Consider the following 50437-nt stretch of genomic DNA (forward strand, 5'->3'; position numbering starts at 1 on the left):
CACCCGTTTGGAGCCCAGCGACTCAAACGCCGAAGCCAGGCGCAACAGGGTCGAATCGTCATAGGCACGTCCGGCAAACGTCAGCCCTACAGGCATGCCAATGTCCGCCATCACGCCCATCGGCACCGTGACGGTGGGCACGCCCAGGTGCCGGATGGCCAGGTTGCCATTGGCGACCCAGACCCCGTTGCTCCAGGCGATATCGGCGGACGCCGGGTTGATATCTGCATCTGCGGGGCCAACGTCGGCGACTGTCGGGAATATCACCGCATCGAGCCCTAGCCGGTCCATCCAGTCTTCAAGATCGATTCGACGTGTCTGTTCAAGGCCCCGCAGTCCGTCCGCCAGGGTGGGGATCTGGTCCCACGGCGTAATGCCGCGCTCGGCCATCCTGACGTATTCATCCATGCCAGCGGCCAGGTCGTCCTCACGGTTGGGCAGGGTGCCCGGGTCATGGGGGAATATCAGTGGTCCGTCAACATCGGCCAGGCGATTGAGTTTCGGATCACCGTTGGCGCGCAGAAAGTCATCGAACGCCCAGGCCGACAGGTCCCACAACTCATGGTGCAGGAACTCCTTGGACACCAGGCCCCGAGTGAACACGGTCGGCGCGCCCGGACGATCGCCTTCGCAGTTGGACACCAGCGGGAAATCGACCTCAATCACTTGCGCGCCACAGGCTTGGAGCGCCTTGCGGGCGTCTTCCCACAGGGCCATGACCGAGGCACGGGTGTTGATTCGCTGCCCCGTCGGCCCGCCAATGCCGGGAGCCTCAGCCGTGCCCGCTTCGGGATCGGCGTTGATGTACATGCGCGGAACCCCGAAGCGGACCCCTGCGAGTGCTTCCTTGTGGGCGGCAAGGCCCGGGTATGAGGCAGGGCGAACCGAGTGGACAGGCGGGAGGGGCACCCAGGGTTGCATGCGCCACAGATCGCCCCGGGTATCAGGATCGTCCGCCACCACGACGTCGAGCACTTCGAGAAGATCCGCCATCGTCCTGGCATAGGGCACGACGACGTCCATTGTTGGCGTCAACGGCCAGTTGCCGCGTACCGAAATCACCCCGCGCGAAGGTGTATAGGCACACAATCCGTTGTTCGAGGCCGGGCCCCGGCCACTCGACCAGGTTTCTTCGGCAAGGCCGAATGCGGCGAAACTGGCTGCCGTTGCAGTGCCTGCACCGTTCGAGGAGCCCGATGCGAAAGGGGCGGTGAGGTAGTCCGCGTTATAGGGGCTTTCAGCCCGGCCATAGACACCGCGCTGCATGCCGCCATTGGCCATGGGCGGCATGTTGGTCTTGCCCAGGCAGATCGCCCCGGCGGCGCGAAGCCGTTCGATGGTGAACGCATCGCGATAAGCGATCAGGTTCGCGAACGCCGGACTGCCAGAAGCCGCCGTGAGCCCCTTCACCAGATAACTGTCCTTGGCGGTATAGGGAATGCCATCGAGCGGACCGAGGGTTTGTCCCTTGGCCCGACGGGCATCGGACGCCTGTGCTTCTTCCAGGGCATCGGGGTTTCGCACGACCACAGCGTTGAGGGCGGTGGACGTGTCGGCGCCGTCATAGGCATCGATCCTGGCAAGGTAGGCCTGGACGAGTTCGACCGCGGTCGTCTGACCGGACTGGAGCGCTGCGCGCAGTTGTGCGATGGAGACTTCGGTAATTTCGATCATGCTGTTACCGTTGCGGCTGACTGGGGGTGTGACGCGCGGGGCCATTCAAACTGGGTCTTGGGCACTTCAGACATCTCAAAGTGGGTTCTCATGTCGGTTGCATGCACTTTACTACGGGATAACCGCCAGAGGGCCTAATTAGAAAACCGCCCACACTCGGGCAGTACCTTTTGTATAGAATACGGCCCAAGGGTGTCACCGCAAAACGCGGCAGGGCAGGTTTAATCAAGCGCAGGTCGGGCCGCCAGCGCGGAGTCGCTGTGCCTATGAGCCCGGAACCGTTGCGCCTGAATAATAAAAGTGAGTCACCTTCCGCCATGGCTTTCCTCTCCCGTTTTTTCGCCGCTGAATCCGCTGGCGGCCTGATCCTGATGGCTTCCGCCCTGGCCGCGCTGATCGTAGCCAATTCGCCCTGGTCAGAAGTGTACTTCTCCACGCTGCACATCAAAGCCCTGGGGCTTTCGGTGGGGCACTGGATCAATGATGGCCTGATGGCTCTGTTCTTTTTACTGGTCGGCCTTGAGATCAAGCGTGAAATGCTTGAAGGCCAGTTGTCGAGTTGGGGCCAACGAGCCCTTCCGGGATTTGCGGCGCTGGGCGGTATGCTGCTGCCGGGCTTGATCTACGTGGCGATCAACTGGGGTAATGCACAGACTTTGAGCGGCTGGGCGATTCCCACGGCGACCGATATCGCGTTCGCTTTGGGGGTGCTTTCGCTGCTCGGCAAGCGTGTGCCCATTTCCTTGAAAATCTTTCTCTCCGCGCTGGCGATTCTGGATGACCTTGGGGCCGTCCTCATCATCGCGATCTTCTACACCAGCGACTTGTCGACGAACATGCTGCTGGCGTCCCTGGGCGTTACGGCACTGCTGGTGGTACTCAACCGTTGCGGCGTCAAGCGGCTGTTTCCCTATGTGATAGCCGGTGCACTGCTCTGGTACTTCATGCTGCAATCGGGCATCCATGCGACCTTGGCCGGGGTCATTCTTGCCCTGTGTATCCCCCTTGGAGACTCCAACGAAGGCGGGTGGTCGCCACTGCTCTACCTCGAAGAAAAGATGCATCCATGGGTGGCTTTTGCGGTCGTGCCCATCTTCGGCTTCGCCAATGCCGGCGTGTCCCTGGCCGGTATTTCGCCGAATAATCTGCTTGATCCGGTACCGATGGGCGTGGCGATGGGGCTGTTGCTGGGCAAACAGCTTGGGGTGTTCGGGTTGGCGGCGCTGGCCATTCGTTTCGGCTTGGCCAAACTGCCTGAGGGGGCCAGATGGTCGCAGATGTACGGCGTGGCGCTGTTGTGCGGGATCGGATTCACCATGAGCCTGTTCATCGGTGCGCTGGCATTTCCCAATGCGCCGCATCTGGTCGATGAGGTCAAAGTCGGTGTGCTGCTGGGCTCGACCCTGTCGGCCATCATCGGCGTCATGTTGCTGATGAAAGTAGGTCCCAAGAAAAACTGATGTGAGACGCGGCAGGGGCATTGTCCATGCCGCGTTATCCAGTTCATCTCGCCTGGGTTAACCACAGTATTTCTCGTTCGCAGCGATGCTGTGGTCATGGCGAGGCGGTTGGCGTCATCCCTACGCCTTCTTTCGGGAACCAGGCCTGGGTCCGGTTGGCAAAAGCCACCAGCGACAGCATCACCGGCACTTCCACCAGCACCCCGACCACGGTGACCAGGGCCGCCCCGGAGTTAAGGCCGAACAAACCAATTGCCACCGCCACCGCCAGCTCGAAGAAATTCGAGGTGCCGATCAGGGCGCAGGGTGCTGCCACGTTAAAGGGTACTTTCCATAGCCGCGCCGCCGCGTAAGCAATGGCAAAAATGCCGTAGGACTGGATCAGCAAGGGCACGGCAATCAAAGCAATCAGCAGTGGTTTATCCAGAATGATCTGCCCCTGAAACCCGAAAAGCAGCACCACGGTGCCCAGCAGGCCGAGTATCGACAGGGGTTTGACCCGAGCGTTGAAGCGCGTGACCGCATACTCGGCCTCGCCGGCGTTTTGCGCCGAGGCACTGAGCTTCAGCCGGGTGAGTACCCCGGCAATCAGCGGGATCAACACATACAGCCCGACCGAAAGGATCAGGGTTGCCCAAGGCACCTCAATGTCAGTCACGCCGAGCAACAGCGCCACCAGCGGCGCGAAGGCGAAGATCATGATCACGTCATTCAGTGCCACCTGCGCCAGGGTGTAGGTGGCGTCGCCGCGTGTCAGCTGCGACCAGACGAACACCATGGCGGTACACGGCGCGGCGCCGAGCAGGATCAGACCGGCGATGTATTGGCCGGCATCGCGAGGATCGATCAGGTCGATAAAGAAATAATGAAAGAACAACACCCCCAGCCCGGCCATGGTGAACGGTTTGATCAACCAGTTGACCACCAGGGTGATGATCAGCCCCTTGGGCCGTTCGTGAATGCGCTTGAGGCTGGAGAAGTCCACCGACACCATCATCGGATAGACCATCAGCCAGATCAGTACCGCGACAATGAAATTGACCGAACCGTATTCATAATCGGCCATGGTCTGGAACAGCCGTGGGAACAGACTGCCCAGACCAATGCCGGCGGCGATACAGAGGGCGACCCACACTGACAGGTAGCGCTCGAAAAAGCCGATGGGCTGGCGGGTGCTCATACTCAAACCTCTTCTTTGTACGTCTGCGCGCACAGGTTCCGGATGCAGGGCGTATATGGAAAAAAACATATATTTCTGAACTGAGCGCGATCCTGTTCAGAGAATACCCCCAAGAGGATTCTATCTCGCTCTGATTGTAGACGTTGCGTGGCAGGGAAAATAAACGGCGGGGGCTTTACCTTATATTCGGATAATCATATATTCGGTTTTCCGCATATTGGATGAGGCTTCATCATGACTGGCAAAGCCCGCGTTCTCTTCGTCTGCACCGCCAACGCTGCTCGTTCCCAGTTAGCCCAAGCGCTGCTCAGGCACACGGATTCGGAACATTTCGAGGCGTTCAGCGCCGGCACGGTTCCGACCGCGGTCGACCCGCGCACCTTCGAGGTCTTGTCGCACCTTGGAATCAGTACTGACGGGTTACGCAGCAAGTCGATTGATGAGTTTCAGGGAGAGCGTTTCGATTACGTGATTACCCTGTGCGATAAAGCAACTGCGCAGTGCCAGTCGCTCCCCGATGCTGGCGAGGCCTTGACCTGGAGCTTTGAAGATCCGGTCACCAGCACCAAGCCCGACGCGTTCCGTCACACGCTTCACGAAATTCATGAGCGCATCAAGATGTTTGTCTTGGTGAAAACCAAACACTGAGAACTGAAATGGCTGACCATCTGACCCCGACCACTGTCTTCAAATGCCTGGCCGACGACAATCGGGTGCGCATGATGCTGCTGATCACCCGAGAGGGGGAGTTGTGCGTCTGCGAGCTGACCTGTGCGTTGAACGAGAGTCAGCCCAAAGTATCCAGGCACTTGGCGCAGTTGCGCACCTGCGGTTTGCTCTCGGACCGTCGGCAAGGTCAATGGGTTTACTACCGACTGCATCCCAATCTTCCTGACTGGGTGCTGCAGGTACTGACCGTGGTACTCGAAACCAACAAGCACTGGTTAAGCCCCGATGCCAAGCGTCTGCAAGCAATGGGGGACCGTCCTGAACGGGTCGCCATTTGTTGTGAGAGCAAAATTGCCTGACGAGCCCCGGTAGGCCATGCCGCTGGTTCGATGATTCCCAAAGCGCCGTCGCGCAGGAAAAGACTATGTTTGATGACTCTATTCCCCAACTCGAAACCGAACTGGCCGATCTTCCGTCGACAGACAAACTCGGTATCGAAACGACATCCAGCCACAAGCCACGCATTTTGCTGCTGTACGGATCGACGCGCGAGCGTTCCTTCAGTCGCCTGCTGGTAGAGGAGGCCGCTCGGTTGTTGGAGCACTTCGGCGCCGAGGCGCGGATTTTCAATCCGTCGGGGCTGCCGCTGCCGGATGACGCGCCGGTCGATCATCCCCGGGTCCAGGAACTGCGCGAGCTGATGCAGTGGTCCGAAGGCCAGGTCTGGTGCTCGCCGGAACGCCACGGGTCCATGAGCGCGGTGTTCAAGGCGCAGATTGATTGGGTGCCGCTGGCGATGGGCGCGGTACGCCCGACCCAGGGCAAAACCCTCGCTGTCATGCAGGTATGCGGTGGCTCGCAGTCATTCAACGTGGTCAATCAGCTGCGGGTGCTGGGACGCTGGATGCGCATGTTCACCATTCCCAACCAATCTTCCGTGCCGAAGGCCTATATGGAGTTTGACGACAGCGGCCGGATGAAGCCTTCACCGTTCTATGACCGCGTGGTGGATGTGATGGAGGAGTTGGTGAAGTTCACGCTGCTGCTTCGCGACCGCCAGGATTACCTGGTCGACCGCTATTCCGAGCGCAAGGAGTCGGCGCAAGAATTGATGAATCGAGTCAATCAGCGCTCCATCTGAGTCAAGCCCAACGCCTGGTTCGACCGGCAGTCGAACTCCATAGACACCAGCCACAGGAGCACAACAACATGACGATCAAAGTGGGTATCAACGGTTTTGGGCGTATCGGTCGCCTGGCATTGCGGGCGGCCTGGCATTGGCCGGAGTTCGACTTTGTGCAGATCAACGATCCGGCGGGTGACGCCGCGACCCATGCGCATCTGTTGAACTTCGATTCGGTGCATGGTCGCTGGAATGCAGAGGCTGGCTCCGAGGGCGACAACATCGTCATCGATGGCAAGCGCATCAAGGTCACGGCCAATAAAGCGATTGCCGACACCGATTGGTCGGGCTGTGATCTGGTGATCGAAGCCAGCGGAAAAATGAAGACGGTTGCCGTGCTTCAGGGCTATCTCGACCAGGGTGTGAAGCGCGTGGTGGTCAGCGCCCCGGTGAAGGAAAAAGGTGCATTGAACGTCGTCATGGGCGTCAATCATCAGCTGTTCAAGCCCGACGACCATGCCATCGTCACCGCCGCTTCATGCACCACCAACTGCCTGGCGCCGGTGGTGAAAGTCATCCACGAGAAGCTCGGCATACGCCACGGTTCGATCACCACCATTCATGACCTGACCAACACCCAGAGCATCCTCGATCAACCCCACAAGGACCTGCGCCGTGCGCGGGCTTCGGGCATGAGTCTGATTCCCACCAGCACCGGCTCGGCCACCGCCATCGCGGAAATCTTCCCGGAGCTGCGCGGGCGCCTCAATGGTCACGCCGTGCGCGTGCCGCTGGCCAACGCTTCGCTGACCGATTGTGTCTTCGAGGTCGAGCGAGCCACCACCGTCGAAGAAGTGAATCAGTTCCTCAAGGACGCTTCCGAGAACGAACTCAAGGACATCCTCGGTTTTGAGGAGCGCCCATTGGTGTCCATCGATTACCGAACCGACCCGCGCTCGTCGATCATTGATGCGCTGTCGACCATGGTCATCAATGGCACCCAGGTCAAACTCTACGCCTGGTACGACAATGAATGGGGCTATGCCAACCGTACCGTGGAACTGGCCCGGATGGTCGGCCGGACAGTCTGAGGAACGGTCATGAAAGCGTTGTCAGCCCTCGCTCCGCAAGTGCGGCAGTACCTGCTCGTCACCGGCAATTACTGGGCCTTCACCCTCACCGATGGCGCCTTGCGCATGTTGGTGGTGCTGCATTTTCATGCGTTGGGCTACAGCCCGCTGCAAATCGCCGCGCTGTTTTTGTTCTACGAAATCTTCGGCGTGATCACCAACCTGGTGGGCGGCTACCTCGGTGCCCGGCTTGGCCTGAACCGAACCATGAATATCGGCCTGGGGATGCAGGTCGTGGCGCTGTTGATGCTGACAGTTCCCTTGGCCTGGTTGACCATCCCCTGGGTGATGGGCGCTCAGGCGCTGTCCGGGATCGCCAAAGACCTGAACAAGATGAGCGCGAAAAGCTCGATCAAGCTGCTGGTTCCCGATGGTCAACAGGGGCAACTGTACAAGTGGGTGGCGATCCTCACTGGCTCCAAGAATGCCCTCAAGGGCGTTGGTTTCTTCCTGGGGGGCGCCTTGCTGGCCCTCATCGGCTTCAAAGGTGCGCTGCTGGCGATGGCCGGCGTACTGGCGTTGATCTGGATCGCCAGCCTGATCCTGTTGAAGAAAGACTTGGGTAAAGCGAAAGCCAAGCCCAGGTTTCGCGACATCCTCTCCAAGAGCCGCGCGATCAACATTTTGTCGGCGGCACGGATGTTCTTGTTCGGTGCCCGCGACGTCTGGTTTGTGGTGGCCCTGCCGGTTTACCTGAGCAGCGTTCTCGGTTGGGACTTCTGGAAGGTCGGCGGTTTCCTCGCGGCCTGGGTGATCGGCTACGGCATCGTGCAGTCTTTTGCGCCCAACATCACTGGCAAGAAACGTGGGCACGTGCCGGATGGTCGCGCGGCGTGTCTGTGGGCAATGGCATTGGCGGGTCTGCCCGCGGCCATTGCGCTAGGACTCGACAGCGGGTTGGCACCACAGACGGTGCTGCTGGGTGGGCTCATGGTCTTTGGTGCGCTGTTCGCGGTGAACTCTTCGTTGCACAGCTATTTGATCGTGTCCTACGCCAAGGAAGACGGCGTATCGCTGGATGTGGGTTTTTACTACATGTCCAACGCCATGGGACGGCTGATCGGAACGGTGCTTTCTGGCTGGGTTTATCAAGTGTACGGGCTGCAGGCGTGCTTATGGATCTCCAGCGCCTTCGTGCTGCTCGCCGCTTTGATTTCCATTGGATTGCCTCGTCACGCCAGTCCGGCGGTCGATCTTTAACCACCTTCAGACTTCGTTAAGAAACGGCCTCGATACTTTCTCCCCATACCCAAGGGAGAACGTTGACCCATGCCCGATTCTGACTGGAACATCCATCTACCGCTGGCTTTCGGCAATGCCGGCCAGCCGGTTCGCCACTTGCACCGGGCTATGCCGGGAGAGCCCCGCCGGGATGAATTCGAAGCCTTCATCCACCGGCGTTTCCACCAGGCGCACGGCGCCGAGATTCGTCACTTCATGCCCGAACTGTTCGGGCTCGATGATGCCGACGGCAGGCTTTGCGCCGTGGCAGGCGTGCGTCTGGCCGCCCAGGGACCGCTGTTTCTCGAGCATTATCTGGACGATCCCATCGAGCCTTTGATCAAGGCCGATGCAGACTGCGCAGTGGATCGCGCCGGCATTGTCGAAGTTGGCAATCTGGCCGCCAGCGACACCGGCAGCGCTCGCCTGAGCATTATCGCGATCACCTATCTGTTGGCGATGGGCGGGCTGGAGTGGGTGGCGTTCACCGGCAATATCGGCCTGGTCAACAGTTTCCATCGCCTTGGCCTCAAGCCCGTGACCCTGTGTCCGGCCGACCCGCAGCGCCTGGGGGAAGACCGTCACCTCTGGGGCCGCTACTACGAGAGTCAGCCATGGGTTCATGTCGGCAACATCCGTGCAGGCTTCGTTCATCTGCGCGACGCCGGTCTGTTCGATCGCCTGGGTTTTTCACAGACTTACGGGGAGGCGTGCCATGTTGCCTGAAGTGGAACGCTTCAAACTCACCCTGCGTGAGCATGCCCAACGCAAGGGCTACGCCGTGGCGCTGTGGGGCGATAACTTGCGGCTGGACTACGCCACGCTTTATTCCGAAGTGGTGTACCGCCAGCAACGCCTGCGCGATGAACACATAAAGGTTGTTGCCCTGGCCCTGGATAACGGTGTCGAAGCCATGCTTTGGGACCTGGCGGCTTTGTTCGAAGGTCTGGCTTGCGTCATCCTGCCGGGTTTTTTCAGTCCGGCTCAACGCTTGCACTGCCTGGAGCAGAGCCAGGCGCAGCGGGTGATTGCCGAGCCGGGACTGGCCGCCGAACTCCAGGTCGCCGGTTACCACTACAGCGGCGAGTTCTGGCAAAAAGATTACGCCGGACCGAGCCGCCTGCCGGCGGGCACCGCCAAGCTGACCTTTACCTCGGGCACCACCGGCACGCCAAAAGGTGTCTGCCTGAGTGCCGACAGCCTGCTGCGGGTCGCCCGTGAGCTGGAACAGGCCAGCCGGCCAGTCAACCCAAGGCATCATCTGGCGCTGCTGCCCCTGGCGGTGCTTCTGGAAAACCTCGGGTGCTACGCGGCGCTGTATGCCGGGGCGATGCTCAGCCTGCCTGGCCAGAAAACCCTTGGCATCCAGGGCGCCAGTGGCGTCGACCCGGCGCGCCTGTTGGCGTGCCTGACCGAGCGCCGGGCGCAGAGTCTGATCCTGGTTCCACAATTGTTGCTGATGCTGGTCACGGCCGCCGAGCAGAAAGCGTTCTACCCACACGCTTTGCGGTTCGCCGCCGTGGGCGGTGCGCGGGTATCCCATGATCTTCTGCAACGAGCCCAGCGTGCTGGCGTGCCGGTATTCGAAGGCTACGGGCTGTCGGAATGCGCTTCGGTGGTGTGCCTCAACCGCCCACAGGCCAACCGCGCCGGCAGTGTCGGTCAGCCGTTGCCCCATGTGCAGGTTCGTCTGGCCGAAGACGGCGAGGTCATGATCAAGGGCTCGACCTTGCTCGGATACCTGGGGGAGCCTCCGCCGCCCGACGACTGGTGGCCCAGCGGCGACTTGGGGGAGTTCGACGCCGACGGGTTCCTGTACCTGCGCGGGCGCAAGAAGCACCAATTCGTCACCAGCTTCGGTCGCAACGTTAACCCTGAATGGGTCGAAGCCGAACTTACCCAAGGCGGCACCATCAGTCAGGCCTTCGTCTATGGCGAAGCCTTGCCGCACAACCATGCATTGCTGTGGCCCACCCGCGCTGACTGCTCTGACCAAGCGCTGGAGCTGGCGGTGAGCGAGGCCAACGAGGCGTTGCCCGATTACGCGCAGGTCCATCACTGGACGCGACTGGCGCACCCCTTCACCGCAGCCAACGGCCTGCTCACCGCCAACGGCCGACCGCGCCGTGAAGCGATTGTCGAGCATTACCGCGGGTTGTTCAGCGAATCCATTCTGTCCGAGGAATATCCGTCATGAGTTTTTTCGACACGTTGCAAGAAGCCACCCATCAGGAACGTCAGACGCTGTTTAATCTGCCGATTATCCGTGACGCCCTCGACGGCCAGGTCAGCCTGGCCAGTTACCGGGCGTTTCTGATCCAGGCCTACTACCACGTGCGCCACACCGTACCGTTGATGATGGCTTGCGGTGCACGCCTGCCAGCGCACCTGGAATGGCTGCGCAAGGCCGTGTGCGAGTACATCGACGAGGAATACGGTCATGAGCAATGGGTGCTGGATGACATCGCCGTGTGTGGAGGCGACAAGGATGCGGTGCGTGATGGTCAGCCGTCGCTGCCTATCGAATTGATGGTCAGTTACCTGTATGACTTGATCGCCCGGGGCAATCCGGTGGGGCTGTTCGGCATGGTCAATGTGCTCGAGGGCACCAGCATCGCTCTGGCGACCCACGCCGCCGACGCCATTCGTGAACACCTGGAACTGCCGCCCACCGCTTTCAGCTACCTCAGCTCCCACGGGTCGCTGGATATCGAGCACATGCAGACCTATCGCGGCCTGATGAACAAGCTGGAGGATCCGGCCGACCAGGCGGCGGTGATCCACGCCTCCAAAGTGGTGTACACGCTCTACACCGAGATGTTCCGGGGCCTGCCCCGTGACGAGGGGGACCAGCATGCGCCTGTGTGACGCCCGGATCGTCTTGACCGGTGCCAGTGGCGGAATTGGCCGGGCCATCGCCCAGGCCCTATGCGCCAGTGGCGCTCGGGTGTTGGCCGTGGCCAGGCATCGCGAAGCGCTGGAACCCTTGATCGAACGCTACCCGCAGCAGTTGTACTGGGTTGGCGCAGACCTGACTGTGCCAGGTGATCGGCGCAAGGTGCTGGCCGCCGCCGAGGCCTTGGGCGGCATCAACCTGCTGATCAATGCCGCCGGTGTTAACCACTTTGCCATGCTCGAACAACTCGAGGACAGTGAGATCGACGCCATGCTGGCGTTGAACATCAGCGCGCCGATCTGTTTGAGCAAACTGTTGCTGCCACTGCTTAAACAGGCCGCCAGCGCCATGGTGGTCAATGTCGGCTCGACCTACGGCTCGATCGGCTACCCAGGCTACGCCAGTTACTGCGCCAGCAAGTTCGCCCTGCGCGGGTTCTCCGAAGCGCTGCGCCGAGAGTTGGCGGACACCCGGGTCGGCGTGCTCTACGTGGCGCCCCGGGCTACACGTACGTCGATGAACAGCCCGGCGGCCCAAGCCCTCAACCAGGCGCTCAAGGCCAACGTCGATGATCCGCACGCGGTGGCCTCGGCGGTCATACATGCCATTACCGGCGACCGTCGCGAGCTGTATCTGGGCTGGCCCGAGCGTTTTTTCGTCGGCCTCAACAGCCTGCTGCCCAACCTGGTGGACCGTGGCCTGCGCAAGCAACTGCCACTGGTTCGCCGTCTGAGCCATAAACCTGAGAACGAGCACCTCAAACCATGAAAAAAATTCTGATCTGTTTACTGTTCGGCGCCCTGGCTCAAAGCGCCTGGGCCTTGGATGACGCCGACCAGCAGCGTCTCACAGGCATCCAGCAAAGCTGGGCGCATATCCAATATGAGTTGCCTGAGGGGCAGCGTGCCGATGCCTTTGAAAAACTCGCCGCCCAGGCTTCGGCGTTCAAGCAGCAACGCCAGTCAGTGGCCGAGGCCTGGATCTGGTCGGGCATTGTCAAAAGCAGTTGGGCAGGGGCCGCAGGCGGGATCGGTGCGCTGGGCAAGGTCAAGGACGCCAAGGCTGATCTGGAACAGGCCCTGGCCCTGGATCCCAAAGCCTTGCAAGGCTCGGCCTACACCAGCCTCGGCGCACTCTATGATCGGGTTCCCGGCTGGCCCTTGGGGTTTGGCGACTCGGACAAGGCCGAGCAACTGCTCCAGCAGGCGCTGCAACTGAACCCAAACGGCATTGACAGTCTGTACTTCTGGGGCGATCACCTCTACCGTCAGAAACGCTACGCTGAAGCCCGGGTTGCCCTGCAAAAAGCCTTGCAGGCAGCGCCACGGCCCGGCCGGGAAACCGCTGACGCGGGGCGCCGCAAGGAAATCGAAGCGTTGCTGGTGGATGTGAACAAAAAACTTGGCTGAGAGGAGTGTGCGTGCGCTTATTACTGATCGAGGATGACGTGGCCCTGGGCGAAGGCATCCATCAGGCCCTGAGCCGCGAAGGCTATACCGTAGACTGGTTGAAGGACGGGAGCAGCGCCTTGCACGCACTGCTCAGCGAAACCTTTGACCTGGCTGTGCTTGACCTGGGCCTGCCACGGATGGACGGCCTGCAGGTGTTGCGTCGCTTGCGTGACAGCGGTTCCAACCTGCCGGTGCTGATCCTCACCGCCCGGGACGCCACCGAAGATCGCATTGCCGGGCTCGATGCCGGGGCCGACGACTACTTGATCAAACCCTTCGATCTGGCGGAACTCAAGGCCCGGTTGCGGGCCTTGTTGCGCCGCAGCGCCGGTCGTGCCCAGGCGCTGATCGAGCATGCCGGCATCAGCCTCAATCCGGGGACCCAGCAGGTCAGCTATCAGGGCAACCCGGTGGCGTTGACGCCCAAGGAGTATCAGTTGCTCCATGAATTGCTGTCGCCGCCGGGCCGGGTCATGACGCGCGATCATCTGATGCAATTGCTTTACGGCTGGAACGAGGAGGCCGAGAGCAACACCCTGGAAGTGCATATTCACCACCTGCGCAAGAAATTTTCCACCGACCTGATCCGTACCATTCGTGGCGTCGGGTATCTGGTGGAGGAGCGCCGATGACTTCAATCCGGCGGCGCACCCTCACGCTGATCCTGGGGCTTTTGTTCGTTGGCCTGTTGATCATCACCGTATTCAATCTGCATGACAGCAACCACGAGATCGCTGAAGTCTACGATGCTCAATTGGCCCAGAACGCCCGGCTGTTGCAGGGTGTCATGCGCATGCCCATGGCCAGCAAGGAACATGCGCAGTTGTATCAGGCATTCAATTCGGCCTTGGCGTCGGCGGTTCCCAAAGTCGATGGACATCCCTATGAGAGCAAAATCGCCTTTCAGGTCTGGGATTCAAAAGGTGCGTTGCTGGTTCACACCTCCAGTGCACCGACATTCCCCTCACCGCCGATTGCTCCTGGTTTCAGCGACGTGATAGACCAAAAGGACCGTATGTGGCGGGCGTTCGTACTGGATGATACACAGTACGGCCTGAAAATCTGGGTAGGGGAGCGTGATGATGTGCGGTCCGATCTGGTCGATCGTATTGTCCGTCACACGGTGGTGCCTAATCTGATCGGCAGCCTGATTCTTGCCGCCGTGATCTGGTTGGCCATCGGCTGGGGGCTCAAGCCTCTGGTCGACATGGCAGCCAAGTTGCGTGCGCGGCATCCGGGCTCACTGGAGCCTCTGCAATTGGTGCCGCTGCCCAGCGAACTGGAGCCCATGCAAGCGGCGCTCAATCGGGTGCTGGCGCAGATTCAGGAGTTGATGGGCCGAGAACGGCGTTTTATTGCCGACGCAGCCCATGAGATGCGAACCCCCCTGGCGGTGCTCAGGGTTCATGCGCAGAACCTGATGGAGGCGGGGAATGAGCAGAGCCGGCGTGAGTCCCTGCAGCATCTGATCGTCGGAGTGGATCGCACCACGCGCCTGGTCAATCAGTTGCTCACCATGGCACGCCTTGAACCACAAGCCGGCGTGCCTGCACCCGCCGTGATCGATCTGCCCGCCACGGTGCGTGAAAGTCTGGTTCAGATGACCCCCTGGTTGCTCAGCAAGGGGCTGGAGCTGGTTCTGGACGTCAGTGATGACATCGACCCGGTGAGGATTGATCCGGTGTCCATCGATATTGCCTTGAACAACCTGGTGACCAATGCGGCCAACTTTTCTCCCCCCAACGGCTTGATCACGGTGCGGCTGGCCCGACAGGGAGATCATTACGAGCTGGCGGTCGAGGATCAGGGGCCAGGCATAGACGAGGCCGAACGGGACCGGCTTTTTGAACGCTTCTACAGCCGCGGCAACGACCAGGGTGCCGGGTTGGGCTTGACGATCGTGCGGACCATCGCCAATCGGCTTGGCGGGCAGGTCCGGTTGGAGAATCGCCCCGAGGGAGGTCTGCGCGCCACGTTGCAGATGGGCCGTCTTTAACCTTGCTCGTCGCGTGCCGGTAGTGTTTGGGCATCGGATGGACCGACGAGGAAAGCGGCAATTTCGTTGACCGTGCTGCGGGCCGTGCGTGTTACGCCGATCAGCGTAGCGGAGGCCGCACCGGTCCATTCGCCATAGCCCACCAGCCATAGCCTGGGCTCTTGAATCGAATGAGTCCCGTCAACGTCCACGCGTCCTTCAGCGTTGAGCACACCCAGTGGCTCCAGATGCTGCAGGGCGGGTCGGAAGCCGGTACACCAGATCACCACGTCCACCGCAGACTCGCTCCCGTCGGCCCAGATTACGCCGTTGCGGGTGAAGCGTTCGAAAGGTCGGACTGATTTGAGCGCGTTGCGCGACCGGGCCTCGACAACGGGCGGTACCATGACGATGTCACCCAGCCCACCCACGGGCTGTTCGATGACGCGACCTTCCTGTTGCGCTTTCCAGCGCTGCGTGGCGCGCTCGAACAACACCTGCCCATCCACTTCATCAGGCAGGAACAGGGGTTCAACAGGTGTTACCCATGTGGTTTCGGCAACCCTGGAAACCTCGGCCAGAATCTGCGCCCCTGAATTGCCGCCACCGATGACCAGGACTTTTTTTCCGGTGAACGGCTGCGCTTGGAGGTAGTTTGCCGAGTGCAGCTGTTGACCGGCGAATAATCCCGCGCCGGGGTAGTGGGGGATGAACGGGGTACTCCAGGTGCCGGTGGCGCTGACCACAACCTTGGCGTCCCAATGTCTATCGTGCGCCTTAACCCGCAACCCGGTTTCTGTACGCTCTACAGAAGTGACGCGCACGGGACGCACGATGGGCAATTGATAGCGCTGTTCGTACTGCTTGAGGTAGTCGATCACATGGTCGCGTGATGGGTAGCCATCCTGCGTGGGCGGCATCATCCAGCCTGGGATCGAGCTCCAGGTGGCGGGGGAGAATAGACGCAAAGAGTTCCAGCCATGGCGCCAGGCACCTCCTGGCCCTTGCTCGGCATCGAGAATGACGAACGAAAGTCGGGTGCGCTGCAGGAAATACGCCACTGCCAAGGCGGATTGGCCTCCACCGACAATCACCACGTCATATTGACTGGGAGTGGCAGGCGAATGAGTCATGACGGTGGTCTCCGATTGAGGTGGGAAAACAAGCCGGTGTAATGGCTGACAGTACCGTCATTTGCAGGCGCGGCAGCACCCGCCTCAGCAGCGTTTGCAGGTCCTGATGCCCAGTAATGTATAGACCGGGCAGAAACGGAAGATCCCCGTGGCCAGCGGCACCAGGCCGATCCAGCCCCACAAGCCGATCACGCCGCTCAGGCTGAGGGCAATGAGGACAAGTCCCGCGGCAATACGCAAGCTACGGTCGATGGTTCCGATATTGGCTTTCATGACGATCTCCCGATCAGTGAGTGCGCCGGTTCTCCAGCGCGGTGAACAACAACATGCCAGCCAGCATGGCCGCCATGAATACGATGATTTGCCAGTGCCCGGTGAGCAGGATCGCCACGGCGGGCCCCGGACAGATACCGGCTATCCCCCAACCGATGCCGAACAGCAGGCTGCCGCCGATCAAGCGTGGGTCCAGCTCACGCTTGACCGGCAATTGCATCGGGTTTCCCAGCATCGAACGGGGCTGGCGGCGGGCCCAGGTCAGTGGGCCGATCGCGACACCAATCGCTGCGAGCATGACCAGGGCCAGGGAGGGGTCCCAGGTGCCGGTCACATCCAGGAACGCCAAGACTTTGCTCGGATTGGCCATGCCCGCCAGGAGCAGACCGAAGCCGAACACCAGACCGGCCATGAATGCAGTCAGTTTGAGCATGTTCAACCCTCCAACATATGACGCAGGACAAAGACCGTGGCGAAACCGCTGAACATGAAACATGCCGTGGCGATCATCGAACGCGGTGAAAGGCGCGACAGGCCACATACGCCGTGGCCGCTGGTACAGCCCGACCCGTAGCGGGTGCCGATGCCCACCAGCAGGCCGGCGACGCTGAGGCCGAGCCAGCCGCTCTGAAACTCGATCTGCGGCAACGCGGTGAATAGGCCCCATAGCAGCGGCGCAACGAGCAGCCCCAACAGAAACAGCGCTTTCTCGCTAACCCCCTCGCTACCACGCTGCAGCAGGCTGCCGAGTAAACCGCTGATGCCGGCGATACGCCCATTGGCGACAACGAAAAGGCTGGCAGCCAAACCAATCAACGCACCGCCGGCAAGGGCTGACCAGGGCGTGAAGTTGAGCCAGTCAATGTTCATGAGATTTCTCCGATACAAACCACGTTGAGACTCCAGCAGGCGATTAACCCAGGGCTTTTACAACCAATGCCAGGGCCACCAGCGCAGCCAGAATGGCGAAGCCTTTTTGCAGATAGGGCTCCGGCAGTCGGGCGGCGAGCAAGCGGCCGCCGGTCATTCCCAACAATGCGCCAAGGGTAAAAGGTACGGCAATCGCCCATTGCAAATGACCCGCCGCCGAGCTCGCCACCACGCCGGAAATTGAAACCAGGGCAATGACCGTCAGCGACGTGGCGAGCACCGATTGGGTGGTCAGATTGGTGTAGCGCTGGAGTGCCGGGACCATGACAAAACCGCCGCCCACACCCAGCAGGCCGGACAGCGCGCCGGCGACCATGCCGGAGACCGTCAGCGCCCAGGCACAGGGTGCGGTCCAATGGAGCTTGCCGCGGTTTTCGTCCAGTACACAAGGCGGGGGTTTGCGCTTCGACGTGGCTTTGCAATCGGCGCGCGAGGGCAATGATTTTTGAAAGGCTCGGAAGGCCACGTACATCAATAGAAGGGCAAACAGGAGCGCCAAAGGACGGTTAGGCGTGCGCTGAGCCAGCCAGATCCCCAGTGGAGAACAGATGATGCCCGCGCCTGCGGTCAGCAGCGCAGCCTTATAGCGTACGGTGCCGTTTCTAAGGCCCATCACTGCACCCAGGGACGCGGCCAAACCCACCGCCATCAAGCCGATGGGCCCGGCTTCGGCCATGCTCAGGCCCGCGCCGAAGACCAGCAGGGGAACCGCCAGGATTCCTCCGCCAGCGCCCGTCAGCGCCAGAATCACACCCACGGTCAGGCCGAGCAGCAAGATGACGATCATCCCTCTCTCCTTGCCTTGAGGTCTGGTTTCATAGATCCGCCAACTCCGGTTTAGCCAGCCACTCATGTCCCTTGAGCATGCCCTTCCAATACAACGGAGGGAGAATCCGCTCCTTGAGTAGCCAGGCCAGCCGCGATGGCCGGGTACCGTCAATCAGCCAGGACGGGAAGCTGGGGGCGACGGTGCCGCCATAGGTGAACTCCGCCAGGACGATCTTGCCCCGTTCGACTGTCAGCGGACAGGAGCCGTAACCGTCGTAATGAGCGTTGCCCTTGGCTTTGCCCATGGCTGCCAGCACGTTATGGGCGACCACGGGCGCCTGCTTGCGAGCGGCCGCGGCGGTCTTGGCATTGCTGGAGTTGGTGGCGTCGCCCAGTGCGTGAATATTCGCCCAGGTTTTATGGCGCAGCGTGTCGGGGTCGACATCAATCCAGCCAGCGGCATCGGCGAGGGGGCTGACGCGGATAAAGTCTGGCGCAATCTGTGGGGGCACCACATGCAGCAGGTCGAAGTCGCGCGTGACAAGCTGGCGTGTGCCATCGGGCTGGGCGCAACTGAAGGTGGCGGTTCGCGCGGGACCGTCAACGCTCGTCAGCGTGCTGCCGAAGTTCAGGTCGATGCCATAGGCGCGGATGTACTCCATCAGGGCCGGCACGTAATCGGGCACGCCGAACAGCACTGCTGCGGCACTACAGAAATCGATCTTGATGTTGCCGAGTACCCCTTCACGCCGCCAGTGGTCGGCAGAGAGATACATGGCTTTTTGCGGCGCCCCGGCACATTTGATCGGCATCGGCGGTTGCGTGAAGATGGCCCGGCCACCGCGTAGTTGCTGCACGCACTCCCAGGTATAGGGGGCGAGGTGATACAGGTAGTTGGATGTAACGCCGTTGCGACCCAATGTCTGCGGCAGACCTTCAATGGCATTCCAGTTGAGTTTCAGGCCAGGGCACACGATCAGTTGTTGATACTTGACGACTCTGCACCCATCGAGAATGAGCGCATTTTTCTCGGGTTCAAAAGCGGCCACGGCGGCTTTGATCCAGTGGACGCCGCGAGGAATGGTCGAGCCCATCGTATGGGCGGTCCGGGGGGCATCGAAGACACCGCAACCGACCAGCGTCCAGCCGGGCTGGTAGTAATGCACATCTGCCGGGTCAATGATGGCGATGTCGAGCCCCGGTTCCCTGGCCAATAAACTGGATGCCGCCGCAATGCCCGCTGCGCCGCCCCCGATAATGACCACCGCATGCTCGGCCTCGGCCACTTCGATCGGGGTCTGCCCCTTGTTTGCAATCCGGCGGATAACGCCTTTCATGTCAAACCCGGCATCTTTGGCTGTTTCGACGATCTGCGGCAGAGGCAGCAGGCTCGCTTGTGACAGCGCCCACATGGTTGTCGAACGCATGCCGGAGCGGCAATACGCCAACACCGGTTTTGGCAGTGATTCAAATAGCCGGCCGAAGGCAACGCCTTGCTCGTCGGTGACCTTGCCCGATTCCGCGGGCAGATAGTGAGCTTCAATGCCCAGCGCTTCAGCCGCGCGCTTGATTTCGGCAAACAAGGGTTGATCGCTGCCTTCGCCATCCGGGCGATTACACACGATGGCGCGAAAGCCGGTGTTTTTCAGTTCCGTCAATTGATCGGGGAAAATCTGCTCCGATACCGCTAAGCCTGGCGCAAGGTGGCGGATGTCCATGGTGGTCTCCGTGATGGGATTTTCTTATAGGGGGAGGGGACGTCAGAGCACGTTGAGCGGGATCTTCAGATAGCGTGTGCCGTTCGATTCCGGCTCAGGAAAGTGTCCGGCGCGCATGTTCACCTGAACCGATGGCAGGATCAGCGTCGGCATTTCCAACGTGCTGTCACGCTTGGTGCGCATGGCCACGAACTCTTCTTCACTGATGCCGTTGCGCACATGGATATTGTCGGCGCGCTGCTCGGCAACGGTACTGGCGAACAGTACCTCGCGGCCGTCGGGCTGGTAGTCGTGGCACATGTACAGCACCGTATCGGCCGGCAGGCTCAGTACCTTGTTGATGGACCGGAACAAGGTGCGGGCATCGCCACCAGGAAAATCACAGCGCGCCGTACCGTAGTCGGGCATGAACAGGGTGTCGCCGACGAATGCCACCGTTTGCCTGGCGTCGCTGACGACGTACGTCATGCAGGCGGGTGTATGGCCCGGCGTATGCAGTGCGCGGCATTGCAGCGAACCGATGGAGAACGTGTAGTCATTGACGAACAGATGATCGAACTGACTTCCATCCTGGGCCATGTCATCACCGGTATTGAACAGCGTGCCAAAGGCTTGCTGCACGGTGGTGATGCGACTGCCGATGCCGATCTTGCCTCCCAGCTTTTCTTTGAGGTAAGGCGCTGCCGTGAGGTGGTCGGCGTGGACATGGGTTTCAAGAATCCATTGAACCTTGGCGTCCAGCTCGGCCACCCTGGCGATCAACGTGTCGGCAGACGTCGTCGTGGTATGGCCGGACTTGGGATCGTAATCCAGTACGCTGTCCACGAGTGCGCAGTGGCGGGTCGCCTGATCAAGCACGATATAACTGACAGTATGAGTATCGGGATCGAAAAATCCTTCGACGTGCAGTGTAGCGGTCATGATCGGTCTCCTGGTCTTGTTGCCGACTGGTTTAACCTGACATAGCAATAAGTCTGCCATGCACCGAGTGAGCGAAAAATCAAAGCTATCTATTTGAATTTGTTGTGTTTATTTTTGTAGGTGGGATGCGGCATTTTCACGCACACGAATAAACAACTGCCATTGGCAGTGTTTGTTGGCATAGTGGCAGTGTCGCTTGCGTCCGGATGAATCCACAGGAACCCCGATGAGCACTATCCTGCCAACCCCGAACAATTCGATCCCCCCGCCGGACCAGGTGCAGTCTCTGGTTTCGTTTCTCGAGCACGAGCCGCAGCCGATGATCGTGCTGGACCCGGACTACAACATTCTGGCGGCGAACACCGCCTATCGGCGCCAGTTCGGCAGTGCCGATCAACCGTTTATTGGTCATAAGTGCTATCGGATTTCCCACCATTACGATGTGCCTTGCGATCAAGCGGGGGAGAACTGCCCGATGAAGAAGGCCAGGGAAATGCGCGGCCCGGACCGGGTCCTGCACATTCACCACACCCCCCGCGGGCCTGAACATGTCGACGTGGAACTGCGGCCGATCCTCAATGACCATGGCGACATAACCGCGTATGTGGAGCGCCTTACCCTGGTACGCAGCGCCTCAGCACGGCCCAGCAACGAGGGCCTGGTGGGCAGCTCTCCGGCGTTCAACCGTGCACTGTCGGAACTGCAGCGGGTCGCGCCGTCCATGTTGCCGGTGCTGCTGTTGGGAGAGTCCGGTACGGGCAAGGAACTGTTTGCCCGTGCGGTCCATGAAACCAGCGAGCGGGCCAACGGGCCCTTTGTGGTAGTGGACTGTTCCGGGTTGACTGAAACGCTGTTTGAGAGCGAACTGTTCGGCCACGAGAAAGGCGCGTTCACCGGGGCCACCCTGCGCAAGCAGGGCCTGGTCGAAACAGCCCAGGGCGGTACGCTGTTTCTTGATGAAATCGGCGACGTTCCCCTGGCCATGCAGGTGAAACTGCTCAGGCTGATTGAATCGGGAACCTATCGCCGTGTTGGCGGCGTGGAAACCTTGCATGCAGATTTCCGATTGGTTGCCGCCACCCATAAGCCCTTGGAACAGATGATGGCCCAGGGTGAGTTCAGGCAAGACCTGTACTACCGCATCAGCGTATTTCCCATTCATTTACCGCCTCTGCGCAATCGCATGGAGGACATCGCGCTGCTGGTCAATTCGTTATTGCAACGTTCCGGTACGGGCAAGCGCCGGCTGACCATCGACGCCGATGCCTTGATGCAACTGCAGCGATACTCCTGGCCGGGCAATATCCGCGAGCTTCGTAATGTGCTGGAAAGAGCCAGCCTGTTTGCCGATGACGGGGTCATTCATTCCGTGCATTTACCCCAGGTCCCCGATGCGACAGCCCAACGACTGGCTAACCCGGCTGTTGCTGATGGCCACTCGTTGGCCCAGATCCTGTCTGCGTTCAAAGGGACCCGCAGTGAGCTGGCCCGGCACTTGGGTATCAGCGAACGGACTTTGTACCGGCGCTTGAAAGAGCAGGGTTTGGCCTGATCAGCCGCTATGACACCTGACTGCCAATCACTGCCGTCATGGCAGATTGGCAGGCTCTGAGGTTGGCGCAAAATCCCCCTTCTACCAGGTTACGTTCCTAATCTGCTGTTATTTAACGATAAAAACCTGACCCTGAGCCTTGGCATGGCGCGTGCTAACTGCACCGACATGACTATTTCCGACAAACGACTGCGCCGTCATCTGCTCACAGCAGTGCTTATCAAGCTGCTCGTGCTGGCAGTGCTGTGGTGGCTATTCATCCAGGATTTCCACGTCAGCGTCGATTCCAACGCGGTCGGCAACCGTTTCGGTGTACCCACCTCGGCTCAAGGGGCAAGCAAGTGATCTCAGAACAACTGGTGGATTTGTCGCGGCTGCAGTTCGCAGCCACGGCGCTTTATCACTTCCTTTTCGTACCGCTCACCGTTGGCATGGTGTGGCTGCTGGTCATCATGGAAAGCGTCTATGTGATGACCGGTAACGTCATCTGGAAAGACATGACGCGCTTCTGGGGCAAGCTATTTGGCATCAACTTCGCGCTGGGGGTGACCACCGGGATCACCCTGGAATTTCAGTTCGGCACCAACTGGGCCTACTACTCGCACTATGTCGGTGACATCTTCGGTGCACCGCTGGCAATCGAAGGCTTGATGGCGTTCTTCCTCGAATCGACCATGATCGGGCTGTTCTTTTTTGGTTGGGACCGTCTCAAGAGACAGCATCACTTGCTGGTCACGCTGTTGATGGCAATCGGCACAAACCTGTCGGCGCTGTGGATCCTGATCGCCAATGGCTGGATGCAGAACCCGGTGGGCTCAGAGTTCAGCTACATCACCATGCGCATGGAAATGGTCGATTTCTGGACGGTGGTGTTCAATCCGGTGGCCCAGGCCAAGTTTGTCCATACGGTTTCGGCCGGGTATGTCACCGGTTCGATGTTTGTGCTGTCGATCTCCAGTTGGTATTTACTCAAAAATCGTGATGTCGAGTTTGCCAAACGTAGCTTTCGGGTCGCCGCAGCGTTCGGCCTGGCCTCTGTGCTGAGCGTCATCGTACTGGGCGATGAGTCCGGTTACACGGTGGGGGAGGCGCAGCAGACCAAGCTGGCGGCCATGGAGGCCATGTGGGAAACAAAGCCCGCGCCGGCTGGCCTGACGCTGATCGCGAGCATCGATGAAGCTCAATCCCGAAATAATTGGGAGGTCGAGGTGCCATGGTTGATGGGCCTGATCGGGACCCGCTCGGTCAGCCAGCAGATTCCCGGCATTCATGAGATCAAGGAAAAGAACCGCGCCCGAATCATCCGCGGTATTAGCGCAGTCAATGCGCTGGAAGCACTGAGAGCCAATCGCAGCGATCCGGCGGCGTTCAAGACGTTCGAAGAATACAAAGCTGATCTGGGCTTCGGGTTGCTGCTCAAGCGCTATGTCGAGGACGTCAACCAAGCCACACCGGCCATGATCGAAACCGCGGTGAACGATACGGTTCCGCGCGTGACGCCTATGTTTTGGGCGTTCCGGATCATGGTCGGCCTGGGTTTTGCGATGCTGATGCTCTTTGCACTGGCATTCTGGAGCACGCTGAAGTCGAACCGCACCCGCCACCGAGGGTTGTTGCGTTGGGCACTCTACATGCTGCCGGCGCCCTGGATCGCCTGTGAACTGGGCTGGTTTGTCGCCGAATACGGCCGTCAGCCCTGGACGATCTACGGCGTATTACCGACCCACATGAGCGTGTCCACGCTCAGCGTCAACAACCTGTATGGCTCGCTGGCCGGGTTCATCGTTTTCTACACCGTGTTGCTGGTGGTGGAAATGTTCCTGATGGTCAAGTTCGCCCGCCAAGGGCCTGGCAGCCTCGGTACAGGCCGTTATGTTCACGACGCTCATCTGAAGGAGCTTCACCATGCTTGATTACTTCACCCTGAAAATAATCTGGTGGGCGTTGGTCGGCGTCCTGCTGATCGGTTTTGCGATCATGGATGGTCATGACATGGGCGTCGGCACGCTGCTGCCATTCGTTGGCCGCAATGACCTGGAGCGGCGCGTTGTCATCAATACCGTCGGGCCGCATTGGGATGGTAATCAGGTCTGGTTCATCACCGCTGGCGGCGCCTTGTTCGCGGCCTGGCCTGTGGTCTACGCCACTGCCTTCAGTGGTTTCTACTGGGCGATGATTCTGGTGCTCTGGGCGTTGTTCTTCCGCCCGGTGGGGTTTGACTACCGTAGCAAGATCCACAACGCCACTTGGCGCAGCACCTGGGATTGGGGGCTCTTTATCGGAGGGGCGGTGCCTCCGCTGGTGTTCGGGATTGCGTTTGGCAACTTGCTGCTGGGCGTGCCGTTTCACTTCAATGACTATCTGGTGTCTACCTACACCGGCAGTTTCTGGCAACTGCTCAATCCTTTCGCGCTGCTGTCCGGTGTTGTGAGCAGTGCAATGATCACCCTGCAGGGCGGCACTTATCTGGCCCATCGCACTGAGGGGATTATCCAGTCCCGGGCAGTAAAAGGTGCAGTGGCGGCGGCGATTGTGCTGGTGTGCTCATTCATCGTGGCCGGCATCTGGCTGCAATGGATTGACGGCTACCGCATCACCTCGCTCGTTGATACCGCGGCGCTGCCGGACATCCTCAGCAAGACTGTGGTACGTGAACCTGGCGCCTGGATGGCCAACTACGAACGCTATCCATTGCTTTGGCTGCTGCCCGTCCTTGGATTGGGCGGGGCTGTAGCTGCCGCGTTCTTGTTGATGGTGCGCCGCACGCTGTCGGCGTTTGTCGCCTCATCGCTTGCGGTGATTGGCGTGATCAGCACGGCGGGCGTCTCAATGTTTCCGTTCATCATGCCTTCCTCAACCATGCCTGCGGCAAGCCTGACGGTGTGGGACAGCGTCTCCAGCCACCTGAGCTTGGCGATCATGTTCTGGGCCACGTTGATCTTCATGCCTCTGATCGTGATTTATACCTCTTGGGCGTATCGCGTCATGAGCGGAAAAGTCACCGTTGCCCAGATCAAAGCCAACGAGCATTCGGCCTACTAGTGCCGGCAAAGGAGCAAAGAATATGTGGTATTTCGCCTGGATGTTGGGAGTCGGCTTTGCGCTGTTGCTGGCGATATTGAATGCAATGTGGGGGGAGAACGAAGCGAACCGGGCCTTGAGTGACAATGACGAGCAGCAGCGATGATTCAGCAACGCTCAGATACCCAGCCGTCTTCACGCTTTCTTCTGGGGCGTGGGTTTTATCCCGCGCCGGTGGCTCTGGCGCTGGCTGTTTTCAGGTTGGACCTGCACTGCGGCATTGGTGCTGGCCGGATGGCTGATGTTCGTGCGGTGAAGGCGGGCTTACGTTCAATAACGCTGCACGAGAACGGCGACAGTAGTATTGGCTGCGCCGTTCATTCAGTTCCCTGGCCAAGTATCACGCCGTTCACTTCTTTGCCATAAAGATTGATCCCATCATTGGCATGGAATTTCAACCGGGTCTGCTCGATTGAACCGGCTATCATCCTGGGGTCTTTCGGCCGTTCGTGGCTGTTCATGTAGGCAGCAACGTGCCAGGCCTCATCGGCGGACAGGGTGGCGCCTTTACCTAATGGCATATTCGACTTTATGAACCCGGCTGCGGTATTGATGCGATGCATCCCCGCGCCCCAATTGAATGAGTCTTTGCCCCATAACGGTGGGAATACGTAATCGCTCCCGGCCTTTTGGCCTTCGCCCTCGTTGCCATGACACACCGCGCATTGCTGGGCGTAGATGACCTTGCCCTTGGCCAGATCGAAGCCTCCCGCCGGTTGCGGCACCTCAGGATAAGCTCGCCCGGGCAGTTCCTGGCCTAGCGGTGCTCCGGTTGCCAACCAGTAGGAAAAGGCAGTCAGGGCGGCGATGACCTGCCCGTCGGCCGGAGGCGGTTTTCCGTTCATGCTGAACTCAAAGCAGCCTTGTAGGCGCTCGGCGTAGGTATTGACCTTGTCGTTCTTTTTTCGATAAGCCGGGTACATCGTGTAAGCCGCCCAAAGGGGCGCCGAGTCGGCTTTTCTGCCTTGGTCCAAATGACAATTGGTGCAGTTCATCCCGTTTCCCACGAACTCGGGGGCGTTGGTTTTAGTATCGACAAAGATCGCATGCCCTTGCCGGACCAAACGGCCAAAGGCGTTATCAGGCAGCGTGTCCTCTGCTGGCGGAGTAAATGTCGCCGTCCGCTGTTGTGGGGCGTCTGGGCCGGGCGAAGGGGGCGATGCATCTGCCACATCAGCAGCGCCAGCCATCGATACCATATTCAAACTGATGAGTGCCGCGATGAATGATTTCATGGCCAGACCTCTATTGACTGAGCTCAGCGAAATACCGGGAAACAGCCTCGACCTCGGCTTCAGTGAGGGACCTCGCGATGTGGCCCATGAGATCGTCCGGATCATTTTTCCGGGTCTTCTGCCGCCAGGCATTCAGTTGCGAGACCAGGTACTGAGCCGATTGGCCCGCCAGCGGTGGAAAAGAGGCACCGACCCCGATTCCGCCAGGGCCATGACAGGAGACGCACTCGGGTATGTTTCGATCCCATGCGCCTCTCAATGCCAGGGTCTGCCCCAGGCCCTTGGCCGCCTGCGCACGATTGATGGGTTTGACAGGTGGGCCTGGCATGTTGGCGAGCATGCTGGCGAGGGCTTGTACCTCGTCCTCGCTCAATGCCTGGGCGATAGGAAGCATGATTGGGTTGGCCCTGGAGCCTGAGCGAAAATCCGCGATTTGTTTTGAGAAGTACTCAGCAGGTAACCCTGCAAGCCTTGGGAAGCCAGCCGCGGGCATCCCTGTACCGTCCGCACCATGACAGGTTGAACAGGCAATGGCGGCGGGGTTGGTCCCGCCCTGGGTGAAGGTCTTTTGCGCGTCCGCTGCATAAGCGGATGTTGCCAGCGCACCGGATAAAGCAAGGACTGATCCCCATCGCGACATACCCATCGTTCTGCCTCGCAGACGTTATGGGGGACAGGCCCCCTGGTGCGCCATCAACTGCAACTCACCCTCGGTTATTTGACCAAGGTAATCGGGATACTGGACAGCTGGATCACTTTGGCCGCGACAGAGCCCAGGAAAATGCCTTCGAGAAAACCACTGCCGTGCGAACCCAGGATGATGCTGTCGCACCCCAAGGATTTGGCGCACGCCACGATTCTGCTGGCCGCGTCGCCGTGCAGTGTATGGAAAGTAAAGGCGATGCCTTGCTGTTTCAGAAGAGCGATTGCCTTATTCGCATCTTCGGCACTTTTGCCGTCGTAGTAACGGTCAAGTTCATCCTTGCTCATGGTTTGCGCGATGCGAGTGGGTAAAAATGACTGCACATTGACCAGGTGCACCTCCACGCTGCCTCCCAGCAATCCGCCGTCCCGGATCAGTCCAATGAGGTAATGCACCACACGTTCGGAGTGCTCTGAACCATCGACAGCGACCAATACTTTGTGCATTTTCCGAATCCTCTTTCAGTAACATCCAGCGGCTGGTCGAACACCATGCCAGCCGCAGCGTCAGGGTGACTTCGGGGTCTGTCCCACTATGAGCGTAGCGCCCTTGGGGTCGGTTAACCGTAGCCGAATCTGTTTTTCAGTTTCGATGATCGCAAAGAGCGCGATGCCCACTGCGATAATCAATAGCCCATCCATAAAGGGGATCGCTTGAGTGGCAAACACCCTTTGCAGGGGCGGCGCGTAGGTGATGGCGAACTGAGCGAAGGTTACCACTGCAACGGTCAGCCACACGACCTTTGTACCTCTGACAGCCTCCCAAGTCAGTGACGTGCCATAAAGATTGCGAATGAAGAACAGGTGGAATATTTCCATCACCACCAGCGTGTTAACGGCGATGGTGCGGGCCAACTCCACCGGGTAGCCTCGGTCGAGTGCGTAGGTAAAAATGCCGTAGACACCGCAAAGAAACAGGATCGAAACCAGCACCATGTGCCAGATCAACGCGCCGCTTATCAACGGCTCGTGCCTTGAGCGCGGCGGCCTGCGCATGGTGTTTTCTTCGGTCGGCTCGAACGCCAGGGCGATACCCAGCGTGATCGCGGTAATCAGGTTGATCCACAAGATTTGAATCGGTGTCACCGGCAGGGTGAGGCCAAACAGCAGCGCGACAATGATGGTCATGGTTTCGCCCGCGTTGGTGGGCAACGTCCAGCTCAGCACTTTCTTGATGTTGTCGTAGACCGTCCGCCCTTCACGTACGGCGGCCACGATGGAGGCGAAGTTGTCATCGGCCAGTACCAGGTCCGCCGCCTCTTTTGCCGCCTCACTGCCTTTGTCACCCATGGCGATGCCGGCGTCGGCGCGTTTGAGCGCGGGTGCGTCGTTGACCCCGTCGCCGGTCATGGCCACGGTCATGCCGTTCGATTGCAGCAACATCACCAGCCGTAGCTTATGTTCAGGGCTGGTGCGGGCGAAGATATTCACGTCCTTGAGCGCTTCTTTGAGCGTGCCGTCGTTCATCGCGTCCAGGTCGACGCCCGTCAGCACCTTGTCGGGATTTTGCAGGCCGATTTGCGCGCCGATGGCGGCGGCGGTACCGGAGTGATCGCCGGTGATCATCTTGACTGCGATACCGGCAGCCTGGCATTGCTGGACCGCCTGGATCGTCTCGGGGCGAGGCGGGTCAATCATGCCTGTCATGCCAAGCAGGGTCAGCGAACCCTGCACGTCGCCAAACTCCAGAACGGTGTGCTCGGACGGCACGGGGCGGCTGGCAAACGCCAGCACGCGCTGACCTTTGCCGGCAATGGTGTTTGCCTGTTGGTGCCAGTAGTCAGCATTGAGCGGCTCCGTGGCGCCGGTACTGCCACGCTGCTGCGCGCACATGGCCAGGATCTGTTCCGGCGCGCCTTTTACATAGATTGACGCCTGTCGCTCATGGTTGTGGTGCAACGTCGCCATGAAGCGGTGTTTGGCGTCAAACGGAATCGCGTCGGTGCGGGGCCAGGTGCGTCGCTCTTCTTCGCCATCGATTCCAGCTTTCACGGAAAACGCCAGCAGTGCGCCCTCCATGGGATCGCCCTCGACCTTCCATGTGGCATCGTGCAGTCTCAACACCGCGTCATTGCAAAGCGCGGCGGCGCGTCCCAGTTCGGCTAACGTGGGGTGATTGGAGGTGTCGATCAACTGGTCAGCCAGGTTCATGTTTCCCGACGGCTGATAACCGGCACCGTCGACCGTGAACGTCAGATCACTGGTGACCACTGATGCGACCATCATTTCGTTGCGGGTGAGGGTGCCGGTCTTGTCCGTGCAGATGACCGAAACCGATCCCAGGGTTTCGATGGCGGGCAAGCGGCGTACGATGGCGTTGCGACGGGCCATCGCGCGAACCCCGACCGCCAGGGTAATGGTGAGAACGGCGGGCAGTCCTTCGGGGATGGCAGCGACCGACATGCCCACCACCACCATGAAGATTTCGTTGAATGCGTAATGGCCGACAAAATGACCGTAAACCAGTAGCAGCCCGGCGACGAGCAGAATCAGGATCGTCAGCCAGCGCGCGAAGACGTTCATTTGCTGGACCAATGGCGTGGTCAGTGTCTCGACTTCCGACAACAGATTGCTGATGCGCCCGATCTCGGCGGCGGTCGCGGTTGCAACGACGACCCCGGTGGCCTGTCCGCAGGTCACCAGGGTTCCACTGAAGGCCATGCAGGCACGATCACCCAGGGGCGCTCCAAGGCGCACAGGTTCAGTGTGCTTTTCCACGGCGGCGGATTCACCGGTCAGGATGGCTTCCTGGATCTGCAGCCTGTTGGCGTGCAGCAAGCGAAGGTCTGCCGGGACTTTATCGCCGGCCTCCAACAAGACGATATCGCCGGGTACCAGCGCTTCACCCGCGATGCTCAAACGTTCACCGGCACGAATCACGGCGGCGCGGGGCGCCAGCATCTGCCGGATCGCGTCCATGGCTTTTTCCGCTTTGCCCTCCTGGACGTAGCCAATGATGGCGTTGGCCACCACCACCGCCAGAATGACCACCGTATCCCAGAGGTGTTGCAGCAGCGCGGTGATCACCGCGGAGCCCAGCAGCACGTAAATCAGGATATTGTGAAACTGCAACAGAAAACGCAGCCACGCCGGTCGCCGCGCCGACTCCGGCAGGCGATTGAAGCCTGTGCGCGCAAGCCGGGCTTGAACTTCTGCATCGTTCAGCCCGGTGTGCTCATTGACCTCCAGCCGTTCGAGCACCTGCTGCGCAGGCAGCGTGTACCAAGCCTCGACATCTATGGGAATCGGATCCCGCTCGGTCGGTGCGTTGCTCGCTCGGTTCATCAGGTCGCTATCCCTGCGCTCATTATGCTGTTGGTATTCATGCGTTCAATCGAACTGCTGCGGTGCAATCACCCACAAGCTGCACGGCATCTTGTACAGCAGGCCTTCCACGGTGCTGCCGATCAACTTGTCCAAACCTTTGTAGCGCACGCGCCCCATGACAATGACATCAATGTCATGGGATGCCGCGTAGCTGGCCAATACCTTGGCCGGGTCGCCCATGACCATGCGTCGTTGTTCCGGCGCGATGCCGTTGCGCTCGGCCAACGCGTCAAACGCCTCGCCCTGGGATTCATAGAGCTGCCGGGCCAGGGTGGAAGAAAAGAACATCGAGCCGCTGCCGAAACCATATTCGGAGGCGGTGATGGACGACAGGTCATAGGCGTAGATGACTTCCAGGCTCGCGTCGCAGGAGGTGGCCAGTTTGTTGGCTTCGCTCAGGATCCGGTCGTTGAGGCCTTCGTAGCGGCCGTCGAGATGAAAGGGGTCAATGGCCGCCAGAATCTTGCGCGGACGGGCGTGGGTGACTTTGTTGACGAAATGCAAAGGTACTTCGCTTTCGCGCAGCAGGTGCACATCCAGCGGGGTGAACATCAGGCGCGAGAACCAGGATTCATGCTCCACCGTCTTGATCAGGGCATCCATCGGCTGCTCCTTGAGGTGGACCAGAATCTCCTGCAGCGGTCGCTCGACCCACGCCACTTCGGTCGTGACTTCAATGCCCAGCTTGCGCAGTGGCCGGGCCTGGTCTTCCAGCCAGTGGCGATGGCGTTCAACGTAACCCAGGCGCATCTGTTCCAGGGCCTGCTCATTGACCAGGCTGGCGGTGGCCAGGCCTTCGAGGTAGTCGAAGGCAACGATGTGCAGCGCGGCGCCTTCGGCCTTGGCCAGCGCCGCTGCCCGGTCGAAGGCCGGACTGTGTTCCATCAGCGGCGAGACGACCAACATCAAACGTGATTGCGTGGACATGACAAACCTCCCGAGCATGGACGTATGGGTACCCGACGGCCTTCGCGCCGCGTGGAGCCAGGGTTTGATCATGATCGTATCGGGCATCGGTCACTTGATTTGCATCAAGCTCATGCCAGAAGCGTGGCATCAATGCACACGGCGCCTGGCAATAGCGCTATGTTTGATCATGAAATCCTCCCAGGGACTACCCTGGACTCAGGTACAACCGGAACACTCAGTATAGAACCGAGGCCATGAGCGAAACCCTGGGCTTTGCCAATGCCGCCGCTGCGCTCGGAATCGGCTTGTTGATCGGGCTTGAACGCGAGCGACGCAAGGGCGAGGGCGCCCGGCGCGACTTCGCCGGCCTGCGTACCTTTGCCATTACCTCGTTGCTGGGTTATGTCACGGTCCAGGCTGGCGGAGTCTTGCTGCTCGGGTTCGTGGCGCTTGCGCTGGGGGCACTGGTCACGGCGGCGTATTGGCGAAACCTCGACCAGGACCCCGGTATCACCAGCGAAGTGGCGTTATTCGCGGCGCTGGCGTTGGGAGCGCTCTGCATGACCGCCCCGGCCCTGGCGATCGCGATCGGCGTGGTGATGGCCGGTCTGCTCGCCAGCCGCCAGGCGCTGCACCATTTTGCCCGTAACCAATTGACCGCCGCGGAAATGCGTGACGGGCTGGTGCTGTTGATCGCCGCGCTGGTGGTGTTGCCTCTGGTGCCGGATCGCTTCCTCGGGCCTTACGATGCGATCAACCTGCGCACCATCTGTATGTTGACGGTCATGTTGATGGCTGTGGGTGCGCTGGGGCATGTTGCGGTGCGGACCCTCGGCACTCACTACGGTTACGCCCTCAGCGCGGTTGCCTCGGGGTTCGCCTCGGCCACGCTGACCGTCGCCACCATGGGTAACATCGCCGCGAAAGAACCGGCCAATCTCAAGGTGCTGAGCGCCGCTGCCGTGTTGTCCAATCTGGCGACAGTGGCACAAATAGGGCTGATCCTCGGTGCCGTAGAACCGGCCCTGTTGCTTTGGATGTGGGGCCCGCTACTCTGTGGCCTGCTGACAACATTGATCTACGCCGGAATGCTGATGTTTCCCCGACCCAGGGCTCGGGCGGATGAACCGATCAAGCGCGGCGGGGCCTTCAACCTCAAACTGGCCTTGACGGTAGTCCTGGCGATGGCCGGTATCACGCTCCTGTCGTCGGCGATGCTTGCCGAGTTCGGCCAGACCGGGGTAACCGTAACGGCGGTTTTCAGCGGGCTGGTTGATGCTCATGCTTCGATTGCCTCCGTTGCTTCCCTGGCGAAGGCCGGATTGTTACCCCTGGATGGCATCGCCATACCGGTCTTGATGGCGATGAGCAGCAATTCCCTGAGTAAATGCGTAGTGGCCTGGCTCAGTGGCGGACGGCGTTTCGCCGGGTATTTCATCCCCGGCCAGGTGCTGGTGACGCTGGGAATGTGGGCCGGCGTTCTGCTCCCGAATCTGTGAGCCTGTGTGGTGGCAGTTTGATGAAGATCAAGTCCTGCCCGTGGCATACGTTCATTCTGGAACCCTCAATCCTTTAAGTGGCTGCCGCCACGTGCCGAGGTGTTCCATGTCCCAGACCCAACGTTTGTTGTTATTGGCACCCGATGCCATGACCCGTTCGCCTGCGTTCGACCGCGCCACCGAACTGGCCCTGGCGCTGGATCTGCCCCTGCACATCGTCGCCATCGATTATCTGGAGGTGCTCTCGGTGGCCGGTCTTTTTGCGCCAGAACAAGTCAAGAAGGCCCGTGACGGGTATCTGGAAACGCACCGGCACTGGTTGTGGCAACAGGCTGAGCTGGCGCGCCGCCATGGAGTGGAGGCGACGAGCGAGGTGGTCTGGGGCAAAGACGCTTATCAGGCCTTGCAGCAGTACGTCAAAGAGATGCCACTGGCGCTGATCATCAAGGACGCCGAGCCTGAACCGGCAATGAAGCGGATTTTCTTCACACCCATGGACTGGCGCCTGCTGCGCGACTGTCCGGTGCCGGTGCACCTGGTCACCGACGCGCGTCATCCGCGGCCCCGGCAGGTCCTGGCGATCGTCGATGTGCTGCGCAGCGAGGAGCAGGACCTGGTGTTCAACGACCGGATCGTCGATGCCGCCGTGAAACTGGCCGATCAATGCAACGCCCAGGTTGAGTTGTTGCACGCCTTCGACTGGACGGCGGTGTACGCCGCCGACATGGGCGTGGGTGCGCTCCCGCTCGCCACTGGGCTCTATGAAGCATTGGGGCAGGCGCAGCACGAAGTGTTTGAATCCCTGGCCGAGCGTCACGGCGTGCCGCCGCAGCAGCGTCACTTCATCGAAGGTGCGCCGCTGAGCAGCATCTGCACATTCGCCACCGATCATCAGTGCGACGTCATTGTCATGGGCACGACACAGCATCGAGGTCTGGACAAGCACTTGGGCAGTACTGCCGAGCAGGTGCTGCAACGGGCACCTTGCAGTATATGGGCAATCAAGCCGGGCGAGTGACGGCAGGGTGACCTTGCGCGGGGCCTGGCCCCGGGTCCCGCGCAATGCACTGTGGTTAAAGATAGAGCCGGTGGATGACCTGCCGGGCATCATCGGGGTCGGTGCGGGTATCAAACCCAAGGCTATGGGCCAGATCCCGCATAGGGGCGTTATCGGCGGCGTCGATGGAATACAGCTGGCGATAGCCGTTCTTGCGGGCCGCCTCTATCAAATGCTCCATCAACAACGTCCCCAGCCCCAGATGCTGCCATTGATCGGCTACGGTCACGGCGCACTCGCATTCGTGTTCACTGGTAGCGCAATAGCGACTGACACCGATTTCGATCAGTTGGCCGTTGTCGTGGACCAGGGCGATGTAAGCCATGCGCGTCTTGCAGTCGACATCCATCAACTGGTCGAGCATGGCCGCGCCGGGCTCATTGATTTGCGCCAGGAAACGCATGTGCCGGGACTCCGGTGACAGACGCTTGATGAAGTCATACTCACGCTGGCGATCTTCTTCCTTCAGTGGCCTGATCAAAACGTGCCGGCCATCTCTGAGGGCCTGGATCCAGTGCTTGCCGCTGATGCTGGCATACAGGGCAGCGGCGCGTTCATTGTGGTCTTTGACGTTGAGCATGATGCGTTCCTCCATCGGGTGTGAACCTTCGGCGCGGCAAAGGCCGTGCATTCGCTACTGTTCTACGCCGGCGTGGCAGATCGATTCTGATCTGGATCAGTGCTCGCGAATCCGCTCGTCGATGATCAATGCCGGGGAGCAATTTCAGTGGGAGCCAAACCTGTGGGGGGCAAGCTTTGCTCCCACAGGTATGTGCATGCAGTTGATAAAGATCAAGCCGCCCCGGGGTGACAAGCGCAGGCTGTTGCACATGCCAGAGAGGGACCGCTGGGGACCTGATGGCCAACAGACCAGTGGAGGTGTGTAATGGGACAGTACCAACGTTTGCTATTGATCGTTGAAGCCGACCTGCATCCGTCTGCCGCGCTGCGTCGCGCCTGTGCCCTGGCCAGGGTCAGTGGCGCGGCCTTGCACCTGTGCGCATTCGTTCAACCACCGCCTCACACGCATTTGTGGGGCGAAAAGAACGATGAAGCGACAGCTCAGCGCTATATGCACCACTACCGTCGCTGGATGGTGGAGGAGGCGGCGCTGCTCAAGGAGCAAGGACTGGATGTGACGACCCATGTGGTCTGGACCACTCATCCATTACTGGACATCCTGCGCTACGTCGAGCAGTTTCAGCCCGATTTGCTGATCAAGGATGTGACCCTTGAGCCGCTGCTCAAGCGTGTTTTCGTGACGCCCCTGGACTGCCATCTGCTGCGCGATTGCCCGGTGCCGGTGCATCTGGTCAATCGCGCCACCCACAGCTTGCCGCGCCGGGTCGTGGCGGCGGTGGACCCCGCCAATCCGCAGGCCAACGCCTTGAACCAGCGCATTATCGAGGCCGCCGGGGCAATGGCCCTGCAATGCAATGCCCCGCTGCATCTGCTGCACGCCTGCGATCTGTCTCCGGCCTTCAACGGGGAGGCTTCGTTGGTGGCTGGGGCCTGGGATGAAGATTTTGCCGAGGCCTTGCGAGAGTCGCTGCATGCGGCGTTCATCAATTTGGCCGAGCGGTGGAGCATTCCACCCGAGCGCCGTCATTTCGTCATTGGCCTGCCGGTGCCGGTGATCCATGAGTTCCTCGATGAGTTCGAGGCTGATGTGGTGGTGATGGGCACCGAGCAACGCGCTGGGCTGGACCGTCTGATCGGTAGCACGACGGAACGGGCCCTGTATTCGGTGTCGGGCAGCTTGTTGGCAGTCAGGGTATGAGCAGGGCGCGTTGACTCTGATGTAAATCAAGTCGGGTTTGTTCAAGCGCTCCAGAATCAGTCGTGGCAGACCGTTCGATATCGGTTCAAGCGACCAGGGCAGTTCGCGGGTAATCCAGCCTCTTTGGGAGAATGTGATGAGTGATTTTCTTAGCCCCGACCAACTGGAAGGCATTGACGCCTATTGGCGTGCTTCCAATTATCTGGCTGTGGGGCAGATTTACCTCAAAGACAACCCATTGTTGCGCAAACCGCTGCTACTGGGCCACGTCAAGCCGCGCCTGTTGGGTCACTGGGGCACCACGCCGGGATTGAACCTGATTTACGTTCACCTCAATCACCTGATCAAGACCCACGACCTGAACATGATCCTGGTCACCGGCCCCGGACACGGCGGCCCGGCCATCGTCGCCCAGAGCTATCTGGAGGGCAGCTTCACCCAGTGTTATCCCTCGGTGGAACAGAACGAGAACGGGATGCTGCGCCTGTTCCGGCAGTTTTCCTGGCCCTACGGGTTGTCCAGTCATGTCTCGGCGCAGATCCCAGGGTCCATTCATGAAGGCGGGGAACTGGGGTATTGCCTGGCCCACGCCTACGGTGCGGCGTTCGACAACCCTGACCTGATCGTGACCTGCGTTATCGGCGATGGTGAAGCCGAAACCGGTACGCTGGCGGCGAGCTGGCATTCCAACAAGTTCCTCAACCCCCGGCGTGACGGTGCGGTTCTGCCCATCCTTCACCTCAACGGCTTCAAGATCGCCAACCCCACGCTGCTTTCGCGTATCAGTGAAGACGAGCTGTCAGCCCTGATGTACGGGTATGGCTACGATCCTTATTTTGTCGAAGGCGACGACCCCCACAGCGTTCACCAGCAACTGGCGATGGTCCTGGACGCCATGCTGCTCAAGATCCGCGAAATCCAGCGTACGGCCCGTGCAGACTCGTCGGCACATGAACTGGAGCGGCCACTGTGGCCGATGTTGGTGCTGCGCACGCCCAAGGGCTGGACCGGTCCGAGATTCGTCGACGGTCAGCAGGTCGAGGGCACCTGGCGCGCCCATCAGGTGCCACTGAGTCATTTCGAGCAGCCCATGCATCTGACGCAACTGCAACAATGGCTCGAGAGTTACCGGCCACAGGAACTGTTCGACGCCAGTGGTGCGTTGCTGCCGGAGATTGCGGCGCTGGCGCCCACAGGGCATCGGCGTCTGGGCGCCAATCCCCACGCCAATGGCGGCTTGCTCCTCCAGTCACTTGAGCTGCCTCGGTTTACCGATTACGCCGTGCCGTTCTCCGCGCCCGGCAGTGTGCAGGCGGAGTCCACCCGGGTGTTGGGTGGTTTTGTCCGGGACGTGATGAAGTACAACCTCAAGGCTGGCAATTTTCGCCTGTTCGGCCCCGACGAAACCGCCTCCAATCGCCTTGATGCGGTGTACGAGGTCAGTGGCAAGACCTGGATGGCGGCACTTGAAACGGGGGACACCAACCTGGCCTGCGAAGGCCGGGTGATGGAAATCCTCAGCGAGCAGGTGTGTGAAGGCTGGCTTGAGGGCTATTTACTGACGGGCCGTCATGGCCTGTTCTCCTGCTATGAGGCGTTCATCCATATCGTCGATTCGATGTTCAATCAGCACGCCAAGTGGCTCAAGACCGCTGCGCAGATTCCCTGGCGCGCGTCGATCGCTTCGCTCAACTACCTGCTCACATCCCACGTCTGGCGCCAGGACCACAATGGTTTCTCCCATCAGGATCCGGGCTTTATCGATCATGTGGCGAACAAAAGTGCCGATGTGGTGCGTATCTACCTGCCGCCGGATGCCAATTGCCTGTTGTCGGTGGCCGATCACTGTCTCAAGAGCCGCGATTACATCAACGTGATCGTGGCCGGCAAGCAACCGGAGTGGCAATGGCTGGATATCGATTCGGCCATCAGGCACTGCTCCATTGGCATCGGTCGGTGGGCCTTCGCCTGCCAGAACGATGACGACCCGGATGTGGTGATGGCCTGCGCCGGTGACGTGCCAACCCTGGAAACCCTGGCCGCCGTGACACTGTTGCGCCAATACGTGCCGGATCTGCGCGTGCGGGTGGTGAACGTGGTGGACTTGATGGCCCTGCAACCGCCGCAACAGCATTGCCATGGTCTGCCGGATGCCGGGTTCGATGAGTTGTTCACCGTGGACAAACCGGTGATTTTGGCGTTCCACGGCTATCCTTCATTGATCCATCGTCTGGTCTACAAGCGCCATAACCATGACAATTTCCATGTGCGCGGTTTCATGGAGGAGGGGGCCACAACCACCCCGTTCGACATGGCGGTCATCAATCACTTGGATCGCTACCAACTGGCATTCGATGTCATCCAGCGAGTACCGCGCTTGCAACCGTTGGTGGAGGGCGCCCGGGACCGCTACTGGGCCACCATGGAGAAGCACCAGCTTTACCTGATCGAACATGGGCAGGACATGCCCGAGGTCTTGAACTGGCGCTGGACGCCGGCGCCGGGTTGACTGTCCGCCTTGTCACGACTTCGACATCGCGCCGTTCGCCCTGACTTTTTGGAGATCCATCATGAGCCAGTACCAGCGCTTACTGCTGATCCTCAACCCGGCACAGCGACACTCTCCGGCCCTTCATCACGCAGCGGCCCTGACGGCGGCCAGCGGGGCGCACTTGCATGTTTCTGCGTTGGTGCCGTCACTGGACATTCTCAAACTGTTGGAGCAGGAGCCCCGTGATGAAGCGCGTCAGAATTACCTGCAGGACCACCGTCACTGGCTGGAGGAGGAGGCCGACAAGATGCGGCGCCGAGGCCTGAGGGTCACCACGCAGGTGGATTGGGTCGACGGCATGGACGAGCAGATTCTGCAGCACGTTACGCAAATCCAGCCTGATCTGCTGATCAAGCAGGTGCAACACGAGCCCCTGCTCAAACGGGCCTTCCTTACTCCGCTGGACTGGCGTCTGTTGCGCCAGTGCCCGGTTCCCATGTACCTGGTGGGCGCCACCGGCCACGCCTTGCCGCGCAAAGTGGTTGCTGCGGTGGACCCTTCCAGCGACTTTGCGCAAAACAGTGGGCTCAACGACCGGATCATTCGCGAGGCAATCGGCTTGGCCTTGCAGTGCGACGCCGAGTTGCATCTGGTTCACGCCTATGAGGTTTCGTCGGTCTATCTCGGCGATGTCGGCGGAGGTGGCCTGACGCTTAAACAGCTCAGCAATGAACTGCGCAGGAGCCTGGAAAAAACATTCCTGGAGCTGGCCAACCTGTTCGGCGTGCCGGCCGAGCGCAGGCACTTCGTGCTGGGCCATCCGGTTTCAGCCTTGAGTGAGTTTGCCCTGGAGCATGAGGTCGATGTCGTGGTCATGGGGCGCTCGCAGAAGGGTGGTTCGCACGGGCTGTTGGGTAGCACCACGGAGCATATTTTGTATCAGGTGTCGTGCAGCGTACTGGCTGTGTGAAGAAACCGGTGCTCATGGCTGTGTCCTTGATGAAAATCAATGGCCCGCTGGGCGAATAGTGCGACCAATGGAACGCCAATCGATTGTTCAGGAGCACGCTCATGCGCATGACGTTTCTAGGGGCGGCCGGCACAGTCACCGGCAGCAAGTACCTGCTGGAGCATGACGCTCAACGCATCCTGATCGACTGCGGGCTGTTTCAGGGCTACAAACAATTGCGCTTGCACAACTGGGACCCCTTCGAACTGCCAATGCGTGACCTGGACGCGATCGTGCTGACTCACGCACACCTGGACCACAGCGGTTACCTGCCAGTGCTGGTGCGAAACGGTTATCGCGGTCCGGTCTATGCCACGTCGGCCACCTGTGAGCTGGTCAAGATCCTCTTGCTCGACAGCGCCCGCTTGCAGGAGGAAGAGGCCGAATACGCCAACCGCAAGGGGTTTTCCAAGCATGATCCTGCCATGCCGTTGTACACCCGGGAGCATGCCGAGCGGGCACTGAAACTGTTACGCCCGATAGCGTTCGATCATCCGGTGGATATCGCCCGTGGGGTGGGGATTGTGCTGCGCCGTGCGGGACACATCCTGGGCGCAGCCACGGTGCAGGTGCAGGCCGCTGGCGTTACGTTGGTGTGCTCCGGCGACCTGGGGCGCCCCGAGGACCCGGTGATGTTTGCCCCGCAAACCATCGAGCAGGCGGATTACCTATTGGTTGAGTCCACCTACGGCGACCGGAGGCACCCAAGTCAATCGCCCGAAGATCAACTGGCTGACGTCATCACCCGCACCGCATTGCGCGGCGGCATCACCTTGGTGCCCTCGTTCACGGTCGGTCGGGCACAACTGCTGATGTATCACCTGTATCGCCTGAAACAGCGGATGGCGATCCCGGACATCCCTATCTACCTGAACAGCCCCATGGCCATTGATGTAACCCGCTTGTATCAACGCTTTGGCGATGAGCATCGTTTGTCCAGGGAGGAGTGTGAGGGCATGTGCCACATCGCGCACCCGGTGCGCTCGGCCAGGGATTCCATGAACCTGGACCTGCAACGCACCCCGGCGGTGATCATCGCCGCCAGTGGCATGGCTACCGGAGGGCGGGTGTTGTTTCACCTCAAAAGCCTGGCGCCGAACCCGATCAATACCTTGCTGATGCCAGGGTTCCAGGCCGGCGGGACGCGTGGCGCAAGGATCGTGGCGGGTGAGCCTGCGGTGCGCATCCATGGCAAGGACGTGCCAATCAACGCTGAAGTGGTGCCGATGCAAACATTGTCCGCCCATGCCGATGCCGATGAAATCATGCAATGGTTGCGCGGCTTCAAGACACCGCCCCGGCATACCTATGTCGTGCATGGCGAACCCAACGCGTCCGATGTCCTGCGCCATCGCATTCGCGATGAGTTGGGCTGGTCAGTATCGGTGCCGGAGTATCGCGACAGCGTAGAGCTTTGAGGCCTCCTTCGCGAGCAGGCTCGCTCCCACAAAGGTCCTGAGGTGTACGCGGTATTTGTGTTCATCATCGCCCCTGTGGGAGCGAGCCTGCTCGCGAAGCGGCCCATCAGCTTCAACAACACATCTAAATGCACAGGCAAAAAAAAGCCCCTCGTCGTTGGCCGGCGAGGGGCAGGGTGCACAGCGTCAGTCAGCCTTGATCGGCACGACTTTTTCCGCTTTCAGCGCTTCCGGTTTTTTAGGCAGCGTCAGGGTCAGCACGCCTTTGCTGAACTGAGCTTCGATCTTGTCGCTATCGATGCCTTTTGGCAGGTTGAAAACCCGTTCGAAGGAGCCGTAATGGCGTTCGGACAGGTGATAACCTTTTTTCTTTTCTTCCTTGGCTTCTTTCTTCTCGCCCTTGATGATCAGGTTGCCATTGGCGAGCCGGATTTCGATGTCTTTCTGATCCATGCCGGGCAATTCGGCTGTGATTTCAAAGCTCTTTTCCTTCTCGCTGATGTCCACGGCCGGCAGGCTCGTGGAGAACTCCCTGCGCCAGAATGGCTCGACATCGAACAGTCCGCGACTGAAAGGAGAAAGACCTGTACCCCGGTTGAAGTCATCGAACAGGTGATCCACCTGCTGACGGAGTTTTTCCAGTGGATGCCAAAGGTCATTCTTGGCCGGATGTTGAGTGTTGTCTTGGGTATCGACCGGCATTTTTTTCACTGAATTGGACATTTGATTTTCCTCTTTGGTGATGTCCGGGCGGGACTTGGCATCATTGCCAGGGACCGGTTCCGGACGGGTCAATGCACGCTTGCAAGCCTTACAACGAGAGCTGGCCGGACCAGAGCATCCAGCCGGCGAAAATCGCCGCCACCCAGATCACCAGCAGCAACCCCCAGCCGAAACCATTGAGCGCATGCCCGGTCCTGGCCCGTTGGGCGCTGAGGTAAATCAGCGAACCGGGGGCATAGAGCAGGGCGCTGAGCAGCATGTAGCGAGGGCCAGCGGCGTAGAGCAGCCAAATGCAATAGGTGGTGGCGACCAAGGCGATGGCCATGTCGCGCAATTGCAGGGCGCGGTGCCCGGCGTAGGTCTGGCCTTGCCAGGTCATCTTCAGCGCGTATAGGCCGCTGAACAGATAAGGCAGCAGGATCATCGAGGTGGCGAGCGAGATCAGGGCCAGGTAGCTGGCGCTCGAATACAGCGTCAACAACAGGAACAGCTGAATGCAGCCGTTGGTGATCCACAGCGCGTTGGCCGGCGCGCCGTGCTGGTTTTCCGAGGCCAGCGCGCGGGGCATGACCTTTTCCCTGGCCGGCGTGAACACCGATTCCGCTGCCAGCAGGGTCCAGGCCAGCAGCGCACCACCGACCGACACAATCAGGCCGATACTGATCAACACCGCACCCCAAGGACCGGCCACCGCCTCCAGAACACCCGCCATGGATGGGTTCTTCAGGGCAGCCAGTTCAGGTTGTCTGAGGATCCCCAGAGACAGGAGCGACACGGCAATCAGCAGCAGCAACGTCAGGACGAAACCGATCACCGTGGCCCTGCCCACATCCGCCCGGTCGGCGGCACGGGCGGAAAACACGTTGGCACCTTCAATGCCGATAAAGACCCAGACCGTCACCAGCATGGTGCTCTTGACCTGATCCAGGGTACTACCCAATGCCGGCGTGCCCCAAAAGTCGACCATGAAGGTGTCTTTGGAAAATCCGGCGATCACCAGGCCGATGAACAGCAGCAAGGGCACGACTTTGGCCACAGTGGTCAGGGCGTTGGCCTTGGCCGCTGTGCGCATCCCGCGCAGGATCATCCAATGCAACGACCACAGCACCACCGACGCACCGGCAATCGCGGCCTTGTTATTGCCTTCGCCGAACAAGGGAAAAAAGTAACTGAGTGCCGCGAACAGAATCACCAGATAACTGACGTTGCCAATCCACGCACTGATCCAGTAGCCCCACGCCGAATTGAAACCCAGGAACTCACCCCCAAGCGCACGAGCGTAGGCGAACACGCCATTATCGAGTTCCGGTTGACGGTTGGAGAGGGTCTGATAGACCAGGGCCAGTGACAGCATACCCACGCCAGTGATCAGCCAGCCGATCAGGATAGCCCCGGCACCCGCGCTGGAGGCCATGTTCTGGGGCAGGCTGAAAATGCCGCTGCCGATCATCGAACCCACCACCAGCGCAACCAGCAGGCTCAATGACAGGCGTTTGGGTTCGACCTTTCGCAAACTGCCGGCCAAAGGATGAGGTTTGACGGCCGGGATGACCGGCTCAGTGCCTTGCAGGTGCGTTGCCATGATTGAAGCCTCCACGAGACGAAGGGGTCGACGACCTTCGCCGAAGCGAAGGTTCTAGCGCTGGTTATTAATCTCTGCGTGAAGAGGCTGGGGAGCATTGATTTAGATCAGAGGTTATGCAGGGCGTGCATGCGTGAATTTCATAGGAAAAGGGCCGAGCTGCCTTGCAGGGAAATTGACATAAATCAACGCCGAGGCCGCTCTATCAGAGGACGCTGGATTGACGCTGAACGACGGGGCGCAACAGCCTGTGGAGGTTTTCCAATGAGTCAGAGTCCCTCAATGCAAACAGTGTGGAAGGACCGCAGCGCAGCGGGGCAAGGGCTGGTGGAACATTTGTTCAAATACGCCCATCGACCCGATGTCATCGTCCTGGCCTTGCCCCGCGGCGGAGTTCCAGTGGCTTATGAAGTGGTCACCGCTCTGCACGTGCGCCTTGATCTGATGCTGGTTCGCAAACTGGGTGTGCCGTCCAACCCTGAGTTCGCGATGGGCGCCATTGCCAGTGGTGGCATACAGATCCTCAATGACGACGCTCTTCGTGCCCATCTGATTGATCAGCCCAGTTTCGACGCCGTGGTTGCCCGGGAAACCCGGGAGCTGTTGCGTCGTGAGCAGGCGTATCGAGGCACTCGTGGGCCTGTACAACTCAAGGACCAGGTGGTCATCCTGATTGATGACGGTCTGGCGACGGGGGCCTCGATGATGGCAGCGATCCTCGCGGTCCGCACGCAAGGGCCTTCGCGCGTTGTGGTCGCCGTGCCGGTTGGGCCGCTTGAAACAGTGGAGGCGCTACGCAGCGAAGTGGATGAGGTAATTTGTCCGCTTATCCCTGACTGGCTGGTTTCCATAGGCTATTGGTACAAGGACTTTCCTCAGACATCCGATGAAATCGTCATCGATTTGCTGCAGCGGGCCTGGCAACGGGAGTCGATCGCCGCGTCTCAGGGGTAGAGCGGCGGGACTGCGAACGGGCCTGCGACCCAGACAAGCAACAGGTGATCGTCCACCTCTCTGACCCCCGGCACCGACCAGGCCGCCCGTTCCGCGATTTTACGCTGTCGCCATAAATGGACTTTGCCTTCGAGCCTCACCACATCCCCATCGACCTTGACGTGAATTGCCTTGGCATCCACTTCGGCATTGCGTTTAAGGGCCTCTTCGATACGACGCTGGATGTTGCCCGCGTCCACTCGAGGGCGCAGGGTTAGCCGATTGTTCACGCCCACCACGCCGGACAGCTTGAACACGGACCGCTCCACGCTTTCTTTCTGGTATTGCCATTCCACTTCGCCTTCCAGGCTGACCCAGCCGTTCTGCACGATGACTTTTATGTCGCCTTCAGGAACGTCGCAGCTCCAGTTGATGATCTTCAAGGCGCGATTGGCAATGGTGTCGTCTGCGGTGCCGGCGTTTTTATTCAATCGGACCTGGATTTCCTCAGCTACGGCGCGCACGCCCTCGAGGCTTTTGACGGCGCGTTCGGCGCTGATCTTTTCTGCATAACTGCCGACATGACCGGAAAGGGTGACGACGCCATTGTCCACGGCCACGCCAATATGGGCTGCATTGAGGTCGGGTTGGAATTCCAGTTCTTCCAGAATGGTCTTGCGCAGGGTCAAGTCGCTCATCGTGGCGTCCTCCAGGTAATGCGAAGCGGGCGGGGCTATCAGGGCCCGGTCTGCTTTTTCTACGCCTGGGTGATGCCGACACATTGAGCTAAATCAACAAGGGTGTAAGTGGGTCAACGCGCTGTCGGGGCAACAGCCTGTGATTTGATGAAAGTCAGCAGGGCGGTCGACCGTGTCAGCGGGGCGGGCGATCAGGCGACGGGCAGGTGATCAGTGATGCAAGCGCCTCGAGAGGGTTTCACCGCTCTGAATGACGATGGCAACCAGCCACTTTTTGCTTGAGGCCGGGCAGGTCCAGGATGGTGACGTTGCGTCCATGCATTTCTACCAGTTCCTCTTCTCGCAGGTGCGCGATACCCCGGCAGATCGTTTCCAGCCGCAGGCCCAGATAAGAGCCGATAGCCTCGCGGCTCATGCGCAAGACGAATTCCCTGGAGGAGTAACCGCGCATGTTAAGTCGCTGAGACAGGTTCAGCAGAAACGCCGCAAGACGTTCATCGGCATTCATGTTGCCAAGCAACAGCAGCATGCTGTGGTCGCGCACGATCTCCTGGCTCAGGAGCTTGTTGAGGTTGTGCTGTAAAGAGGGCAAATCGTGGGCAAGTTTTTCCAGGTTGCTGAAAGGAATCGGGCAAACTTCGCTGTCTTCCAGCGCTATTGCATTGCAGGCGTAATGATCGGTGCTGATGGCGTCCAGACCGAGCATTTCGCCTTGCATCTGGAAACCGGTGATTTGCTCGCGACCGTCTATCGACAATACGCTGGTCTTGAAGAAACCCAGCCGCACTGCATACAACGAGCGCAGCGGATCGCCGGTGCGGTACAGCGCCGTGCCTTTTTTGACCTTGACTCGCTGGGAGATCAAGGTGTCCAGACGCTCGACTTCGCCGCCCGTCAGCCCGATAGGCAGGCACAGCTCAAGCACGCTGCAGTTGGAGCAAGCGGTTTTAAGGGAATGCACGCGCAGAAGTCGTGCTTCTGATTCGCTCATCGGAATAAACTCCTTTGCTGGAGCAATCATAGAAGATCAAATCCGTTGCGCCTGTTCTTTGTCGTATATAGATAGACCGGCTGTCATGTTTCAATCTGCAAGCACAGGTCCTGAAGCGAATGGTTCGACAAACACGAGGCCGACTACACTCAATTGCTGCTCTTTAGCGCGCTAGAAAAGATCCCTGTTCAGGTTCAAACACCGAACCTGTTGAACTTTCATGAACTAGCGCGGTGAATAGGGATCTAGACCTCCAACATAACGGCTCTATGAAACATATCCGAACCCGCATTCAGAAGGATTATCCGAGCTGGAATCACCGACTCCGGCCGTAAACCGGGGGCGATGGAGAGCGTGGGCGTTTCAGCCAGGCGGATTGAGGATTACCAGATGTCGAACATTGAAGAGCTTGCCGTGGAGGTTTGCGCTCCGAGCGAGTACCAGAGCCTGCTCACCCTGGGCGCGAGCGCGCTAGACGCCATACCGGGGGCGGTATACCTCTGTGATCACGAGGGTTGGCTCGTCAGGTACAACAGTGAAGCGGCCGAGCTATGGGGCAGGACGCCCATTATCGGGAAAAACGGTGACCGCTTCTGCGGCTCGCACCGGCTTTTTTTACCGGATGGCACGCCGCTGGCTTTCGAAGACTGCCCCATGGCTTCGGTGCTTATTACCGGCGCTGCGACACGCAATCAGGAAGTGATCATTGAGCGTTCGGATGGAACGCGGCTTATGGCGCTGGTGAACATCCGGGCCCTCAGGGATCGGCGCGGGGCCATTCAAGGGGCGATCAACTGTTTTCAGGATGTCTCGGCGCGTCATGCGATGGCCGAAGAGCTTCGTCGCAAGAGTGCCGACCTCGAGGATTTTTTTGAAAACAGCGCGGTGGGGCTTCACATTGTCAGCAACGCGGGCATCATCCAGCGTGCGAACAAGGCCGAGCTGAACATGCTGGGCTATACGGCTGACGAATATATCGGCCGCCACATTACGGAGTTTCATGTGGATGAGCCCGTTATTGGTGACATCCTCAATAAACTGGGCAGCGGCGAAAGCCTGGACAGCTACCCGGCGCGGTTGAGGGCCAAAGACGGCACGATCCGGCATGTAGCGATTACCTCCAATGGGCGTTTCGAGGACGGTAAGCTCTTTCACACACGCTGTTTCACCATCGACGTCACGCTCGCCCAGCAAATGGAAAGCCAGATTCGCGAAAGCGAACGGCATATGCGCAATCTTCTCGAGGCTCTGCCCGCTGCGGTTTATACAACCGATGCACAAGGGCGCATCACCTTCTTCAATCGGGCGGCTGTCGAATTGTCTGGCCGAACCCCACAGTTGGGGGACATGTGGTGCGTGACCTGGAAAATATTCAATACCGATGGAAGCGCGCTTCCCCACGACCAGTGCCCGATGGCGGTGGCCTTGAAGGAAAACCGCCCGATACGTGGTGTCGAGGCCATTGCCGAACGGCCGGATGGCACTCGTGTGCCGTTTGCGCCGTATCCCACACCGCTGCATGACGCCGATGGCAACCTGGTGGGCGCTATCAACATGCTGGTGGACATCACCGAGCGAAATCAGGCGCAGAACCGGCAGAAGACCCTGATCGACGAACTCAATCATCGGGTCAAGAACACCCTGGCCACCGTGCAATCCCTGGCGGCACAAACGGCGCGCAATGCCGAGGATGCGAACGACGGTTACAGGCGTTTCGAAGCCAGGCTGCTTGCGTTGTCCCGGGCTCACGATCTGTTGACCCGGCGCCATTGGGGCCATACCCCGCTGGGGTCCCTTGCCCATGAAGTGCTGATGCCGATATTTGGCCAGGAACCCAGTCGAATCGTGGTTGAGGGCGACCCTGTCGATGTCGGCACCCGCGTTGCGCTCAACCTCACCATGACCCTCAATGAACTGGCGATCAATGCACTGAAATACGGCGCGATGTCAGTAGAGACGGGCACGCTTTCAGTGAAGTGGGTTGTGCAACCACAATCCGATGGAATGCTACTGACCCTGGACTGGCGCGAGCAGGGCGGGCCACGGGTGGCCCAACCCAAGCGGGAAGGGTTGGGTTCGCGTTTGATGAAGCGCTGCATCGAGCGCGATTTGGGCGGGACATTTGACCTGACCTTCGACCCGAAGGGCGTTTGCTGCCGAATCTCGTTTCTGATCCAGGCGTCCAGCCCATGAGTTCGTTCCCCGGAGTCAGGGTGCTGCTGGTTGAGGACGAAGGCACCATCGCCATGCTGGTCGAGCAAATGCTGGAAGAGCTCGAATGCGTGGTGGTGGCGTCAGTGGCACGGCTCGCTACGGCCTGCGAAGTGGCGAATCGGGTGGCAATTGACCTGGCCATTCTCGATGTCAACCTGGCCGGTGAGCGGGTTTTTCCGGTTGCCGAAATTCTCCAGGCGCGCCAGATTCCGTTTTTGTTCAGCACCGGATACGGTGCCAGCGGGCTGCCGAATGAGTTCGCCCATCGTCCTGTGTTGCACAAGCCATTCTCCGAAAACGAGTTGCAACTGAAAATCGCTCTTGCGCTGGGGCGCTGACCTTCAGCGATGAGCGGGCACGCTGTCCGGCCCTGGTGATTCCCCGCAGGCGCCCTGGACGTGTTCATTCCAGTTTATGAAACAGTGGATTGCAGTTCGTGCGTATTCCTCCCCAATCCCTTTGGGAAGAAGATAACCCCACCTGCAATGCACCCTCGGCAAGAGGCGTAGCGCAGTCCCCCTGACCGTAGCGTCTTAACGCAGCCTGCAAGGCTGCGGGCGCGAGGAGTAGCTGATGGACGAAGCCGCGAAACCACAATCCTCACCCTGGCATGAAGGCGAACTGACCTTGCAACGCTCGGTCGGTGCGGTCGACATGATGACCAGCGTCGGCCAGCGACAATTGGCGCGCAACTGGATGCCGGACCAGCACCGGGAGTTCTACGCACAGTTGCCTTTCGTGGTATTGGGCGCCGTGGATCGGCAAGGTGACGTGTGGGCGACCTTGCGCACCGGCAAACCCGGTTTCATGAGCTCACCTGATCCGCAAACCTTGCAGATCAATCTCAAGCCACAACCCAGCGATCCGGCCCAGGAGGGCATGGGCGAGGGGGCTGCCATCGGCATGCTGGGTATCGAGTTGCACACCCGTCGGCGCAATCGCATGAACGGCAACATTCGCCGTTTGCTCGATCACGGGCTGGAGATTTCCGTCAGCCAGGCCTATGGCAATTGCCCTCGCTATATCAACCTGCGCCAATATTCCTTTGTCCGCGAACAGGCCGGTGACGTTCGGCACCTGGTGGCAACGGACCCATTGGCTCGTCGCCTGATCACGGCGGCTGATTCGTTCTACATCGCCACCTATGTGGAGCGCGACGGCGAACGGCAGGTCGATGCGTCCCACCGCGGCGGCAAGCCAGGTTTTGTGCGCATGGACGAGGACGGCACGCTGACCATCCCGGACTTCTCCGGAAATCTGTTCTTCAACACCCTGGGCAACATCCTGCTCAATCCCCGCGCAGGCCTGATCTTCGTCGATTTCAAGACCGGCGATCTTCTGCAAATGACCGGTTCCGCCCAAGTATTGCTGGACGATCCCGAAATTGCCGCGTTCCAGGGCGCCGAGCGGCTGCTGCGCTTCAAGCCGCAGCGCGTGGTTTACCGCCAGGCCGCGATCCCGTTGCGCTGGAAGGACCAGAGCGCGGGTGACTCGCCCAATTCATTGATGACTGGCAGTTGGGAGCAGGCCGCCGAGCGCTTGCAGGCCGAAGCCCTGCGGACCCAATGGCGCCCATTGCGCGTGGTTCGTGTGGTGGATGAGAGCCACAACATTCGCTCCTTCTACCTGCAAGCAGCCGACGGAGCGGGCGTGCCCCGGTTTGACGCTGGCCAGCACTTGCCCGTGCGGATTTCGCTGGAGGGGCAGAAAACACCCTCGATTCGTACCTACAGCGTGTCCAGCGCACCGTCGGATGATTTCCTGCGCATTAGCGTCAAGCGCGAGGGCTTGGTCTCCTCGCATCTGCATGACCGGATTGAGGTGGCGCAGCAGATCGAGGCGCGAGCGCCCCAAGGGCATTTCACCGTTCAGGCCGCTGAGCGGCGGCCCTTGGTGCTGCTGGCGGCGGGCGTGGGTGTGACGCCGCTGTTGTCGATGTTGCGCGAGGTGGTTTATCAGGGCCTGCGCATGAGTCGGATGCGTCCGGTCTGGTTGGTGCAAAGCGCGCGCACGGTTGCCGACCTGGCATTTCGCGAGGAAATCGATGAGCTGGTCAAGCGTGCCGCAGGCAAGGTAAAGGTACTGCGCCTGGTCAGCCAGCCGCCTACGGAAGGTGTGGGGCAAGGCTACGACGCGACGGGCAGGATCGATGTGGAACTGCTCAAGCAACTGCTGGCGCTCGATGACTACGACTACTACCTGTGCGGGCCCGGCAGCTTCACCCAGTCGCTGTATGACGGGTTGCGCAAATTGCGCATTCCAGACGATCGCATTCATGCCGAAACCTTCGGCCCATCCACACTGGTACGCGACGCCGAAGTCAGCGTGCCAGCGGCCCCGCAAGTGCCTGCATCGAGCGAGTCGGTGAAGATCCTGTTCGCCAGCTCCGGCAAGGAGGCCCGCTGGGAACCGGGCAGCGGGACCCTGCTGGAGCTTGCCGAAGCCCGGGGCCTGAGCCCTGAGTTCAGCTGCCGCGGCGGTTCGTGCGGCACCTGTAAAACCCGGCTAAGCCAGGGGCAGGTGCATTATCTGAACAGTCCGGCCGAGCCGGTTGCCGAAGATGAGGTACTGATCTGTTGCGCAGTACCGGCACAGGGGAGTGAGACCGTGGTTCTGGACGTTTGAGCAGGTGCTACACCCTCGCCAAAAGAGCAGCTTTTTGATCGTTCCCACGCTCTGCGTGGGAATGCATCCCGTGACGCTCTGCGTCACCT

48 protein-coding genes are annotated in these 50437 nt (G+C 60.1%); 29 read left to right on the forward strand and 19 right to left on the reverse strand.

Annotated elements, in window-relative coordinates; genetic code table 11:
- Positions 1-1674: amidase (locus GSM73_RS08500; protein WP_256676786.1), on the reverse strand; the 1674-nt coding region annotated here is incomplete at its 3' end.
- Positions 1675-1940: 266 nt separating this feature from the next.
- Here GSM73_RS08500 and nhaA point away from each other — a divergent pair.
- Positions 1941-3134, forward strand: coding sequence for a Na+/H+ antiporter NhaA (nhaA, locus tag GSM73_RS08505; protein ID WP_047225643.1), 1194 nt, complete (start codon positions 1941-1943; stop codon positions 3132-3134).
- Between the two features lie 94 nt (positions 3135-3228).
- Here nhaA and arsB read toward each other — a convergent pair whose 3' ends face one another.
- Complete coding sequence (arsB, locus tag GSM73_RS08510) at positions 3229-4314, reverse strand: ACR3 family arsenite efflux transporter (protein ID WP_047225644.1); 1086 nt, start codon at positions 4312-4314, stop codon at positions 3229-3231.
- 234 nt (positions 4315-4548) lie between these two features.
- Here arsB and GSM73_RS08515 point away from each other — a divergent pair, with 234 nt between their 5' ends.
- The 12 genes from GSM73_RS08515 to GSM73_RS08570 all read left to right on the forward strand — a co-directional run bounded on the left by GSM73_RS08515 (position 4549) and on the right by GSM73_RS08570 (position 14800).
- On the forward strand, positions 4549-4962 hold the full coding sequence (locus GSM73_RS08515; protein ID WP_047225645.1) for an arsenate reductase ArsC: 414 nt from the start codon (positions 4549-4551) through the stop codon (positions 4960-4962).
- An 8-nt stretch (positions 4963-4970) separates the two neighbouring features.
- Positions 4971-5342: a metalloregulator ArsR/SmtB family transcription factor gene (locus GSM73_RS08520; RefSeq protein ID WP_107322793.1), complete on the forward strand. Its 372-nt coding sequence runs from the start codon at positions 4971-4973 to the stop codon at positions 5340-5342.
- Between the two features lie 65 nt (positions 5343-5407).
- Positions 5408-6124, forward strand: a complete 717-nt coding sequence (gene arsH, locus GSM73_RS08525; protein ID WP_047225647.1) for an arsenical resistance protein ArsH — start codon at positions 5408-5410, stop codon at positions 6122-6124.
- A 68-nt stretch (positions 6125-6192) separates the two neighbouring features.
- Positions 6193-7197: an ArsJ-associated glyceraldehyde-3-phosphate dehydrogenase gene (locus tag GSM73_RS08530; protein ID WP_076384302.1), complete on the forward strand. Its 1005-nt coding sequence runs from the start codon at positions 6193-6195 to the stop codon at positions 7195-7197.
- 9 nt (positions 7198-7206) lie between these two features.
- Positions 7207-8436, forward strand: a complete 1230-nt coding sequence (arsJ, locus tag GSM73_RS08535) for an organoarsenical effux MFS transporter ArsJ (RefSeq protein WP_160892176.1) — start codon at positions 7207-7209, stop codon at positions 8434-8436.
- 69 nt (positions 8437-8505) lie between these two features.
- Positions 8506-9183 carry a thermostable hemolysin gene (locus tag GSM73_RS08540; RefSeq protein WP_047225650.1) on the forward strand — a complete coding sequence of 226 codons (678 nt, stop codon included), beginning with the start codon at positions 8506-8508 and terminating at the stop codon, positions 9181-9183.
- Positions 9173-10654: an AMP-binding protein gene (locus GSM73_RS08545; RefSeq protein ID WP_160892178.1), complete on the forward strand. Its 1482-nt coding sequence runs from the start codon at positions 9173-9175 to the stop codon at positions 10652-10654. The genes GSM73_RS08540 and GSM73_RS08545 overlap by 11 nt, the downstream gene beginning before the upstream one ends.
- Positions 10651-11325: a TenA family transcriptional regulator gene (locus GSM73_RS08550; RefSeq protein WP_047225652.1), complete on the forward strand. Its 675-nt coding sequence runs from the start codon at positions 10651-10653 to the stop codon at positions 11323-11325. The genes GSM73_RS08545 and GSM73_RS08550 overlap by 4 nt, the downstream gene beginning before the upstream one ends.
- Positions 11312-12121 carry an SDR family oxidoreductase gene (locus GSM73_RS08555; RefSeq protein ID WP_160892180.1) on the forward strand — a complete coding sequence of 270 codons (810 nt, stop codon included), beginning with the start codon at positions 11312-11314 and terminating at the stop codon, positions 12119-12121. The genes GSM73_RS08550 and GSM73_RS08555 overlap by 14 nt, the downstream gene beginning before the upstream one ends.
- Complete coding sequence (locus GSM73_RS08560) at positions 12118-12762, forward strand: tetratricopeptide repeat protein (RefSeq protein WP_076384310.1); 645 nt, start codon at positions 12118-12120, stop codon at positions 12760-12762. Before GSM73_RS08555 ends, GSM73_RS08560 begins: the two co-directional genes overlap by 4 nt.
- A gap of 11 nt (positions 12763-12773) precedes the next feature.
- Positions 12774-13436, forward strand: a complete 663-nt coding sequence (locus GSM73_RS08565; protein ID WP_047225655.1) for a response regulator — start codon at positions 12774-12776, stop codon at positions 13434-13436.
- Positions 13433-14800 (forward strand): ATP-binding protein, encoded by a 1368-nt coding sequence (locus GSM73_RS08570; protein ID WP_160892182.1) that lies wholly within the window; start codon positions 13433-13435, stop codon positions 14798-14800. The genes GSM73_RS08565 and GSM73_RS08570 overlap by 4 nt, the downstream gene beginning before the upstream one ends.
- Here the strand turns inward: GSM73_RS08570 and GSM73_RS08575 are convergent.
- The 7 genes from GSM73_RS08575 to GSM73_RS08605 form a co-directional block, all read right to left on the reverse strand.
- Positions 14797-15912 carry an ArsO family NAD(P)H-dependent flavin-containing monooxygenase gene (locus GSM73_RS08575; RefSeq protein WP_160892184.1) on the reverse strand — a complete coding sequence of 372 codons (1116 nt, stop codon included), beginning with the start codon at positions 15910-15912 and terminating at the stop codon, positions 14797-14799. The genes GSM73_RS08570 and GSM73_RS08575 overlap by 4 nt on opposite strands.
- A gap of 84 nt (positions 15913-15996) precedes the next feature.
- The gene (locus tag GSM73_RS08580; protein WP_047225658.1) at positions 15997-16185 is read right to left on the reverse strand and encodes a DUF2892 domain-containing protein; all 189 of its coding nucleotides are present in this window, start codon (positions 16183-16185) and stop codon (positions 15997-15999) included.
- Positions 16186-16198: 13 nt separating this feature from the next.
- Positions 16199-16618, reverse strand: coding sequence for a DUF6691 family protein (locus GSM73_RS08585; protein ID WP_160892186.1), 420 nt, complete (start codon positions 16616-16618; stop codon positions 16199-16201).
- A 2-nt stretch (positions 16619-16620) separates the two neighbouring features.
- Complete coding sequence (locus tag GSM73_RS08590; RefSeq protein ID WP_047225660.1) at positions 16621-17055, reverse strand: YeeE/YedE family protein; 435 nt, start codon at positions 17053-17055, stop codon at positions 16621-16623.
- Between the two features lie 43 nt (positions 17056-17098).
- A complete protein-coding gene (locus GSM73_RS08595; RefSeq protein ID WP_160892188.1) occupies positions 17099-17902 on the reverse strand; it encodes a sulfite exporter TauE/SafE family protein in 804 nt (267 codons plus the stop codon).
- Positions 17903-17930: 28 nt separating this feature from the next.
- Positions 17931-19601 (reverse strand): bifunctional protein tyrosine phosphatase family protein/NAD(P)/FAD-dependent oxidoreductase, encoded by a 1671-nt coding sequence (locus tag GSM73_RS08600; RefSeq protein ID WP_160892190.1) that lies wholly within the window; start codon positions 19599-19601, stop codon positions 17931-17933.
- A gap of 42 nt (positions 19602-19643) precedes the next feature.
- Positions 19644-20522, reverse strand: a complete 879-nt coding sequence (locus GSM73_RS08605) for an MBL fold metallo-hydrolase (protein ID WP_047225663.1) — start codon at positions 20520-20522, stop codon at positions 19644-19646.
- 226 nt (positions 20523-20748) lie between these two features.
- Between GSM73_RS08605 and GSM73_RS08610 the strand changes: the two genes are divergently transcribed.
- From GSM73_RS08610 to GSM73_RS08630, 6 genes are all read left to right on the forward strand, one after another.
- On the forward strand, positions 20749-22074 hold the full coding sequence (locus GSM73_RS08610; protein ID WP_047225664.1) for a sigma-54-dependent Fis family transcriptional regulator: 1326 nt from the start codon (positions 20749-20751) through the stop codon (positions 22072-22074).
- 144 nt (positions 22075-22218) lie between these two features.
- Positions 22219-22419, forward strand: coding sequence for a cytochrome oxidase putative small subunit CydP (gene cydP / locus GSM73_RS26395; RefSeq protein ID WP_052915280.1), 201 nt, complete (start codon positions 22219-22221; stop codon positions 22417-22419).
- Positions 22416-23987, forward strand: a complete 1572-nt coding sequence (locus GSM73_RS08615) for a cytochrome ubiquinol oxidase subunit I (protein WP_047225665.1) — start codon at positions 22416-22418, stop codon at positions 23985-23987. Before cydP ends, GSM73_RS08615 begins: the two co-directional genes overlap by 4 nt.
- Complete coding sequence (cydB, locus tag GSM73_RS08620) at positions 23980-25116, forward strand: cytochrome d ubiquinol oxidase subunit II (protein ID WP_076384320.1); 1137 nt, start codon at positions 23980-23982, stop codon at positions 25114-25116. Before GSM73_RS08615 ends, cydB begins: the two co-directional genes overlap by 8 nt.
- Before the next feature lie 22 nt (positions 25117-25138).
- The gene (cydX, locus tag GSM73_RS08625) at positions 25139-25261 is read left to right on the forward strand and encodes a cytochrome bd-I oxidase subunit CydX (protein WP_047225667.1); all 123 of its coding nucleotides are present in this window, start codon (positions 25139-25141) and stop codon (positions 25259-25261) included.
- A 15-nt stretch (positions 25262-25276) separates the two neighbouring features.
- Positions 25277-25411 (forward strand): cyd operon YbgE family protein, encoded by a 135-nt coding sequence (locus tag GSM73_RS08630; protein ID WP_160892413.1) that lies wholly within the window; start codon positions 25277-25279, stop codon positions 25409-25411.
- 61 nt (positions 25412-25472) lie between these two features.
- On the opposite strand, the gene GSM73_RS08635 is transcribed toward GSM73_RS08630, so the two are convergent.
- The 5 genes from GSM73_RS08635 to GSM73_RS08655 all read right to left on the reverse strand — a co-directional run bounded on the left by GSM73_RS08635 (position 25473) and on the right by GSM73_RS08655 (position 31346).
- Entirely contained in the window at positions 25473-26390 is a 918-nt protein-coding gene (locus GSM73_RS08635; RefSeq protein WP_160892192.1) for a c-type cytochrome, read from the reverse strand.
- Positions 26391-26400: 10 nt separating this feature from the next.
- Positions 26401-27036 carry a cytochrome c gene (locus tag GSM73_RS08640; protein ID WP_047225670.1) on the reverse strand — a complete coding sequence of 212 codons (636 nt, stop codon included), beginning with the start codon at positions 27034-27036 and terminating at the stop codon, positions 26401-26403.
- 68 nt (positions 27037-27104) lie between these two features.
- The gene (locus GSM73_RS08645) at positions 27105-27539 is read right to left on the reverse strand and encodes a universal stress protein (RefSeq protein WP_047225671.1); all 435 of its coding nucleotides are present in this window, start codon (positions 27537-27539) and stop codon (positions 27105-27107) included.
- 60 nt (positions 27540-27599) lie between these two features.
- Complete coding sequence (locus tag GSM73_RS08650) at positions 27600-30377, reverse strand: cation-transporting P-type ATPase (RefSeq protein ID WP_160892194.1); 2778 nt, start codon at positions 30375-30377, stop codon at positions 27600-27602.
- 45 nt (positions 30378-30422) lie between these two features.
- On the reverse strand, positions 30423-31346 hold the full coding sequence (locus GSM73_RS08655) for a universal stress protein (RefSeq protein ID WP_076384330.1): 924 nt from the start codon (positions 31344-31346) through the stop codon (positions 30423-30425).
- A gap of 236 nt (positions 31347-31582) precedes the next feature.
- Here GSM73_RS08655 and GSM73_RS08660 point away from each other — a divergent pair, with 236 nt between their 5' ends.
- Together GSM73_RS08660 and GSM73_RS08665 are read left to right on the forward strand one after the other, a co-directional pair.
- Positions 31583-32827, forward strand: coding sequence for an MgtC/SapB family protein (locus GSM73_RS08660; protein ID WP_076384332.1), 1245 nt, complete (start codon positions 31583-31585; stop codon positions 32825-32827).
- Between the two features lie 106 nt (positions 32828-32933).
- On the forward strand, positions 32934-33845 hold the full coding sequence (locus GSM73_RS08665; RefSeq protein ID WP_047225675.1) for a universal stress protein: 912 nt from the start codon (positions 32934-32936) through the stop codon (positions 33843-33845).
- Between the two features lie 55 nt (positions 33846-33900).
- Here GSM73_RS08665 and GSM73_RS08670 read toward each other — a convergent pair whose 3' ends face one another.
- Positions 33901-34464 carry a GNAT family N-acetyltransferase gene (locus GSM73_RS08670; RefSeq protein ID WP_047225870.1) on the reverse strand — a complete coding sequence of 188 codons (564 nt, stop codon included), beginning with the start codon at positions 34462-34464 and terminating at the stop codon, positions 33901-33903.
- Positions 34465-34770: 306 nt separating this feature from the next.
- On the opposite strand from GSM73_RS08670, the gene GSM73_RS08675 reads away from it, so the two are divergent.
- The 4 genes from GSM73_RS08675 to GSM73_RS08690 all read left to right on the forward strand — a co-directional run bounded on the left by GSM73_RS08675 (position 34771) and on the right by GSM73_RS08690 (position 40582).
- The gene (locus tag GSM73_RS08675) at positions 34771-35664 is read left to right on the forward strand and encodes a universal stress protein (RefSeq protein WP_076384336.1); all 894 of its coding nucleotides are present in this window, start codon (positions 34771-34773) and stop codon (positions 35662-35664) included.
- A gap of 136 nt (positions 35665-35800) precedes the next feature.
- Positions 35801-38173, forward strand: coding sequence for a phosphoketolase (locus GSM73_RS08680; RefSeq protein WP_160892196.1), 2373 nt, complete (start codon positions 35801-35803; stop codon positions 38171-38173).
- A 61-nt stretch (positions 38174-38234) separates the two neighbouring features.
- The gene (locus tag GSM73_RS08685) at positions 38235-39125 is read left to right on the forward strand and encodes a universal stress protein (protein WP_047225679.1); all 891 of its coding nucleotides are present in this window, start codon (positions 38235-38237) and stop codon (positions 39123-39125) included.
- A gap of 101 nt (positions 39126-39226) precedes the next feature.
- Positions 39227-40582 carry an MBL fold metallo-hydrolase RNA specificity domain-containing protein gene (locus GSM73_RS08690; protein WP_160892198.1) on the forward strand — a complete coding sequence of 452 codons (1356 nt, stop codon included), beginning with the start codon at positions 39227-39229 and terminating at the stop codon, positions 40580-40582.
- 186 nt (positions 40583-40768) lie between these two features.
- Here the strand turns inward: GSM73_RS08690 and GSM73_RS08695 are convergent, their stop codons facing one another.
- Together GSM73_RS08695 and arcD are read right to left on the reverse strand one after the other, a co-directional pair.
- Positions 40769-41305 carry an Hsp20/alpha crystallin family protein gene (locus GSM73_RS08695; RefSeq protein WP_047225871.1) on the reverse strand — a complete coding sequence of 179 codons (537 nt, stop codon included), beginning with the start codon at positions 41303-41305 and terminating at the stop codon, positions 40769-40771.
- Positions 41306-41393: 88 nt separating this feature from the next.
- A complete protein-coding gene (gene arcD, locus GSM73_RS08700; protein WP_052915282.1) occupies positions 41394-42887 on the reverse strand; it encodes an arginine-ornithine antiporter in 1494 nt (497 codons plus the stop codon).
- Positions 42888-43151: 264 nt separating this feature from the next.
- Between arcD and GSM73_RS08705 the strand changes: the two genes are divergently transcribed.
- The gene (locus GSM73_RS08705) at positions 43152-43841 is read left to right on the forward strand and encodes a phosphoribosyltransferase (protein ID WP_160892200.1); all 690 of its coding nucleotides are present in this window, start codon (positions 43152-43154) and stop codon (positions 43839-43841) included.
- On the opposite strand, the gene GSM73_RS08710 is transcribed toward GSM73_RS08705, so the two are convergent.
- Together GSM73_RS08710 and fnr are read right to left on the reverse strand one after the other, a co-directional pair.
- Positions 43832-44518, reverse strand: coding sequence for a BON domain-containing protein (locus GSM73_RS08710; protein WP_160892202.1), 687 nt, complete (start codon positions 44516-44518; stop codon positions 43832-43834). The two genes, GSM73_RS08705 and GSM73_RS08710, sit on opposite strands and share 10 nt — an antisense overlap.
- A 238-nt stretch (positions 44519-44756) precedes the next feature.
- A complete protein-coding gene (fnr, locus tag GSM73_RS08715; protein ID WP_047225683.1) occupies positions 44757-45509 on the reverse strand; it encodes a fumarate/nitrate reduction transcriptional regulator Fnr in 753 nt (250 codons plus the stop codon).
- Between the two features lie 354 nt (positions 45510-45863).
- Between fnr and GSM73_RS08720 the strand changes: the two genes are divergently transcribed.
- From GSM73_RS08720 to GSM73_RS08730, 3 genes are all read left to right on the forward strand, one after another.
- Positions 45864-47702, forward strand: coding sequence for a PAS domain S-box protein (locus GSM73_RS08720; protein WP_372241369.1), 1839 nt, complete (start codon positions 45864-45866; stop codon positions 47700-47702).
- Positions 47699-48061, forward strand: a complete 363-nt coding sequence (locus GSM73_RS08725) for a response regulator (protein ID WP_076384348.1) — start codon at positions 47699-47701, stop codon at positions 48059-48061. Before GSM73_RS08720 ends, GSM73_RS08725 begins: the two co-directional genes overlap by 4 nt.
- Before the next feature lie 235 nt (positions 48062-48296).
- On the forward strand, positions 48297-50348 hold the full coding sequence (locus GSM73_RS08730; RefSeq protein WP_107322321.1) for a pyridoxamine 5'-phosphate oxidase family protein: 2052 nt from the start codon (positions 48297-48299) through the stop codon (positions 50346-50348).
- Positions 50349-50437 lie beyond the last annotated feature (89 nt).

This window comes from Pseudomonas sp. PICF6 (assembly GCF_009831705.1).
Taxonomy (GTDB): domain Bacteria; phylum Pseudomonadota; class Gammaproteobacteria; order Pseudomonadales; family Pseudomonadaceae; genus Aquipseudomonas; species Aquipseudomonas rhizophila.

Coding starts and splice junctions, on each gene's coding strand:
- nhaA (WP_047225643.1), top strand. CDS start 1,941: ATGAGCCCGGAACCGTTGCGCCTGAATAATAAAAGTGAGTCACCTTCC.
- arsB (WP_047225644.1), bottom strand. CDS start 4,314: ATGAGCACCCGCCAGCCCATCGGCTTTTTCGAGCGCTACCTGTCAGTG.
- GSM73_RS08515 (WP_047225645.1), top strand. CDS start 4,549: ATGACTGGCAAAGCCCGCGTTCTCTTCGTCTGCACCGCCAACGCTGCT.
- GSM73_RS08520 (WP_107322793.1), top strand. CDS start 4,971: ATGGCTGACCATCTGACCCCGACCACTGTCTTCAAATGCCTGGCCGAC.
- arsH (WP_047225647.1), top strand. CDS start 5,408: ATGTTTGATGACTCTATTCCCCAACTCGAAACCGAACTGGCCGATCTT.
- GSM73_RS08530 (WP_076384302.1), top strand. CDS start 6,193: ATGACGATCAAAGTGGGTATCAACGGTTTTGGGCGTATCGGTCGCCTG.
- arsJ (WP_160892176.1), top strand. CDS start 7,207: ATGAAAGCGTTGTCAGCCCTCGCTCCGCAAGTGCGGCAGTACCTGCTC.
- GSM73_RS08540 (WP_047225650.1), top strand. CDS start 8,506: ATGCCCGATTCTGACTGGAACATCCATCTACCGCTGGCTTTCGGCAAT.
- GSM73_RS08545 (WP_160892178.1), top strand. CDS start 9,173: ATGTTGCCTGAAGTGGAACGCTTCAAACTCACCCTGCGTGAGCATGCC.
- GSM73_RS08550 (WP_047225652.1), top strand. CDS start 10,651: ATGAGTTTTTTCGACACGTTGCAAGAAGCCACCCATCAGGAACGTCAG.
- GSM73_RS08555 (WP_160892180.1), top strand. CDS start 11,312: ATGCGCCTGTGTGACGCCCGGATCGTCTTGACCGGTGCCAGTGGCGGA.
- GSM73_RS08560 (WP_076384310.1), top strand. CDS start 12,118: ATGAAAAAAATTCTGATCTGTTTACTGTTCGGCGCCCTGGCTCAAAGC.
- GSM73_RS08570 (WP_160892182.1), top strand. CDS start 13,433: ATGACTTCAATCCGGCGGCGCACCCTCACGCTGATCCTGGGGCTTTTG.
- GSM73_RS08575 (WP_160892184.1), bottom strand. CDS start 15,912: ATGACTCATTCGCCTGCCACTCCCAGTCAATATGACGTGGTGATTGTC.
- GSM73_RS08580 (WP_047225658.1), bottom strand. CDS start 16,185: ATGAAAGCCAATATCGGAACCATCGACCGTAGCTTGCGTATTGCCGCG.
- GSM73_RS08585 (WP_160892186.1), bottom strand. CDS start 16,618: ATGCTCAAACTGACTGCATTCATGGCCGGTCTGGTGTTCGGCTTCGGT.
- GSM73_RS08590 (WP_047225660.1), bottom strand. CDS start 17,055: ATGAACATTGACTGGCTCAACTTCACGCCCTGGTCAGCCCTTGCCGGC.
- GSM73_RS08595 (WP_160892188.1), bottom strand. CDS start 17,902: ATGATCGTCATCTTGCTGCTCGGCCTGACCGTGGGTGTGATTCTGGCG.
- GSM73_RS08600 (WP_160892190.1), bottom strand. CDS start 19,601: ATGGACATCCGCCACCTTGCGCCAGGCTTAGCGGTATCGGAGCAGATT.
- GSM73_RS08605 (WP_047225663.1), bottom strand. CDS start 20,522: ATGACCGCTACACTGCACGTCGAAGGATTTTTCGATCCCGATACTCAT.
- GSM73_RS08610 (WP_047225664.1), top strand. CDS start 20,749: ATGAGCACTATCCTGCCAACCCCGAACAATTCGATCCCCCCGCCGGAC.
- cydP (WP_052915280.1), top strand. CDS start 22,219: ATGGCGCGTGCTAACTGCACCGACATGACTATTTCCGACAAACGACTG.
- cydB (WP_076384320.1), top strand. CDS start 23,980: ATGCTTGATTACTTCACCCTGAAAATAATCTGGTGGGCGTTGGTCGGC.
- cydX (WP_047225667.1), top strand. CDS start 25,139: ATGTGGTATTTCGCCTGGATGTTGGGAGTCGGCTTTGCGCTGTTGCTG.
- GSM73_RS08635 (WP_160892192.1), bottom strand. CDS start 26,390: ATGAAATCATTCATCGCGGCACTCATCAGTTTGAATATGGTATCGATG.
- GSM73_RS08640 (WP_047225670.1), bottom strand. CDS start 27,036: ATGGGTATGTCGCGATGGGGATCAGTCCTTGCTTTATCCGGTGCGCTG.
- GSM73_RS08645 (WP_047225671.1), bottom strand. CDS start 27,539: ATGCACAAAGTATTGGTCGCTGTCGATGGTTCAGAGCACTCCGAACGT.
- GSM73_RS08650 (WP_160892194.1), bottom strand. CDS start 30,377: ATGAACCGAGCGAGCAACGCACCGACCGAGCGGGATCCGATTCCCATA.
- GSM73_RS08655 (WP_076384330.1), bottom strand. CDS start 31,346: ATGTCCACGCAATCACGTTTGATGTTGGTCGTCTCGCCGCTGATGGAA.
- GSM73_RS08660 (WP_076384332.1), top strand. CDS start 31,583: ATGAGCGAAACCCTGGGCTTTGCCAATGCCGCCGCTGCGCTCGGAATC.
- GSM73_RS08665 (WP_047225675.1), top strand. CDS start 32,934: ATGTCCCAGACCCAACGTTTGTTGTTATTGGCACCCGATGCCATGACC.
- GSM73_RS08670 (WP_047225870.1), bottom strand. CDS start 34,464: ATGCTCAACGTCAAAGACCACAATGAACGCGCCGCTGCCCTGTATGCC.
- GSM73_RS08675 (WP_076384336.1), top strand. CDS start 34,771: ATGGGACAGTACCAACGTTTGCTATTGATCGTTGAAGCCGACCTGCAT.
- GSM73_RS08680 (WP_160892196.1), top strand. CDS start 35,801: ATGAGTGATTTTCTTAGCCCCGACCAACTGGAAGGCATTGACGCCTAT.
- GSM73_RS08685 (WP_047225679.1), top strand. CDS start 38,235: ATGAGCCAGTACCAGCGCTTACTGCTGATCCTCAACCCGGCACAGCGA.
- GSM73_RS08690 (WP_160892198.1), top strand. CDS start 39,227: ATGCGCATGACGTTTCTAGGGGCGGCCGGCACAGTCACCGGCAGCAAG.
- GSM73_RS08695 (WP_047225871.1), bottom strand. CDS start 41,305: ATGTCCAATTCAGTGAAAAAAATGCCGGTCGATACCCAAGACAACACT.
- arcD (WP_052915282.1), bottom strand. CDS start 42,887: ATGGCAACGCACCTGCAAGGCACTGAGCCGGTCATCCCGGCCGTCAAA.
- GSM73_RS08705 (WP_160892200.1), top strand. CDS start 43,152: ATGAGTCAGAGTCCCTCAATGCAAACAGTGTGGAAGGACCGCAGCGCA.
- GSM73_RS08710 (WP_160892202.1), bottom strand. CDS start 44,518: ATGAGCGACTTGACCCTGCGCAAGACCATTCTGGAAGAACTGGAATTC.
- fnr (WP_047225683.1), bottom strand. CDS start 45,509: ATGAGCGAATCAGAAGCACGACTTCTGCGCGTGCATTCCCTTAAAACC.
- GSM73_RS08725 (WP_076384348.1), top strand. CDS start 47,699: ATGAGTTCGTTCCCCGGAGTCAGGGTGCTGCTGGTTGAGGACGAAGGC.
- GSM73_RS08730 (WP_107322321.1), top strand. CDS start 48,297: ATGGACGAAGCCGCGAAACCACAATCCTCACCCTGGCATGAAGGCGAA.